This is a genomic window from Pseudomonas sp. MF08875, from assembly GCF_059862525.1.
On record NZ_JCBCUW010000041.1, the window covers coordinates 1 to 52896 of the forward strand.

The 52896-nt window shown below is 56.5% G+C and carries 58 protein-coding genes and 1 pseudogene; 14 read left to right on the forward strand and 45 right to left on the reverse strand.

What is annotated here, in order from left to right; translation table 11 throughout:
• Positions 1–242: 242 nt before the first annotated feature.
• On the reverse strand, positions 243–902 hold the full coding sequence (locus AC19YT_RS21115) for a hypothetical protein (RefSeq protein WP_127882195.1): 660 nt from the start codon (positions 900–902) through the stop codon (positions 243–245).
• Between the two features lie 303 nt (positions 903–1205).
• On the opposite strand from AC19YT_RS21115, the gene AC19YT_RS21120 reads away from it, so the two are divergent.
• The gene (locus tag AC19YT_RS21120; protein ID WP_032902013.1) at positions 1206–1472 is read left to right on the forward strand and encodes a helix-turn-helix domain-containing protein; all 267 of its coding nucleotides are present in this window, start codon (positions 1206–1208) and stop codon (positions 1470–1472) included.
• A 29-nt stretch (positions 1473–1501) separates the two neighbouring features.
• Here AC19YT_RS21120 and AC19YT_RS21125 read toward each other — a convergent pair.
• Positions 1502–2469, reverse strand: a pseudogene (locus tag AC19YT_RS21125) (DUF932 domain-containing protein).
• Positions 2470–2540: 71 nt separating this feature from the next.
• On the reverse strand, positions 2541–2870 hold the full coding sequence (locus tag AC19YT_RS21130) for a hypothetical protein (RefSeq protein ID WP_373345700.1): 330 nt from the start codon (positions 2868–2870) through the stop codon (positions 2541–2543).
• Between the two features lie 291 nt (positions 2871–3161).
• On the opposite strand from AC19YT_RS21130, the gene AC19YT_RS21135 reads away from it, so the two are divergent.
• From AC19YT_RS21135 to AC19YT_RS21145, 3 genes are read left to right on the forward strand one after another with little or no spacing between them, the layout of a single operon-like run.
• Entirely contained in the window at positions 3162–3593 is a 432-nt protein-coding gene (locus tag AC19YT_RS21135) for a hypothetical protein (protein ID WP_373345701.1), read from the forward strand.
• Complete coding sequence (locus tag AC19YT_RS21140) at positions 3594–3815, forward strand: hypothetical protein (protein WP_373345702.1); 222 nt, start codon at positions 3594–3596, stop codon at positions 3813–3815.
• Positions 3816–3835: 20 nt separating this feature from the next.
• On the forward strand, positions 3836–4189 hold the full coding sequence (locus tag AC19YT_RS21145; RefSeq protein WP_498182179.1) for a Cap15 family cyclic dinucleotide receptor domain-containing protein: 354 nt from the start codon (positions 3836–3838) through the stop codon (positions 4187–4189).
• Between the two features lie 253 nt (positions 4190–4442).
• On the opposite strand, the gene mobH is transcribed toward AC19YT_RS21145, so the two are convergent.
• Positions 4443–6164 carry a MobH family relaxase gene (gene mobH / locus AC19YT_RS21150; RefSeq protein ID WP_500610927.1) on the reverse strand — a complete coding sequence of 574 codons (1722 nt, stop codon included), beginning with the start codon at positions 6162–6164 and terminating at the stop codon, positions 4443–4445.
• A gap of 223 nt (positions 6165–6387) precedes the next feature.
• On the opposite strand from mobH, the gene AC19YT_RS21155 reads away from it, so the two are divergent.
• Positions 6388–6585 carry a DUF7740 domain-containing protein gene (locus tag AC19YT_RS21155; protein WP_007901093.1) on the forward strand — a complete coding sequence of 66 codons (198 nt, stop codon included), beginning with the start codon at positions 6388–6390 and terminating at the stop codon, positions 6583–6585.
• Positions 6586–6717: 132 nt separating this feature from the next.
• Here AC19YT_RS21155 and AC19YT_RS21160 read toward each other — a convergent pair whose 3' ends face one another.
• Both AC19YT_RS21160 and AC19YT_RS21165 read right to left on the reverse strand, forming a co-directional pair.
• Positions 6718–7677 (reverse strand): ArdC family protein, encoded by a 960-nt coding sequence (locus AC19YT_RS21160; protein ID WP_500610928.1) that lies wholly within the window; start codon positions 7675–7677, stop codon positions 6718–6720.
• Between the two features lie 123 nt (positions 7678–7800).
• Positions 7801–8130: a hypothetical protein gene (locus tag AC19YT_RS21165; RefSeq protein WP_373345705.1), complete on the reverse strand. Its 330-nt coding sequence runs from the start codon at positions 8128–8130 to the stop codon at positions 7801–7803.
• A gap of 455 nt (positions 8131–8585) precedes the next feature.
• Between AC19YT_RS21165 and AC19YT_RS21170 the strand changes: the two genes are divergently transcribed.
• Positions 8586–8951, forward strand: coding sequence for a DUF3742 family protein (locus AC19YT_RS21170; RefSeq protein WP_373345706.1), 366 nt, complete (start codon positions 8586–8588; stop codon positions 8949–8951).
• A gap of 8 nt (positions 8952–8959) precedes the next feature.
• Here AC19YT_RS21170 and AC19YT_RS21175 read toward each other — a convergent pair whose 3' ends face one another.
• The 5 genes from AC19YT_RS21175 to AC19YT_RS21195 all read right to left on the reverse strand — a co-directional run bounded on the left by AC19YT_RS21175 (position 8960) and on the right by AC19YT_RS21195 (position 13547).
• Positions 8960–10516 (reverse strand): conjugal transfer protein TraG N-terminal domain-containing protein, encoded by a 1557-nt coding sequence (locus AC19YT_RS21175; RefSeq protein WP_373345707.1) that lies wholly within the window; start codon positions 10514–10516, stop codon positions 8960–8962.
• A 10-nt stretch (positions 10517–10526) separates the two neighbouring features.
• Positions 10527–10835 (reverse strand): hypothetical protein, encoded by a 309-nt coding sequence (locus tag AC19YT_RS21180; RefSeq protein WP_373345708.1) that lies wholly within the window; start codon positions 10833–10835, stop codon positions 10527–10529.
• Between the two features lie 3 nt (positions 10836–10838).
• Positions 10839–12221 carry an integrating conjugative element protein gene (locus AC19YT_RS21185; protein ID WP_373345709.1) on the reverse strand — a complete coding sequence of 461 codons (1383 nt, stop codon included), beginning with the start codon at positions 12219–12221 and terminating at the stop codon, positions 10839–10841.
• Positions 12218–13174, reverse strand: coding sequence for a TIGR03756 family integrating conjugative element protein (locus AC19YT_RS21190; RefSeq protein ID WP_500610929.1), 957 nt, complete (start codon positions 13172–13174; stop codon positions 12218–12220). Before AC19YT_RS21190 ends, AC19YT_RS21185 begins: the two co-directional genes overlap by 4 nt.
• A gap of 118 nt (positions 13175–13292) precedes the next feature.
• A complete protein-coding gene (locus tag AC19YT_RS21195) occupies positions 13293–13547 on the reverse strand; it encodes a helix-turn-helix domain-containing protein (RefSeq protein WP_373345711.1) in 255 nt (84 codons plus the stop codon).
• 167 nt (positions 13548–13714) lie between these two features.
• Here AC19YT_RS21195 and AC19YT_RS21200 point away from each other — a divergent pair, with 167 nt between their 5' ends.
• Positions 13715–13972 (forward strand): LasR-specific antiactivator QslA, encoded by a 258-nt coding sequence (locus AC19YT_RS21200; RefSeq protein ID WP_373345712.1) that lies wholly within the window; start codon positions 13715–13717, stop codon positions 13970–13972.
• On the opposite strand, the gene AC19YT_RS21205 is transcribed toward AC19YT_RS21200, so the two are convergent.
• From AC19YT_RS21205 to AC19YT_RS21245, 9 genes are read right to left on the reverse strand one after another with little or no spacing between them, the layout of a single operon-like run.
• Positions 13964–16765, reverse strand: a complete 2802-nt coding sequence (locus tag AC19YT_RS21205; protein ID WP_373345713.1) for a conjugative transfer ATPase — start codon at positions 16763–16765, stop codon at positions 13964–13966. The genes AC19YT_RS21200 and AC19YT_RS21205 overlap by 9 nt on opposite strands.
• Entirely contained in the window at positions 16765–17181 is a 417-nt protein-coding gene (locus tag AC19YT_RS21210) for a TIGR03751 family conjugal transfer lipoprotein (protein ID WP_373345714.1), read from the reverse strand. The genes AC19YT_RS21205 and AC19YT_RS21210 overlap by 1 nt, the downstream gene beginning before the upstream one ends.
• Positions 17144–18661 (reverse strand): TIGR03752 family integrating conjugative element protein, encoded by a 1518-nt coding sequence (locus AC19YT_RS21215; protein ID WP_373345715.1) that lies wholly within the window; start codon positions 18659–18661, stop codon positions 17144–17146. The genes AC19YT_RS21210 and AC19YT_RS21215 overlap by 38 nt, the downstream gene beginning before the upstream one ends.
• Complete coding sequence (locus AC19YT_RS21220) at positions 18651–19463, reverse strand: TIGR03749 family integrating conjugative element protein (protein WP_373345716.1); 813 nt, start codon at positions 19461–19463, stop codon at positions 18651–18653. The genes AC19YT_RS21215 and AC19YT_RS21220 overlap by 11 nt, the downstream gene beginning before the upstream one ends.
• The gene (locus AC19YT_RS21225) at positions 19460–20101 is read right to left on the reverse strand and encodes a PFL_4703 family integrating conjugative element protein (RefSeq protein WP_373345717.1); all 642 of its coding nucleotides are present in this window, start codon (positions 20099–20101) and stop codon (positions 19460–19462) included. The genes AC19YT_RS21220 and AC19YT_RS21225 overlap by 4 nt, the downstream gene beginning before the upstream one ends.
• Positions 20098–20511 carry a TIGR03750 family conjugal transfer protein gene (locus AC19YT_RS21230; protein ID WP_373345718.1) on the reverse strand — a complete coding sequence of 138 codons (414 nt, stop codon included), beginning with the start codon at positions 20509–20511 and terminating at the stop codon, positions 20098–20100. Before AC19YT_RS21230 ends, AC19YT_RS21225 begins: the two co-directional genes overlap by 4 nt.
• 7 nt (positions 20512–20518) lie before the next feature.
• Positions 20519–20890 carry a TIGR03745 family integrating conjugative element membrane protein gene (locus AC19YT_RS21235; protein ID WP_373345719.1) on the reverse strand — a complete coding sequence of 124 codons (372 nt, stop codon included), beginning with the start codon at positions 20888–20890 and terminating at the stop codon, positions 20519–20521.
• A gap of 17 nt (positions 20891–20907) precedes the next feature.
• The gene (locus tag AC19YT_RS21240; RefSeq protein ID WP_373345720.1) at positions 20908–21147 is read right to left on the reverse strand and encodes a TIGR03758 family integrating conjugative element protein; all 240 of its coding nucleotides are present in this window, start codon (positions 21145–21147) and stop codon (positions 20908–20910) included.
• On the reverse strand, positions 21144–21473 hold the full coding sequence (locus tag AC19YT_RS21245) for an integrative conjugative element protein, RAQPRD family (protein ID WP_373345721.1): 330 nt from the start codon (positions 21471–21473) through the stop codon (positions 21144–21146). Before AC19YT_RS21245 ends, AC19YT_RS21240 begins: the two co-directional genes overlap by 4 nt.
• A 120-nt stretch (positions 21474–21593) precedes the next feature.
• Here AC19YT_RS21245 and AC19YT_RS21250 point away from each other — a divergent pair, with 120 nt between their 5' ends.
• Positions 21594–22679 carry a hypothetical protein gene (locus AC19YT_RS21250; RefSeq protein ID WP_498182177.1) on the forward strand — a complete coding sequence of 362 codons (1086 nt, stop codon included), beginning with the start codon at positions 21594–21596 and terminating at the stop codon, positions 22677–22679.
• 30 nt (positions 22680–22709) lie between these two features.
• Here the strand turns inward: AC19YT_RS21250 and AC19YT_RS21255 are convergent, their stop codons facing one another.
• From AC19YT_RS21255 to AC19YT_RS21310, 12 genes are all read right to left on the reverse strand, one after another.
• The gene (locus tag AC19YT_RS21255; RefSeq protein ID WP_373345723.1) at positions 22710–23441 is read right to left on the reverse strand and encodes a TIGR03747 family integrating conjugative element membrane protein; all 732 of its coding nucleotides are present in this window, start codon (positions 23439–23441) and stop codon (positions 22710–22712) included.
• A gap of 95 nt (positions 23442–23536) precedes the next feature.
• Positions 23537–25642 carry a type IV conjugative transfer system coupling protein TraD gene (gene traD / locus AC19YT_RS21260; protein ID WP_373345724.1) on the reverse strand — a complete coding sequence of 702 codons (2106 nt, stop codon included), beginning with the start codon at positions 25640–25642 and terminating at the stop codon, positions 23537–23539.
• Between the two features lie 9 nt (positions 25643–25651).
• Positions 25652–26167: an integrating conjugative element protein gene (locus AC19YT_RS21265; RefSeq protein ID WP_373345725.1), complete on the reverse strand. Its 516-nt coding sequence runs from the start codon at positions 26165–26167 to the stop codon at positions 25652–25654.
• The gene (locus AC19YT_RS21270; RefSeq protein WP_373345726.1) at positions 26164–26712 is read right to left on the reverse strand and encodes a lysozyme family protein; all 549 of its coding nucleotides are present in this window, start codon (positions 26710–26712) and stop codon (positions 26164–26166) included. The genes AC19YT_RS21265 and AC19YT_RS21270 overlap by 4 nt, the downstream gene beginning before the upstream one ends.
• The gene (locus AC19YT_RS21275) at positions 26694–27413 is read right to left on the reverse strand and encodes a TIGR03759 family integrating conjugative element protein (RefSeq protein ID WP_500610930.1); all 720 of its coding nucleotides are present in this window, start codon (positions 27411–27413) and stop codon (positions 26694–26696) included. Before AC19YT_RS21275 ends, AC19YT_RS21270 begins: the two co-directional genes overlap by 19 nt.
• A 9-nt stretch (positions 27414–27422) precedes the next feature.
• The gene (locus AC19YT_RS21280; protein ID WP_373345728.1) at positions 27423–28094 is read right to left on the reverse strand and encodes a chemotaxis protein; all 672 of its coding nucleotides are present in this window, start codon (positions 28092–28094) and stop codon (positions 27423–27425) included.
• Entirely contained in the window at positions 28091–28633 is a 543-nt protein-coding gene (gene pilL2, locus AC19YT_RS21285) for a PFGI-1 class ICE element type IV pilus protein PilL2 (protein WP_373345729.1), read from the reverse strand. The genes AC19YT_RS21280 and pilL2 overlap by 4 nt, the downstream gene beginning before the upstream one ends.
• Positions 28634–28739: 106 nt before the next feature.
• A complete protein-coding gene (locus AC19YT_RS21290; RefSeq protein ID WP_373345730.1) occupies positions 28740–29486 on the reverse strand; it encodes a DUF5983 family protein in 747 nt (248 codons plus the stop codon).
• Between the two features lie 53 nt (positions 29487–29539).
• Positions 29540–30034, reverse strand: coding sequence for a RadC family protein (gene radC, locus AC19YT_RS21295; protein ID WP_373345731.1), 495 nt, complete (start codon positions 30032–30034; stop codon positions 29540–29542).
• 99 nt (positions 30035–30133) lie between these two features.
• Positions 30134–30391 (reverse strand): hypothetical protein, encoded by a 258-nt coding sequence (locus tag AC19YT_RS21300; protein WP_373345732.1) that lies wholly within the window; start codon positions 30389–30391, stop codon positions 30134–30136.
• Positions 30392–30460: 69 nt separating this feature from the next.
• On the reverse strand, positions 30461–31042 hold the full coding sequence (locus tag AC19YT_RS21305; RefSeq protein ID WP_373345733.1) for an STY4534 family ICE replication protein: 582 nt from the start codon (positions 31040–31042) through the stop codon (positions 30461–30463).
• Between the two features lie 870 nt (positions 31043–31912).
• Positions 31913–32254, reverse strand: coding sequence for a helix-turn-helix domain-containing protein (locus AC19YT_RS21310; RefSeq protein ID WP_373345734.1), 342 nt, complete (start codon positions 32252–32254; stop codon positions 31913–31915).
• A gap of 209 nt (positions 32255–32463) precedes the next feature.
• Here AC19YT_RS21310 and AC19YT_RS21315 point away from each other — a divergent pair, with 209 nt between their 5' ends.
• Positions 32464–32721: a DUF4880 domain-containing protein gene (locus AC19YT_RS21315; RefSeq protein ID WP_373345735.1), complete on the forward strand. Its 258-nt coding sequence runs from the start codon at positions 32464–32466 to the stop codon at positions 32719–32721.
• Positions 32722–32765: 44 nt separating this feature from the next.
• Here the strand turns inward: AC19YT_RS21315 and AC19YT_RS21320 are convergent, their stop codons facing one another.
• The 11 genes from AC19YT_RS21320 to AC19YT_RS21370 all read right to left on the reverse strand — a co-directional run bounded on the left by AC19YT_RS21320 (position 32766) and on the right by AC19YT_RS21370 (position 42484).
• Positions 32766–34733, reverse strand: coding sequence for a DNA topoisomerase III (locus AC19YT_RS21320; protein WP_373345736.1), 1968 nt, complete (start codon positions 34731–34733; stop codon positions 32766–32768).
• A gap of 222 nt (positions 34734–34955) precedes the next feature.
• Positions 34956–35426 carry a single-stranded DNA-binding protein gene (locus tag AC19YT_RS21325; RefSeq protein ID WP_373345737.1) on the reverse strand — a complete coding sequence of 157 codons (471 nt, stop codon included), beginning with the start codon at positions 35424–35426 and terminating at the stop codon, positions 34956–34958.
• Positions 35423–35941, reverse strand: a complete 519-nt coding sequence (locus AC19YT_RS21330) for a DUF3158 family protein (RefSeq protein WP_373345738.1) — start codon at positions 35939–35941, stop codon at positions 35423–35425. The genes AC19YT_RS21325 and AC19YT_RS21330 overlap by 4 nt, the downstream gene beginning before the upstream one ends.
• Positions 35938–36693, reverse strand: coding sequence for a PFL_4669 family integrating conjugative element protein (locus AC19YT_RS21335; RefSeq protein WP_373345739.1), 756 nt, complete (start codon positions 36691–36693; stop codon positions 35938–35940). The genes AC19YT_RS21330 and AC19YT_RS21335 overlap by 4 nt, the downstream gene beginning before the upstream one ends.
• A gap of 221 nt (positions 36694–36914) precedes the next feature.
• Complete coding sequence (locus AC19YT_RS21340) at positions 36915–38102, reverse strand: STY4528 family pathogenicity island replication protein (RefSeq protein ID WP_373345740.1); 1188 nt, start codon at positions 38100–38102, stop codon at positions 36915–36917.
• Complete coding sequence (locus tag AC19YT_RS21345; RefSeq protein ID WP_373345741.1) at positions 38099–38647, reverse strand: DUF2857 domain-containing protein; 549 nt, start codon at positions 38645–38647, stop codon at positions 38099–38101. Before AC19YT_RS21345 ends, AC19YT_RS21340 begins: the two co-directional genes overlap by 4 nt.
• Positions 38644–40233, reverse strand: a complete 1590-nt coding sequence (locus AC19YT_RS21350) for a ParB family protein (RefSeq protein ID WP_373345742.1) — start codon at positions 40231–40233, stop codon at positions 38644–38646. The genes AC19YT_RS21345 and AC19YT_RS21350 overlap by 4 nt, the downstream gene beginning before the upstream one ends.
• Positions 40234–40247: 14 nt before the next feature.
• On the reverse strand, positions 40248–40457 hold the full coding sequence (locus tag AC19YT_RS21355) for a hypothetical protein (RefSeq protein WP_373345743.1): 210 nt from the start codon (positions 40455–40457) through the stop codon (positions 40248–40250).
• An 84-nt stretch (positions 40458–40541) separates the two neighbouring features.
• Complete coding sequence (locus AC19YT_RS21360; RefSeq protein ID WP_373345744.1) at positions 40542–41384, reverse strand: ParA family protein; 843 nt, start codon at positions 41382–41384, stop codon at positions 40542–40544.
• A gap of 4 nt (positions 41385–41388) precedes the next feature.
• On the reverse strand, positions 41389–41619 hold the full coding sequence (locus tag AC19YT_RS21365) for an AlpA family phage regulatory protein (RefSeq protein WP_161904306.1): 231 nt from the start codon (positions 41617–41619) through the stop codon (positions 41389–41391).
• A gap of 115 nt (positions 41620–41734) precedes the next feature.
• On the reverse strand, positions 41735–42484 hold the full coding sequence (locus AC19YT_RS21370) for a hypothetical protein (protein ID WP_242200221.1): 750 nt from the start codon (positions 42482–42484) through the stop codon (positions 41735–41737).
• A gap of 1122 nt (positions 42485–43606) precedes the next feature.
• On the opposite strand from AC19YT_RS21370, the gene AC19YT_RS21375 reads away from it, so the two are divergent.
• The 5 genes from AC19YT_RS21375 (at position 43607) to AC19YT_RS21395 (ending at position 50202) form a co-directional block, all read left to right on the forward strand.
• Positions 43607–45877: a TonB-dependent siderophore receptor gene (locus AC19YT_RS21375; RefSeq protein WP_373345745.1), complete on the forward strand. Its 2271-nt coding sequence runs from the start codon at positions 43607–43609 to the stop codon at positions 45875–45877.
• A 62-nt stretch (positions 45878–45939) separates the two neighbouring features.
• Positions 45940–47037 carry an ABC transporter substrate-binding protein gene (locus AC19YT_RS21380; RefSeq protein ID WP_500610931.1) on the forward strand — a complete coding sequence of 366 codons (1098 nt, stop codon included), beginning with the start codon at positions 45940–45942 and terminating at the stop codon, positions 47035–47037.
• Entirely contained in the window at positions 47034–48104 is a 1071-nt protein-coding gene (locus AC19YT_RS21385) for a FecCD family ABC transporter permease (protein WP_500610932.1), read from the forward strand. The genes AC19YT_RS21380 and AC19YT_RS21385 overlap by 4 nt, the downstream gene beginning before the upstream one ends.
• Positions 48101–48904, forward strand: a complete 804-nt coding sequence (locus AC19YT_RS21390) for an ABC transporter ATP-binding protein (protein WP_373345746.1) — start codon at positions 48101–48103, stop codon at positions 48902–48904. Before AC19YT_RS21385 ends, AC19YT_RS21390 begins: the two co-directional genes overlap by 4 nt.
• A complete protein-coding gene (locus AC19YT_RS21395) occupies positions 48904–50202 on the forward strand; it encodes an LLM class flavin-dependent oxidoreductase (protein ID WP_373345747.1) in 1299 nt (432 codons plus the stop codon). Before AC19YT_RS21390 ends, AC19YT_RS21395 begins: the two co-directional genes overlap by 1 nt.
• Before the next feature lie 153 nt (positions 50203–50355).
• Here the strand turns inward: AC19YT_RS21395 and AC19YT_RS21400 are convergent, their stop codons facing one another.
• Both AC19YT_RS21400 and AC19YT_RS21405 read right to left on the reverse strand, forming a co-directional pair.
• Positions 50356–51630, reverse strand: coding sequence for an FAD-dependent oxidoreductase (locus AC19YT_RS21400; protein WP_373345748.1), 1275 nt, complete (start codon positions 51628–51630; stop codon positions 50356–50358).
• Positions 51631–51869: 239 nt separating this feature from the next.
• On the reverse strand, positions 51870–52568 hold the full coding sequence (locus AC19YT_RS21405; RefSeq protein WP_500610933.1) for a Rossmann-fold NAD(P)-binding domain-containing protein: 699 nt from the start codon (positions 52566–52568) through the stop codon (positions 51870–51872).
• Between the last annotated feature and the right edge of the window lie 328 nt (positions 52569–52896).

Consider the following 52896-nt stretch of genomic DNA (forward strand, 5'->3'; position numbering starts at 1 on the left):
AGATATCTGCAACCAGATCCCAGGCTGCGTCGGGGAGTTCATACCGCTTTGCCATCTTGGCCTCCTGGCTTTAATGGCGGTGTATTTTACAGAAAATCGTATTTCTTGGGTTTACGTACAGAGCCTAGGCCGCGAGTTCCAGCACAGCGCTGCAGGGCGCGTTGTTTGATGACAGCGCCATGGCCCAACCAGAGTGAGTACATTTGATACTCAGACTCTTGGCGAGCCAGCGGGAATAGGCGTTACTTTTTCCAGAGTGCGTACCCTGGGTTCAAACCAATTACGTCCTGCTTTGAGTTATAGCAAAACTCCATGGAGCAGTTACTGGTATCAGAAGCCATCGGTACGTAAACCGGTAGTCGATCACGGTTGACCATGTCACTACCACCGTCTATGGTTAGATCGCAGCTATTGCCTTGCGGATCGCACCATATGTCATAGGTGCCGGTAGCTGTAGCCGTTGCTTTAACTGTGGAGGTCGCAGGTGCTCCTACGACGTTGCCTGCTGGAGCGCCTCCGAATAGAGGTCCCGTACCATTTTTGTATGCCCAATCTTTGCCGTCACCGCCCGGATAAATATAAAAATCTTTGAACGCCACATATTTGACATCGCGACCCGTTATCGATTTTCCTCGATAGTTTCGATCGTTATCAATGCACTTGTCTAAAATGCGTATACAAGTAATGATTTCAAAAGAGGGCTCTTGTTGCATGGTGACTTTGCCATAGGCATCTTTATATTGGACGACAATGTCGTCAGGTCGGGTAGTGTCGGTGCATACGTTGTTGTTCGGGCCAGTGCAACTTATAGAGTCGGGAGTTGAATATTGGCTATATAGATCAACAGCGTATGCAGAGGACGTCATCAAAGTAAGCGCAAATATTTTGTACACGATTTTCATGTGATTCCCTTTTCAGATTTAAAAGCGCATAGAAAAAACAAAAGCAAGATGCATGTATCCCTGCTTTTTCTGGAAAGCCGTAACCACCGTTGACGATCCGTAGGGTGTGTACTCGTTGAGCCACTTGGTGACGAGAGGGACGAGCTAGCTCTGCGAGATGGCAATCACGTGGTTAGTTGCTTGCATTCGATCCAATCAAAAAATTGTGTAAGGGTTTTTTCGAATTTTAGCTGTATATGCTCAATCGAGTATAGTGCTTTTGCGCTTCCGAAGGCTTCATCGTTGCTTTTGCGAGCAACAGAAATGAACTCAAAGCAAGCCTTCGGGATGGCAGTGAAAATCCTGAGGAGCAGACATGGTATTGCCCAAGAGCAGCTTGCTCCGAGCCAGAGCTACGTCAGCGATGTTGAACGAGGCTTGAAAAGCCCTTCCGTAGAAAAATTAATTGAGCTTTCTGCCCATCTTGGAGTTCATCCCGCAACTGTGCTTATCAAAAGCCAGTTGCTCCAGGATCCGGAAATGTCCAAGGAAATGCTCCTGTCACAAATATCCCAGGAATTGGAAGGTTAGGATAAGCGTGCAGCCGGTTGCCCGCCGCTTTATGCCACCAATAGAAGTGCGGATTTGAGGGCTTTCTGCTTGAGCGCTGCTCCTTGGCCGAACCAAGCGGAGTCGACCCGATACTCACTGCTCTTGGACCGTCGCTCGTGATCCGTATACTTGGTTACAGCATTGAGTAATCCCCAGGCGGTACCTTGAGCTGATTCTAATGTCGATCCTCGTCCTGACCTTCATGTAGGCTCTGCACCTTGCGTAGCGCCCGTTCATTGGGAAGGACTGGCGGTAGCGGACTATCAGTGCTGGTGTCACGCAGTACGTTCGTGAAGAAGCCCATTGCTTCACGCCACTGAACCTTTCGCTCGGATAAATTTTTCATTTGGTACATGAACTCGTCCCATTGAGAGACAGCAATACCCAACTGCTTTTTCACTGCTTGCGGATCGAAGCGGGTGTTGTGGGGCACCTTGATCGCGCGGGTGGTGCCGTCCAGGGCGATGGTCAGCATGTTATTGCAGACCACCTGTACCATGGTCGGGGTCGCTGTGGTGGCCAGGGTGCCGTCACAGGAGGTGGCAAGCAGCAGGTAGCCGTTTACCTGGTCGTTACCACGGAGCGTCGTGCCTTGCCCAGTACGGGCCAGCGCCCAGAACTTGCGACCGCCTTTGAGCACTCCAGCGGTTTCCAGTTCGTAGCCCGAGACTTCAGTCAGATCCCGGTAGAACTCCAGCACTTCACGTGGCTGCACCACCTGGTAGCGCTGAGAAACCACCGACAGAGGGGCCTTGGTGTCGGAGCGATACAGCACCTTCTGCTCAGGGAAGGTATGAATTGAGCCCAGGTGCCCGATGGCGTCAGACTTAAAATGGACCGGGCTTTCCTGAATCTGCCAGTCCATACCCGCTTCACGCTGCCAGACTTCGAGCGGTTGTTTGGGGGAGAGGCGACTGCCCAGACCATGCCAGGGCGTGGCACCAACGTAAGCCATTTGTTCAACGAGATGAGCCATGGAAATGATTCCTTGCGAATGAAGGGAAAAGCGCGTCGTTTCATTAACCAACGACGCCTGTTCACAACGACTTAACGGTTGACGCTGAAGCTGTAGCCACACGCCAGGCACTGATAGTTGAGAAGGATTTTTTCATCGATCTGCTCGCCCAGCGTGGCCCCGGCAATGCCACCTGCGACCCCACCGAACAGACCACCCAAAATCGCCCCGGCGATGCTGCCGATAGCGATTCCCGCCGGCCCGCCGACTACTCCCAGCACCGCGCCAGCCTCCGCTCCCGTTAGTGCTCCAGCGACCCCACTGGCCGCACCGCCCGCTGCACCAATCAAACCACCTGCTTGCTTACCAACATTTTTAGTAACCACTCGTCCTGAATTGCAGCTCGGGCACGGGGTGTACATAAATGATTCCTCTCTGTTTGCTGAGTCCACGTATCACGCAGAAATGCTGAATGACGCGCTCATCGCTGAGCGTTCATCTAGGTGATATAGGTCTGAGATTTTTTTGAATGAGGCTTGCCAAAACAACATCCCAGGGAGGGACGTTGTAGGCGGAATCTGAATGTGAGGTTTGGCGTTAAGGGCAGCTATTTTTGCTATTAATAGCTGGAATAGTACTGGCTAAGGGGAGATACATTCTATTTTGAGGCGCGAGACAGAATTGCTTTCAAAGTGGCATATGAGTAGGGTCTTATGTTGGAGCAATTAATTGACTTGCTTAAAAGGGTAGTGGCGTTCTCCGGGCAAGATTTCTCAGGTCTTGGTGTCATAGTTCAGGAAAACGACGCCAATCTTCCTGTGTTTCCACTGCGCGTCGACCCGATAATTCCAGATCAGGCTGACACAGCAGAGGTTTTGGCCGAAATTTCCCATTCACACAATGATCTACACGACGGTTTTCATTTGTTAACTACCGATCTATTGCTTTCAGGCGTTGCGCAGTACTTTTCTCCCCCAATCGTTGAGGGGGTCGAATTGAAACGTGAGCGCCGTTTTGGGGGGAGGTATCTTGCTGCGCTGTTTGGCTCTGTATTACCAGGAGTGAAAATGATTGGGATTGCTACGCCTACATTGGGTATAGCAATTTTTGAAAACGGTCGCGAAATCCATTTTGAGGAGCTGTAAATGTTTTCTACGTTATCCCCGCTGAAAGCTATGGTGCTCGTTGGAAAACTTTATGCTGCTTTCGTAACACTGATAGTCTTTATCATGTTTGTATGTGGTGTAGAAGCTTCCCTGCAGGCGGCTTTTAGGGTTGTGTTTGGTGGTGCTTTGCTGTTGGAAGGACTTTTGTTTTTGACTGCGAATTTTTTTGGAAAAAAATTTGGGCCCGATACCCAGTACTGAATGAATGGCTATTTCCTGATCTGAATGGCCAGTGGAAAATGGAAATAAAATGGACGCGAAATGGGGAAGAGGGTGCTGTTGAGGCTGAAGCTAGCATTAAGCAGAGCTTGTTTGGCATTAGCATGGAGGTCCATTCTGAAGGCTCGGACTCGGAAACTCTTGTTGTAAAAACTATTAAGGATATTAACTCCTCTAGGCCGATGCTTTATTATTTTTATAGGGTAATACCAAAGAATACTGGTACCGATTCGGTAGGCCCCTATGAAGGTGCTTCTATATTGAAACTTTATGGTCATGAGGGGGGTGTTCTTAGAGGTAACTATTTTACCAGTCAAAATAGCATCGGTCATTTTGAGCTTGCGCGGTTAAGTTAAAATTTCTGTGTCCGGTTCGCGAAATAAGCTCGGGGAGTTGGTGTTCATTAAATTTTCGAGTGCTCCTTGCCTGCAAGGCACATTGATATTGGCGCAACTCTCGGTCTGAGTGACCGCTCAGCTCCACCGGTACGAAAGTATGCGAGATGCAAAGGATTGATCGCTAACTGAACACCTAGGTTTGCTATAGCAGAAATGCGGTCTCAATGTCCTTTTCTAGCTACAATCGGCAGGCTTTGCGATATATGGGTGTTCATTCTGGGTCAAGCATGAGAAAAGGATTATCGGGAGGGACTGTTCCGAAGAGCAGCTCTGTTTTTCCTAATAGATAACCTTTGAGTTTTGCCCTCTTGCGGGGGCCTTGGATCTGGCAGGTCCATATGTTTAGACCATTCTCACGCTTTTTGTGAACCTTCAGTTTTTCAAAGTGTTTCTGCACCCAACGCCATTCTTCAACTTCTTGATCGGCCCCCTGTGAGATACCAGGAAACTCCTGCGCGTAACGTTGGAAGAGACCAGGTGTGACCAGAAATACGCTGCCACACACTGTGTGGATTTTAGCCTTGCTGTCATTGATGATCAGCTTGTGATTGTGGATGCCTTCTCTGACCCAATTTAAGAATGCCTGGCCAGGGTCATCCGAAGGGCGTGTTGAGACTTCGAGAGCGCTTGCTGACGGTGCATCATGGGTTTTGGGTTCTGCCAACTCGAACATATCCAGCAGCGTGCCGAGGTAGTCGGCATCCTCCAGCGCCATGGGATCTTCCAGCGATTGGTTTTGATGCGATTCTGTTCCGCTTGTCTTGGGGGGCGGTGCAGGTGCCGGAGCGTCAGTCGGGTGGTCATCGGCTGCCACGCTCACCGTTCCGCTGAAAGCGTCAGGCCGATCTTCATTCCCCCAAATCAACGCCGGTTGAAGGCGCAGAAAGGTAAAGCTCTGCTGCCAGTTTCCCTGGGCGACTAATGCAGTCCAGATGGCTTTGCCTTCGGGGGTCGACTCGACCAGTCCGTGTGATTGCAGCTCGTCGAACACAGCAAGGTTGGAGGAGGGAATGCCCTCAATCGCTTGCGACAGTAGATAGGCCCGCAGCTTGTCCGTGACCGTCTTGCTGACCAGCCAGAGTGCGTCCTGGGTCAGCCATCCCGCGGCACCCGGCTGGTTGAGTTTCAGTTCGTGCTGAACCAGATGACGCAGTCCGCTGATCAAGTGATGTTGCAGCGAATGAATCGGCGCTTGCAGCGCCTTGCTCGGGTTACCACCGATGTTCTGTGCGGTGGAAACACGGTCGGCCTGCATCACCAACTCACCGAGCACGCCGGCACGTTCGTACTGGCCCGCCAGGACATACAGCAGACTGGCCCACAGTGGCGGAAATCCACTGAGCCAATCGAGGATTGGGCGGTCGAGAATTTGGGTGTAGAGCAAGCCTGCGGCGCCGTGCAGGTGGTAGTCACGACCCTTGATGTAACGAAAACGGTAGGGCTGATCCAGGGAGCCCTGCCAAGGATGCCAAACACGGCCATCCTGGCGTTCGACCAGCAGGTCCACGGCGATCTTGCCGATGTCATGCAGCAGGGCACCATAAGCGATTCCAGCCGACCAGGCATCGGTCTGGGCGGCTTGGTCTTCGGGCGCAGCGCCGGTGGGGAGTAGATACGACTGACGCAGTTTCAAACTGCAAGCGACCAGCTCCAGGCCATGGTCGAGCATGCCACCGAGATACGCATGGTGGTGCGTCTCGCTGGCCGGGAGTTGCTGGACCTGTTCGGCGTAGCGATGGATCGGATTTAAATAGAGCTGGGTGAATTGGACGTGGGAGAGCGCGGTGTATTGCCAGATGCGATCGAGCAACTGACGGCGGTGTTCCGCAGCTAACAAGCTGTGGGCCGACTCGATGGACAGGTAACCTTCGGCGACGTTGACGGTCGGTGGCGGAGGAGGCTTCTGCCTTTTGTGGCGAAACAGACTGAGCATCAGGACCTCCGGGAAATGGTTGGGTCAGTGGCCTTTTAGCCTTTTCGGATAGCGCTCTTACCCTTGAGTGCCCATTCCCTTCCAACCCTTACCCGTCCTTTTGGCTCGTGTCCCTTTGTGCGGCAATCGGATTATCGATACTGCTACACGTCAGTTTGTTGGGGGGCTGGTATGGAAAAGACAAGAGTCGGTACACTGCGGTGCCTATTTTTTGGGTCTTGCCATGAACCTCACTGACGCCACGCTCGTGCTGCTGCTCGCGGCACGTATCCATGGGACCGACGAAGCCGTCAGGGCCTCGGCGAAGAGCGTGGTCAAGAAGTTGCCGCGCAGTAAACGCGATCTGATCTACAAGGTGATCGACAGCCGGAGTCCGCTTGAACTGGTGGATTTTCTGGCGCAGAACCTGGATGCGGAATGACAGTCTGCGGGTGTGTGCCCATCTCTGATTCTTTGCATCAGAGCCCCGCGGCATGGGGATTTTTCTGGGCGCAGAAAAAAGGGCCCAACTCGCGTTGGGCCCTGCGCAGCGTTTTCAATGGTGAGGTAACGATCAAGCTCCATCGCTCATGCATAACGAGTCATCCATAACCGCCTGCTTCAATTGCTGCTTCAGGTTGAGTACATACTCCGAGGCGCTTCGGGCCTGACCACTGGCGCGAAAGATCGCGCGTTTGTCAGCCTTGAGCAGGCCGAGCCAGGAGTCGATGTAGCCCTCGTGCCGCAGCTCCCCCTGTATACCGGCGTAGGCACATAAAAAAGCAGCGCCCATCTCGGCGATCAACTCCTCAAACGCGTAGCCTGGCGAGCCTAACGGACAGGCTGACGTCACGCCTTCGCGCTGCAACCGAGAGTGATGCCCGGTCCAGTGCTTCAGCTCATGAAGTGCCGTGGCGTAGTACCCGCTTTCATCGTGAAATTGTGCCTTTGTCGGCAGTTGGATGAGATCCCTGATCGGGTGGTAAAAGGCTTCGTCGGCAGGCCGATGAACGATGCGTGCACCTGAACTTAACAGCAGATTTTCCGCGGCACAGTTGGGCTGGAAGGGATCACTCTGTTCCGTCTCGAGCAGGGTGTCATTGAGCATTTCGAGCCCTTCCGTTTGCTCGATGTTGAACAGAAAATGTGTCCTGAGAATGCCGAAGTGAGCGACCTTGGGCTGACCGTTTTCATCGAGTACGGGTTGGCCTGACTCGGTCTGTTCCTCGCGCTCCATCGGCTTGTAGAGCACAGCCAGAGTGCTGTGCTCACCCTTACGGATGTGCCCACCGGCCTTTTTAGCTTGGTTGAAGGTCAGCCAACGATCTTGAGTGAACCCCTGCAACCTGGCCTCGGCCCAGAGCAGCGGTAAATTGATGCCCGAATACGGACGTCGCGTGATGGCATTGATGGGGTAGGGTTGGTGGCCGATGTAAGCGGAGCCACTTGAGGACCAGGGTTTGATCCAGGGAGCAACGCCTTGGTCTAACGCGGTAACGATCTTGTCAGTTACGTCTTGGTAGATATCGCGCATGGCAATTTCCTCGAGAGAAAAACGGAGGAACGCCTTGCCCGTCGGGGGAGGGTTCCCCGGTTGGGTGATGGGTTGGATTGATGCGTGCCGTCCGAATGTGGAGGTGGGCGCCGCCCATTGCGCTTAGCGCTGGTGTTCTCCTGCAAGCGCTATCAGTAAGGCGCCAGGCTGACCCGGTTCTTGGAGTAGGCTGAGACTCAATTGCAGCAACGGGTCGTGGTCGAAGTGATCGGTTCGTTCAATGTGGACTACTTCGAACAGCACGTAAGGCTTGTGTGGATAGGCCAGATGGGCTTCGAAGGCTGCGCGCAATACGTGGCTCAACCGATCGACCTGCAGCTTCTCAGTGCGATCGGATTGCTCGAGCAGTACTGCGCGTTGCCACGCGCCAGGGGTGAACACGATGGGCAACCGAAGGGTGTTCAGTGTTTCCGGTGTAAGTGAGTCGGGCATGGTATGTCTCCGTTGAAAACGCGAAGAAACCTGCCCCGTGCGGGGAAAGATTTCCCCACAGTTGGTTGAAGAAAATCAAGAGGGCTTACCTCACGAGCCGCGCTCGGAAGGCGCTCAGAAGAGCAGTAGGCGTTCATCACCGTAGAAACGGTCACCGTGCGAGCCACCGAACGCTAATCGCACTTGGGGGGAACCATCACCGAAGTGATGTAGCCTTGAAGGTTCTGGCTACCTGGGAAAGTGCTGTTGATAACAGCGATCCGTACCTTGTAATTAACCGGACGATTTGTATGAGTCAATGACTGTAGAGACGCTGTTTCACGGGTTTTGTATTCTGGCTTCTAATGAAGATTTTTCGGCCGGAAAAACTGATAAGCGGTCAGGCCCGGGCCGTTTTCAGTAGTAGGCTGTTACTCTTGTCTCAACCATGAAAACGCTCAGAAGAGGGCGAGACCATGCCGATTCAGCAACCTGTTCAGAGTTCACGTGCCCACCGCTGGGCGTACGTCTGTGGTATGCCGGTGAAGCGTGGTTACCGTAGGTTGAAAACGTTTGAATCCCGCGTGGTTGAGCGTGCGGAGACGGTAGGTATGCCCGCAGGTAAATTTCTTGTTCGCGGGAGTTTTCTGGCTGCCAAGTTGGCTCTGCTCGGAGCATTTCTTTTTGTTAGCTTCTGGTTGTTTGTGCTGATGTGCACAATCGTCGTATTAGGAGCTATCCCAGTTCAAGATTCAGACACTCCAGGTATTGATGATCCCGATGATCCAATGCATAGAACGTCTTGGCCTGAGCGGTACGATAAATGGGGTTCTCTAAAGTAGCCTCTTTGTTATTTTGAACTCGATTTACCCGAAACAATTCTTGCACCGCTCATCAACTGAGAGGTTCCGTTAGAACTCGCTGTCTGTGTTGCGTGGGTTCCCCTGCTGAGCATTCCTTCTACGCCTGAACCTACGCTATATCCGGCCCAACTCATGGTGGCTAGAAAAACCATCGGCAGCACGATGAACATCGCCCCCATCACGTACTCGATCACCTGCGCGGTGACAGTCCCATCCATAAACCCGGATGTGGGCAGCGACAACAGCACTTGATTGGAAGCCGAAACTTGGTTGTACAAGGTGTCGAGCATGCTGGAGTCGACCCAGCGTGCTAACTCCCACCAGAAGCTCAGCATGTGCAGCGTGAACAGCGCGAACGTCACCGTCATGACGGTCTTCAGCTGGTAGGTACTGACCAGCAGGATCAGCGGCAAGCTGATGATGACGCCCATGATGAGGAAGGCCTGCACCATTGGCAGAGCGGCGCGTAGCGCATTCATCGCCGGGAAGTTGCTGAATGAGCCGAGGGCCAAGCCGGTGTTGGTGGCCAGGTTATTGAGCCCCTGATTGATCGAGCCGCCACGAGCGCTGGAGCCATAGTCCTGGTACACCTGTCCAGGTGACATGGACATCGATTGCTGGCGCGGGCTGACCAGTTCGCGCAGCGTGGCATCCTCGATCTCGTTGCTCGAACGGCCAGCTAACCAACCTTTCAGCTGAGTCAGCAGTGAGGGATCAACCTGCTTAATCAAGCGCTCGCGCAACCCAAAACCGCTATCACTCCACCACTGCTTGCAGGTGGGGTAGCCCGCGCCATTCTCCAGCCGAGGTAAGGACACATCGCGGCTGTCGTCATACGGCCAGCTGACTCGCGGTGTGCGGGATCGATCCGCATCGTAGTAGCCCGGTGTATCGAGAAAATAGCTTGAGCCGATCCAGGACGCGTTGCGACTTTGTACCTTGTCCAACTGCGGACGGTTGGTGAACAACCGAGAGCGGGAGTAGCCATAGCAGTCGCGGGTGAAGTCGGCGACTTCCTGCAGCAGTACCTGACTGTCGATACGCGAGCTATCGATCTCCATGCGCATCTGCCGGATATCCGGTGCGCAGGGGATGGAGGCGGTGGCCGCGGCGGTGACCCCTTTGCTCAAGGCATGCACCAGAAACCACCAGATCGGCACGTTGGCAGAGCGTTCGCCAATGGTATTGAAGGTCGTCCCCCAGGCGGTTTCTGCTGGTTTAGCCACACTGATACCGCAGCGCTGGCTCGCCACATCATCGAACGCCATTGACGTGAGGCTCAACGGAAAGACAGGTGCACAGCCGAACAAGACGACGATGTAGGCCAGCCACAGCCGGTTCTCGATCCGCGGCACCGAGAGCAGTCCCTTGTTGCCTTCATCTGCGCCTTGCTGGCGCGCCGATAGCCATTCTTGCAGGATGATTGCACCAAAGGGCGCGGCGAACAGTCCGGTGTCGGACAGGACGCTCCAGAGCCCGTTGTTGATGATCCAGGCCAGCAGGGAGAGGTAAAACTCCAGGTAGCTGTTGGTGCTCATGAGCATGGTGGTGACCTCACAGTCGGGTGAGTTCGATGCAGGTAAAGAGCACGAGGCCTAATGTCCCGATGCGTTTCATGAGCAGTCGATCCTGTGGTCGATGTCGGTAGCGCCGAAGCAGGTCCCACCAGAGCGCAAATAGGGCGGCGTAGAGCAGGGCGCGCCACCACCGCAGATAAGGTCGTGCGGATTCGAATGCCTGCTGCCAGACTTCGAAACTATCCAGCGCAGCGCGGCCGATCCAGGCGACCAGTGCGGCGGTGAGGACCATCACCGCGGCAATCCCCAGACCTGAAAGCAAAGTGAATAGCGGTGAGCGTTTCATGGCTCACTTGCGCCTAGCGTCAGCATCATTGAGTCGGCCGGGCTCGGGATCACCTTGCTCGACGGTACGCGAAGCATCGGCACCACCCGCATGCCGATCGAGTACTAGACTGGCGGTATTGGTGGCGAGCATCTGCCGAACCTGCAGTTCGGTCTGCAGCAGGCGTATTTCGCGCTCCAGAGCGTCGATGTTTTTCGTCAAGGCGGTTTGAGCCGGCTCGGCTGAAGCGATGTTCGGTTCGTGGCTGCCCGCCAGTAGCGTACGCAGTAGCAGCAGCGCCTTGTCGAGCACGCTGGACAAGGCCGTCTCACTGGCCAGGCGCCGTGCCAATAGATCCTGGTCGGGATCGTCGCGCAGAGCTTCAACCACGCCACGAGTCACCGGTAGCATTGGGCTCGAGGCCTTAGCCAGATTGTCAGGGGTAGGCGGTAGAGAGCCAGACAGCAACCCTTGCAGGGCCTTGAGGCGTTCGCTGTAGGCCTCCTGAATCAGCGGTGTCAATCCGCTACCAGCGGTAGCACGCAGGGTTTCGCAGGTGTCGCAGGTCGCGACTTCGCTCTCGCCCAACACGCGAATGGCCCATTCGGATTCCTCCTGGGGCGAGGTCCAGGTCTGGCAGATAGCCCCACCCAAGCAATCGCTGCTACTGATCGAGGTGCTGTCATCCACTGACCGGTTATGCAGCAGGTTATAGCCCGCGCGCACCACGTCGGAAGTTACCCGAATGGGCGTTTGCCCATCACCACCAGCCTTCGAGCCACCGACCCAGGACACCCCATTGTTGCCGTTATGGGTCTCGGTGTTTTTCACCGCGGCCACCGCATCACCGCCGGTTTGCTCCAAATTGCTCTGCATCTCCTGGTTCTTGGCCAGCGCGCCCCAGCCGGCTTGACCAACCTTGTCCGCCATCTTCTCGGCCATGGCCTGGCAGGTCAGTTTGGAACGATCGAAGTCGATACGCCCCTGCATCACCCCGTTACTCAGCAACTCATAGAGTCCTGGGTTGGCGCGCTGAATGATCAATGCTGGCAGCGACATCACCGCCTGGGTCGCGTTCTGCACGATGCTGCCCATGATCTGCTGGAAACCTTCGGTGGCACCGTTCAGCTGGTTTTGCAGGGTATTGGTGAGGCTCATGTTTCCGCACATCATGTTCGCTCGCCATGACCCGCCGACGCCGAGACCACTGGGTCGATAGAGCGAGCTCGGTGAGCCGACTGCCGAGCCGCCACCGATGGTGTACATCACCCGGTCGTCGAGCACTTCGCCTTGAGTGCCCAGGCGGTAATGGTCCTCGGCGGCGTGGGCATCCGTGGCCATGGCGAGCAATCCGTAGAGCAACAGACTCATCACGCCCAACCATGATCGCGCGCAAAGCGGACTCATGATGCGCCGCCTTCGAAGTCGATGCTGAACAGGAAGGTCTGCCCCTCGCGCTTGCAGCAGCTATAGGGACGCCATAACGACCAGGCGTAGCCGCCATCCGCGCTCTGTAACGGATCGCTGGGGAAGACCGCGCAAGTCGGTTGAACCTGGGGGTAGAGCAATTGCCATTTGTGGGTCGAAGCATCGTTTTCAACGATGGGACCAGGCGGCCAGTAGCCGTCGCGTTTGGCGGGTGTGAGTGGTACATACACATGCGGCTGCCAGTTACGGGTAATTACATCGCCCGCCCGTTGGGCCATCACCGCGGCGGCTTTGAAGTCGTCAGGCTGTACCAGAAAACCCTGACGGGGATAGACGTTGCCCCACATGTTTCCCGAGGCCTGACGACCTATTTCACGGATCCCCGGCATGAGCGACTCAGGGTAAAAACTTTCCGGGATGCCATGGCGCCAAGCCAGCGAGTCGAGGGTGCTCAGGTGGTAGGGCATGAACGCAGTCGCGCCGCTGGCGCAGACGTAGCCGGATTGAGAGGCCAGTTGTGTTGCGGCCCATCCACCGGGGTGACCGATGCCATCAACGTTTTTGAAGCGAGGCAGGTTGTCGCGGCGGGTATTTGGGCTGATCAGGTTGCCGCCACCTTCCGCACCACTGATGGGAGAGGAGAGGGTGGCCATCTCGGTCCAGGGGTTGTTGCCGGTGGTAGCGTAGCTCGAAACCACGAGTTCAGGAATGAAATGACGAACCTTGGTCGAGGTTTTGACCTTGCAGCCAAAGGGCGTGCAGAGGAGCCAGAAACAAATGCCGACGACCCTGTATGCAAGGCAATTTGGCGACAACACTGAGGACGTGATGCTGGCGGTATCCAGCGCCACGCTTGGTCCGCACGCCAGCAGGATGCTCAACGCCAAAGGTCGTAGCTTCTGGGGCGCAATTGACGGGCATACGACAGGCATGATCCAGGCTCTTTGGGCTAATGGCCTGGACAGGTTCAATGACGTAAGAGGGGGTTGTCAGTGATAAATCCGAACGTGGGGTTGTCGGTTTGCAAGGATTTACAGGACGATGAAATGGCTACTCGATGTCCAGCACACGGCGAAGGGCGTCAGACTCGATGAGTAGCTGATCCGCGGTGATCTCGAAAATATTGGCGAGTTTGCATAGGACCAATAGCGACGGGTTGCCTACCCCTCGTTCGATTTGACTGACATAGGTACGATCCACCTCGGCCATGAGCGCCAGCTGCTCTTGAGTAAGGTTCTTCACGCGCCGTATCAAGCGGATGTTCTCCGCCAGTTGCAGGCGAAGCTGTTCGTAGTCTTGAGTCATGCGCGCAAATTGCGCCTTGAGGGACTCTCAATCCACGGGATATAGTCTACATTGGTATATCTAGGCTATTTGATGCTCATGCCTGTTATCGAGCGTTCATTTGGTGTCGTTAAGATTTTCGAGGCAGGACTCTGCGTCTAACAATAAATCAGAAATCTAGGGTGTGTATGGACGAAAACTACATTTCCATTCCTGCGGCAGACGGTTGCTCAAGTCTTCTGACACCTTGGGGCAGCGAATTTGCCCCAATGATCGAGCGCGGCGTGCAATGCGCTGAGGCTTGGCTTGATGCAACCGGTGAGATACCCCTGTGGTGGGAGTTGGCGCAAACCCGCAAGACCCTTCCTGTCGGTGACTGCCAAGATGCTTTTGAAGCTGGATTCCTGTTGAGGATTCAGCAGCGGCTTCGAGGAGCATCACGGTAACCTCTCGCTCGCTTGAGAGCGCGAGACCTGAATATTCCCCTGTGCTGGTTCTATTCCTCGCGCTCTATCGATCCGTTCAGCTATCCGGTAAGCCGCTTCCAACTCTGAGCAGCCCTTATCCTGCATCAGTGTCCAGCGCTCGGCCTTTTCTTCGGGTTCCGTCATGGCCAGGGCGAGATAGAGGCTGGGCGGTACTGCTCGAAACAGCGTTTCGAGCTTTTTCGAGAGCACGACCCCCTCGGTGTATTTGCCCGGTTCTTTGCTGGCGGAGAGCAGCAAGGCTTTCTGGGCCGGTGAAAGCTTCTTGAAGCGAGCGATTTCTTCAATTTCCGCCGGCGGCATGTTCAAACAAATCCACCATTCGATCATGTTGAGCATGGTCTGTGCGGCAGTAGGGAAGTCGGCAAGGTTTTGCGTCGCCAGCCAGAACCAGGCGCCGAGCTTGCGCCACATCTTCGTGCCCTTGACCACGAACGGTGCCAGCAACGGGTTCTTGGTGATGATATGGCCCTCGTCTGTGACCATGATGATCGGTCGGCCCAGGTACTGGTCGCGCTCGGCGAGGTTGTTCACGGTGTTCATCAAGCTGATGTAGCTGATGGACATCTGTGCCTCATAGCCTTCACGAGCGTAAGTGGCCAGATCGACAATGGTCACATCGCTCTCGGGCCAGGACGTGCCTTCGCGATCGAACAGTTCGCCCTCGAAACCCTGGCAAAACAGGTCGATGGACTCGCCCATTTCCTGGGCACGCTCACGACGTTTCTCCGGCAAGTCCGTGTCAGTGGTGACGCGCAGCAAGGCGTCGCGCACGTCGCGGGTCAGTACCTGGCGGTCCGCTGCGACACACGTCTGCGCCGCATCCAGTATGCACTCGCGGATCAAGCTGCGATCGGCTCGACTTAGGCGGGCTTCTTCCTTGGCTTCGCCACCGGTGATCATCAGTCGAGCGGTGATTTCCAATTCGCCAAGTACATCGCGTTGGTCTTCGCGACTGCTTACGACCTCATCGTCCCACTCATCGATCGACAGACTCGCGACCTGATCCGGCTGCTCAACCAGACGCCAGGCGTCGACAAAGGGCGCGAGGCTGACCGAGGCGCCAGGTTTCAATTGGACCTTGTTGACCGAGAGACCTTGTGTCGCGAAGTAGTCGCCTTGCAAGCCGAATGAGTTGCCGGCCTCGACGATAAATAGACGAGGGCGGTACACCGCCATGACCTGCATCAGTAGGGTGACCAGGGTCGCCGACTTGCCGGCGCCGGTCGGGCCGAACAACAGCAGATGACCGTTCATGGCCCGATCCAGGCGTGACAATGGGTCAAAGCTCAACGGCGAACCACCACGATTGAACAGGGTGATGCCCGGGTTCCCCGTTCCCGTGCTGCGGCCCCAGACGGGCGCCAGATTCGCCAGGTGCTGGGCGAACACCAGGCGGGTGTACCAGTTACGCGTGTCGCGGGCCGGGTTGTAAGTCATCGGTAACCAACGCAGGTAGCTGTTGCAGGCGGCGACCTCATCGCCTTCACGTACCGGTTGCAGCCCCGCGCCCAACAGCGCGTTGGTAAGGCTGACCGAGCGCTGGTGCAACTGCTGTTCATCGTGACCGCGTACGTAGAACGCCAGGGTGCCGCGGTACAGCTTGTGTTGGCGGCCGATGATCGCGCGAGCCTCTTCGACATCCTGACGGGTCTGGGTCGAGGCCATGTTTTCACCGATGGCTTTGCGGGCCAGGCGGTTCAACTGATCCTCAAGCACATCCTGCGGTTTGACCACCAGGGTCAGACTCATCACTGTACCTTCGGGTAACTGGTCGAACAGCGCATTTATCGCGTCGCCCTTGCGGGTTTCTCCGGTGAGTTGACCAATCAAGGGTGCTCGGCGCAGCTTGTCCACTACCATGACCCGATGGGGCTGATCGTCAAAAAACCAGAGTCCGTGCTGCACATCCGAACGCGGTTCGTTGAAGAACAGCCGCTCGGCAAAGTCATGATCGAAGGGCAGTTCCAGCGACTCGCCCTCGCCAGACTCCGGATAGGCCACGCGGCGGTAGAACTCCTCGGGCGCTTCATCGGTGAGCTTGGGGGCTGGATTGAACCAGGGCAATAACCAGGCATACAGACCGCGACCATCGACTCGCGTCGATTGCACTCCGCACGCTTGCAGCGAGGCACCGATTCGTTCGCAAGCCTGTTGCAGGGACTGCACCGGGGTGAGTCCCATCTCCTCAACGTCAGACTCAAGCCAGCGATAGACCACCAGGCGCACCCGTCGGTTATTGCCACGCCACGGCAGGCGCGTCACCACCTTATCCTCAAACAGTCCACCGGGCTTGGTGATGGCCTTCAGATGACGGCGACTGAGCTCCAAATATGTCTCGGTGAAGACGGTGCCTCGCGCACTGTCCTGAATATAATCGGTGAGCCGGGTCAAATAGGGGGTGAAGTCGTTGTCGTCCTGGCAGAAAAACTGCACCACCCAAGGCGCTTGATCCAGCTCGTCAAAGCTATCCTGCAGGACATCCTCAAGGGCATCGCGGGCCGCCATCAGCCAATCGGGTTCGCGCCCTTCGGTGCCGATGGGCAGTAACTCGAACACCGCACCCACCGAGCGATTGTCATCCAGTAGAAAACACTGCTCGGTGTCGAGGTATTCGACCCAAGGCAGGTGATCGGTGAAGCTGGGGTTGTGCGCATAGAGTGCGGCGTCATCGGCCAAGGTGGTGCGCGGGCGCAATGGGTTGCGCCAGGCTTTCCACGCGGGAGTACGATTGCCCGAATCGCCAGTACGCACTACAGGTCTACCTGACGTTCACCGGGTAATGCGTACTGCACACGTTGGTAGAACGGAAAGACGGTCGAGTAGCCCGGGACCGGTGCCTGCTCGGTACCACTCAAATGTGGATACACGTATAGCACCAGATCGGGATTGGGCAGGCGAGGGAACAAGTTGTGGATCTCGTTCGCCGCTGTGCGCGTGTAGGGTTCCTGGAGAGCAACGGAGAAATCTGGCTGGGCCAGCGGACGGCGTAACTGCTGCCGAGCATCCAGCAGTTGCTGCTGAGTGCCTTGCGAACCGGCACCGTTCCAGATGTTCAGCATGGTTTGCTCGCCGTGATGCAGCAGCGTTTCCTTGTCGGTGGAACACCCCGCCAGGACCCAGCAGAACACGCTAATCCAGGTCAGGCAGAGAGGCATGGTCTTTTTCATGGCGAACGCTCCGGCCCTTGGGCTCGTAGTCGATGGTGATCTCATGGTCGAGGTGGAGGGCGACCTGTGCGGCGGGTGGCACATACACGGCAGCAAAGGCTTCGCCATAGAGTTTGTTGACCCATTCGCGGATGTCGCTGACCCCACCACTGAGAATTGAATTCAGCGCGCTGTTGCCATTGCTACTGGTGACCCCGAGCGTACTGCCGCCCGAACTGATCACACTGCTGTTGTTCTGCTCATTCCCGAGCAGAGCGGCGACACCGGCGCCGGCGGCAGTGATCAGGCTCTGGCTGCCAAGGTACTGCTGGGCGTTCGAGCGGCGCTCGCCGGCGATGCACGGGATGCCATACGGATCGGATAGGTAACCGAGCCCGCCACGGATCTTGTCGGTGTTCGAGCCCTGGGTGGTGGAGGCATTGCGGCTGGCTACCGCCTTCGGCTGAGGCACCGTGCGGATAGTGCCGTCGGTAAACACAAAGGTGATTGACTCGACCTGCCCGCGGACGCAAGACAGGGTCCAGTCACCGGACGCCGTGCCGCTCATCACAGCACCCGCGACGTCCGGCAGGTCGATGCCGTTGGCGGTCAGGTTCTCGGGGCCGACCAGCACTTTGAAGGGGTAGGGATCATTCACGGTGCCGTCGACTGGGACTCGGCCGATCAGCGCGGTCATGGCGACCGAGCCCATCAGCGTGGCGTTTTCGGGAATGGTGTAGACCGGCTTCGCGCCTTCGGTACGATCAGTGGAGCGTGTCAGGTCACGCTCACCCTTGGCGACCTCGCGTAACTGCTTCTGGCTGCGGTCGATGGCATTGTCCTCCAAACTCTCCCGTGAGTTGAAGGCAGTAGGCAGACTCAGGGCGGACGCGGTCTTGGTTTTGCTCCGGGCGCCGGTGGACGGAGCATCCGAAGGTTCAATCCACTGCAGTGCATCATTGGCAGAATGCTGCTCGTTGAACTGAGCCCCATCGCCCGGCTCAAGCCCCAATCCAATTGGCATGTCCTTACCTTTGCCAGTCAGCCCCGACAGCTGTTCCTGCAATTGCGTCAGCAGACCACGGGCTTGGCGACTGTCTTGTTCTGCTTTGAGTCGAGCCTCGTTGGCTTGTCGGCGGCCTTCGTCGACCTGCTGGGTCACGCTGCCAAGCGCCGTCTGGATACGCGAATCGACACTGTTTTCCCGCTCGCGCAGGCGGTTGTTCTCCGTCTGCAGCGAATCGTTGTGTTTTTTCAGACCGAGCATGTCGCTGCGCATGGCCTTCACCTGGCCGACCAGAGTGGCGACCGTGTCGCGCGGGGTATCGCCCGCAATGCCGAGCGACTTGGCCTGCTCGGTGGATAACGGAAGGTTGCCTTGGTCGATTGGGTTTTCCGGAAAGGAAGTGTTGCTACCCGCAACCCAGGTTTTCAGGATGATCAGTACCACGGCCAACAGCGCAGCCGGTACCAGCCACTTGAGCAAGGCGTTAGCCTTCATCGTCAGCACCTCGCGCAACGGGCGGGAGCACCACGGCGTGTTCAAGGCTCGCGCCGCGGGTGACGAGGTAGGCAATCGTGGTGTCTTCAGCGCTGCCGACAGGTCCGAGGAAAGCATGCTGGAAGGTCGCGGTGAACAGCTTGGCCTGAAGCTGACGCGGATCGAGCTGCACCGTCGCTGAACCACGGTTGCGCAACTTCACCGCCGTCACCCAGTAGTCACCGAGTCGCCAGGCGGCAATGGGTGCGCTGGATACGTTTTCGCTCGGCAGCAGGGTCGGCAGTTCGCTGCGCAGCTTGAGCGGGACGCGGCGTACGCCGGGTAGGGACTCTACGGTGCGCAGAGGCGCGTACAGGCTTTGCGCAGCGTAGCGCGTCAAAGCGACCGGGATCGGCGTACGATCTGGAACAGGGGCAGTGCTAGATTCCATCTCGGTAGCCTGCACTGGAGCATTCTTGAGAATACGCACGGGCTCCAGCGCTTGATCACCAGGCGTGGCGGCGATATCCAGGAGGATGATCTCGCCGCTTGCTACCGATTGCAGTTGCAGGCGGGTCGGTGCAATGGCTTCCGACGCGCGCAGGTACAGCGTGCCGCCGGTTGATTGCACGCGCAACTTGCCCGTCAGGGTTGAGGGCACACCGACTCGAACAGCCTCATCGACAAAGACCACCCGTTCCTGGTTGATCACCAGCGGGACCGCGAGGGGGAGGCGTTCCCAGTGCATCAGCTCGACGGCCTGCGCTGTAGCTCCCCATAGCATCAGTGCGACGGTGAGTCCCAGGGTAGAATTCCGCTTCATGGCGCACCTCCAGGGAGGGAGATTTTTTGCGGCGTGCCCTGATAACAATCCAGCGCCAGCCCCCACTTGTTGCGCTCGGGATCCAGGTCAAAACGCACCACGCGCAACGGATAGCGCACCACCACCCGTTTCACTGGTTCGGCGGCGTAATACTCATCGGCATTGAGGTCGAGCTTGACTAGCCAGCTGTCACGGTCGATTTGCTTGACCCTGAGTTCCGGATCCTCGCTGTAACCTCGGCCGAGAACTTCGTAGACCCCACGCACCCGCTGGCGCAGCTCTCCGGCTGCCTTGCGATACTCATAATCGCCGTCGAGGAAGGCCTTGCAGCCGGGTGTCAGGTAGGACTGCAAGCCATAGATGGCGCGGCGATAATCCTGCTCGCCATCCGAGGGCCAGCGGTTGAGTTGGCCAAAGATGTACAGGGCAAAGGCATAGACATTTTCTGAGGGGATATCCCACCACTTGCGCGTGCTGCCCGAGCGCAGATCCGGGGGGACATGCACGGTCAAATCGGTTGGTGCCGAGCGCCAGCCGTACCAGAGTCCGGCACAGACCAGGGCGAGGATCATTACCGCCAGACGCAGGCTGAAGATATGGGCCTGTTGGGCATCCACCTTGTTCCGAAAACGACTCATGGCTGCCACCGGGACAGGGCAGGGCGCAGTCGACGTGACCGGCGGACCGTCCAGGCGCCGGAGTGGAGGATCAAACTCCCGATACCTAGACGCCAACGGCTGGCCAGTACCCATTCGAGCTTGCGGTACAACCAGGTCTCGGGCCGGGCCCGTTTGGCCCGACGCATTAGCGTACCACCGGCAAATAACACCACCGTCATGCCTGCGATCATGCCGGTCGGCACCACGGCAATGGAGGCGGCGGCAATCGCCAGAGGAGCACCCAGCACCAGGCCGATGAGTGCGCCGACACCGAGCACCACCCACATCTCATCATTGGTCAAACCGCGCAGTACGGCAGGGTCGCGATTGAGTCGCTCCGGCAGAAAGACCAAGGTGCCGTCGGCAAGGCGTTCGACAGTGTCGTTCATGTCTACCTCACAGAATCGCGGCAGCCTTGGTCAGGAACCAGATGATGATCACCACCAGCAGGGCTCCAATGCCGACAACCGCGCCGAGGTCTTTCCAAGTCTTGCGCTGATTTTGCACGTCGGCATAGACGGTCAGGGAGTGCCAAGCTACGCCGAGAAAAGCGAGCAGGGCGATCAGTAGGCCGAGCAGGATGCCACCGTCATAGGCGTAGTTCTTAATCGTCTCGATCAATCCGGAGCCTTCACCTCGGGAAGGCGCTTCCATGGTGGGGAGCTCGGCAAAAGCCAGGCTTGGACCGAGTACCAGCAGCAGACAGATCAAGCGCTGGCTGGCACGATCACGCAGGTTGTTTTTCAGGGGGACAATGCACTTGAGCATGGAGGCGATCTCCTGGGTTAGGACAGGGTGAAGAACATCAAAACCAGCAAGGTGAGCAGTACGCGAGCGGCGTTGCCACCGAAGGCTCCAAAGCGCACACTGCCGGCGGCCCACCCCCGGTAAGCCGTCCACATCACCCAGGCACACCAAAGCAAAGCCAGGACCAGAACCAGGGACAGCCACAGCGTCGAACTGTTCTGTGCGGAGAAACCGGAGGCGTTTTGGAACGCAGAGGTCTGGGCATCAGTCATGCTCATGGCGACGGCTCCGCGGACGGAGCGTCGAGGCGGTAATCGCCGACCAATTCAGTGGGATCGCGAGGTTGCGCACGGGAAGGGGATAGATAGCCCTTCACACCTTGGCGAATGCGCTGGATATCGTGAGTCAGGCGAGGGTAGTCAAAGCGATAACGTGTATTTGATTTTGCTGCTTCAAAACGTGACGCACGTTGTACCAACGTGTCGAGGGTATCGAGCTGTCGGATGAGTAGAGTGAGTTGCTGCTCCTGCTCCCCCGCTGCATAGCTGTCGCTGTGAGCCGCGATCAGAGTGAACATGAGAAAACGAATAGGAAAAACGGACATTTTGTTGGTCCCGACATTGGTCTGGAATTAAGATCTCTGAGGGAAGAGAGAGCGTCAGCAGATTATTCGAGCTGGGTGTGATCGGTTTTTGATTTCAGTTGTCGTTATGGAGCTATGGAAGTGCTGGAAGGAATTAAGGATAGAGTTGTAGTTGAAGTTGCTGAGAGCCTGGCTGGGCGCTCTGATGAGGAGATTTTGCAATTCTTTAGGTCAACTGCGACATTTGCAAGGAAGTATGCAGTAAGTTACGAACTCGAAGGGCCGATGCATCTGGTGCTCGATAATAGTATTATTCAGTCCTTTAAACACAGGTTGACTGATGCTAACCGCGATCTGCAGGCATTGTCATATACTGTGTTCACTAGGTTTGTAACAGGTTGGAGCGATCGCGAGACGTATTTGGCCGTGACGCCAGCAGCCCTCTATGAACATATGGGGCGTCGGGGGAATATTACGGCTGAAGAGGCGTTATGTGCACTCGAAGAACTACAAGTGTTTTTCGTTGGTACAGGTCTACGTATGACATGGGTAGGTTTTAAGTCTATAGAGGATTTGGTGGAGAGTCTTGTGGCAATCCGTGCTGATGACTTATATCTGACAAAGTACTTTAAGCAAGTTCAAGAGAGGAGCTGGAGGACTGATCTCAAGGCGACTTTCGGTGTGAAAATTCCCTTGGGTATTGCATATCGTGAGATACCCGATAATTTGCCACTGAAATACTTTAGCCCAGGGTACGTTAAGTTTGTGCTGGCGAGTCGAGTTGAACGGTCTATCATCCGAGAGTCACAGCATAACCCCGAGGCAATGCCGATTGATAGCGGTCCAATGTCTGATGCTCTAGCTGATCTCAACGAATTTAATAAAAGGGGGGCTTTGTCAGGGTTAGGGGATATCGACATGTTACAAGTGTGTGATGGCTCTCGACAGTATCAAGAAAAGGCCGGTTATGTTTTGGTGGGACAGACGCTGGACGCTAAACTCGCAGAGGTTCTTCAGCATAGACATTCGTACTTCGAGAGTATGGGGGTCGAATTCGGGAGCCCAAATGCGGAGCAACAGACTAGAGATATGGTCGATTTTATGTTTTCAAAACCATTTTCGGAACACCAGAAGCGTGGGGAATGGATTCAGCCTATGTTGAAGGATTTTGTGGATACAATCGCCAATGGTTGTAAAGTAGCAATTTCCAATGCCAATCATAGCTAGTGCATTGATCCACAGTGCAGTCGTAAAATTTTAAAGGTACTTCTTGAATGTCGCCGCAGTGATTGCCGTTGTTACCCCAAGCATCGCGGCGCACGGTACAAAAATAACGAGTGGGTTGAGCGAAAAGGGCAGTGATAGGTAAATAATCCAGGGCACGATTAGCAACGGTGTCACTGCCCGCTTAGCACGGTGATAGACAAAACTGCTCTCTCGCCCTGCGCCAAATTTTCGCAGGTCTCGGCGCATCAGGCCATCCACAAAACCGGTGAGCATGGCCAGCAGAAACAGGGGGGTGGCCAGGACCAGAATGGTCAGTCGCACCACGTAGGTAAAGGTCACATACACCGCCGCCAGTACGAAATCCTCAATGCTCACGTAGAGCTGATTGGTCCAGCTCCAAAAGCCGTCGCCTAGGCTCGACACCCGCGCCTGCTGGGCAAAATTCGCAAAGCCAGTCTTGACTAACAGCCACTGATTGAGGAAATCCAACCAGTGGACAATCGCTTGTTCGGGCTGTTGGAGGATGAGTGAAGATTTGAAGTGCTCGCTGAGCCACTCCAACTCACTGGTTAGCATGGCCTGACTATGTCGCCAGCCCTGATCACCCCAGAACAGCAGTAGACCTGCGAACTCGATGAGGATCGAGAACAGCAACGAGGCAATCAGCAAACCGATGATGCGCAGGACCAGGCTGATCGCCGAGATGATCAATCCCGGGCGCTGGATCGGTTGAGGCGGCGTGTTCTGGGCGGAAGTAGCCATTGTTCACCCCATTGCGCGCTGCAGAGTTGATGTTGTCACGACGCCTTCTGGATAGTTTTCTGCTGAATCAAAATTTGTAGCGGGGGGGGGGCGGGCTACCCCACCTGATCCAGATCGAAGTTGGTTGTTGGGCCGCCTCCGCTTGCGCTCCACCATTGCCCCGCTTGCTCGTTGTAGATGGCCCGCATCCGCTGGGTGAGCTCCTGCAGGTCCTTGGGAACCGCATCGTCGTTGGAGGGCTTAGGCAAAGGCATACGGACTTTCCAGAGCTGGCCACCGGCCTGAAAGGAGAACATTTGCCCCTTGGGCAAGCTGACGATATGCGCTGGCTCGATCAGCGGCACACTGGTGCTGCTGACGCGATCCTGCGAGGACGAAGTGAAGTCTGTATTGGCCTCTGGATCGGAGGTGTCGGTGGCACCCGACACTAGGGTCTTGGTCAGCACGTTAACCTTGGGCAACTGCTGGGTGAGTAGTTCAGCGGTCGCGGTTTCTCTCACCCGCAGCATCTGAAGGGTGTTGAAATTGCCGATCACCTGGCCGGCCTTGGCCCGGTTGCCGATACGTGCTTCGATATCGCTAAGGGTCTGGGTGTAGGCGGTTACCTGGATACCGGCACCGCCGCCCTTATTGATCAGTGGGATGAACTCATCACCCATCAACTCGTTGAACTCATCGGCGTGGAGGTTGATCGGCAACTTGTCACTGTTGTTACCCGATTGGGGCAGGCCATGGTCAATGCCATGTTTGTAGATGTGGCCCGCGACTGAGACCAAGTCGGCGAACATGGAGTTGCCCACAGCGGCGGCCACCTCGGCGTCGGTCAGCGCATCCAGACCGACGTAGACAATGCCGCGTTTTCGGATGATCTGCATCCAGTCGAAGATCGGCCTAGGGTCATCCAGGTCGGTGTAGTTGGGGGCCAGTAACTGGGCGGTCTTGCCGGTGGTGAGTTTTTCCAGCAGAGGCAGTAGCGAGGCAACGATTTTGTCGAAGTAAGTACGGTCGTAGCGCACCGCTGAACGCAGTCCGTCCATTACCGGATCAAATACCCGCTTCACCGCCAGGTATTGCTCGATGGCCACAACCCGCTTTTCGCGCCCGATCATATGCCGGGGGATGTTCTTCTCGGTGAGCTTGCCTTCAAGCTGAACGATCACTTCCCACGCCTTCGGGTCGTTCTTGGCGAAAAACTGCTGGGCGTACTCGATGAACAGTGCGTCGATGTTGACTACATGCCGTTGGATCTGCAGGTAGTCCGGACGCCGGCCTAACTCGATCAGGGCACGGGCGATGATGTTGACGAAACGCCAGGCAAACTCGCGAAAGGCCGCGGAGTTACCTTCGCCGCTGAGCTGCCCGGCGATGCGTGACGCCACTTCCGAGATACGCCCGAAGCGTCCCACGGCGTTGTAACGAGCGGATATTTCCGGCCAGCCTAGATGGAAAACATAGAACTCCTTATCCCGGCCGGCCCGCTTGGCTTCGACGTACATGCGTTTGAGCAAGTCGGCATCGCCCTTCGGATCGAAGACGATGACCACCTCATGTTCGATGCGATGAATGTCCTGGGTGATGTACACCTCGGCGAGTCGTGTCTTGCCGACGCGGGTAGTACCCAGCACCAGGGTGTGTCCGACCCGTTCGCCCAGCGGCAGACTGACTTCCGTTTCATCGGGCTCGACCCCATGCAATAGTGGCGAGCCACCTACCGGGGGCAAAGGCCGCAACGGATTGAAGGCACTGTCCCAGGCCGTGACACGGGCCAGTATCGAGAGTGGAAACGGTGCATGCTCCAGGCGCCGTTCGAGTCCACGGGCCAGGCGGTAGCGGGTCGGTTGGTCGACATAGTGGGCGACCGTCGGATCCTGGGCCTCGACCAAGCGCTGGGTGTGCAGGCGGGTCCAGCGAAAACCGCGACCCATAAACAAACGTTTACGACTGACCGGAATCTGCCGACTGGTCAGCTCGTAACGGGGCAGCCGACGGATATTGCGCCGATAGCGCAGCACCTCCCAGGCTTGTCGCAGCCGGATCAGGCCGAACAGGGCATAGGCCAGCGCTGCAACCAGACCGATCTCGGGTGATAGGGCCACGGCCCAGGGTGAGTACACACACAACACCGCCGCGGCGACGCAGATCGCCACGGTATATAGTTCGACTGCGGGCCGGAGTTTGGACTCGATCGCATGCTCGGCCATGACCCAGGCTCACTGTTCCAGTGAGGTGGCTGTGATTAAGACAGGGTAGTGCTCAATTTTCAGGCGAGAGGCGATGTCGTTGCCGTTGACCGGCAGGATGGTGATGCCCGGCGCGGCTGCTCGAATTCGGGCCAGGGCTTCAGTATCGGTCACTTCGACGGCGAGGCCGGCCGCCCCCATTTCTTGCAGTTCAGTCGCACGCTGATGCAGCCAAGCCAACGATTGGGGATCCTCCCCGACCAGGAAAAATGGCTGCAAGCCCGGCATGTTCAGGGCGCGAGACGTGATCTGGCCGGGGCTCAAGTGGGAGCTGCGGATGGGCAGTATCCAGGCTTCATCGGCAAACGTGGACAGGTCCGCATGCATGGCCCGATCAGGCTGGCTCTTGTTGTTTATGGGCGGCCCGGAAACTTGAAAATGGAGTCGGGTGAAGTCGCTAGGCTGATCCTCGGCAACGGTCAGTTCCGGCTGGGCGAAAGGTGCCAAGAGCAGGAGGAAATAGCAGGTAAGAGATATGGGCTTCATGGTGGTGTGCCCTGTTCAAAGGAAATCAGCAGCTGTTCGAGTCTCTGGGAAAAGCCAGCACGGTAGCGTGCGGCCGGCGCACCTCCTGCCGGACGGTGATAGCGCCCGGCAGCTAAGACCCAATCACCGGTGGCGGCGTGATGCTCCTGCAGCAGCGCGGCGGTCACGGCGAGATTTCGGTAGGGATCAAGGGCTTCGCAAGGACTGGAAAAACGTTGTCCGTGGTAACCCAGGTTGGTTTGCCCGAGACCGGCATCGACCCGCTTGGCGTCATGTCGGGCGAGTGCCTGAAGCAAGGCGTGACAGGCGGCCTGGCGAGTGGCGAAGCGGTAGGGTGTTCCAGCGATGTTCAGGGTCCAAGGCCAGGGCAGCAGTCGACCACGGACGCGGATACCACTCTCCTGCAGCGCAATCGCGAACAGCACCGTTGAAGGGATGCTGGCGTCATGCGCAGCTAGTTGATAGGCAGGCGGCGGAAGTTCGTCAGCCCGGGCTGCGAGCATCGTCAGCATGAGCACAAGTCCACTCAGTCTAGGCGTTGCCATTGTCCGTTCACCTGTTGAAACGTGGCGGGCAATGGCCCCGCAGCACCCAGGCTGAACCAGCGACCTCGGTCATGGTTCAGGGTGATCTGCTGGCGCTGAACCTTGGCCGGATCGACGTCCGCTTGCCGCGCCCAGCGACGGACGCGTTCATCCTCGCCTTGGCTGCCCACCAGATAAATATCAAACGTCGTATCACTGCTTTGCAGACGCTGCGCTTCGGCGGTGCACGGCGGGCAATGGTCCTCGACAAACAAAGCTCGGCGCGGCTCTACCGGTGAGCTAGCGGTGGGCGGGGATGCCATACCCTGAATCGGCAACAGCCCAGGAAACAGCTTGGCCCAAGCCGCGGTGTAAGCGTTTTGGTAAGCCAACTCGCGCTCGGCGCGTTTGGCTTCCAACGCCACCTGCAATTCGGCATAGCGCTGGCGTTCTTGGTCGGTCTCTGCCTCGACGCCGAGCGCAGTCAGCGGATCCAGATTCGGGCTCCAAAAACCACGCGGGCCCGCTTGGATCTGTTCGAAGCGCGTCCATTCCTGCTCCGTGAGCCCCCAGCTTGTCGCCTGTTCAGGGTGCGAGCGCCCCAGCTGAGTGGACTGTGTGTCCTGGGCCCGTGACGGTGTCGTGACAGGGTTAGCCATCGCAGCGGCCGTGCTAAGCAGTGAAACGAGACAGACGACGGGGGACAGGAGCGCTCGGTTCATGATCGTTTCTCAAGGGAGTTGCACGGTCTGGTCTGGCTGAGTGGTCATCGCGAAGATGGCCGTGTTCGGCTCCAGCACCTTCAGGTGCCAAGTGCCTAGCTGCTCGCCGCTGTGCAGCAACTGGATATCCTTGAGCGAACGGCTATCAGGAGGAGCGACGGCCAGAAAGCGCTCGCCACCGCGAGATTCGACACCCAACACGGAGAATGGCGGCGAGAGCGGGGCAGGTTTTGGGCGAGAGGCTTTTTTCGGCTTGTCCGAGGAGGGCGTCGGTGCTGGGAGTGGTAGCTGGGTCTTGAGGTCCAAGAGTTGCTGCTCAACGTGCTCAAGTCGTGCGCGTAGCGCGATCATGTCGGCTTCGGTGGCACGGTCTGCCAGGCCGTCGCGTAGCTCCTGTATCTCTTGCGCCCATTGATCCAGCATCGGATCGAGGGTATTGGCCTGTTGCTCACCGGTATCGACCATCTGCTTCAGGTCTTTCAATGCGTATTGCAGCTTTTCCTGGGCATCCAAGAGGGTGCTTGAATCACGTTGCAGGGTATCCAGGGCCTGTGCGCGTTGGGCGTTCGCATTTTCCAGCTCAGTCACGCGTTGATACTGGTTATACAAACCACCACTCAGCCCGGAGACCGCCAGGCAAAGTGAGCCGACAATGAGGGTCTGAAAGGTCGAGGCTTTCATGGCCGTGCCTCCGACTGATGGGACGAGGTTGGCGTGACTCGCACCGTGCCGCCATCATTTTTCTGCCGTTCGAAGCAGACCGAACGGCTGACCTCATCGATCGTGAGTTGCCAGGCGGGGCCAGCCAGCACTTGTAGCGCGCTGCGCAAAGAGATCGGGCCGAGCCGGTAATGGGCGGCGGGCAGAGGCCGGTTAAACAATATCTTTACTGGTTCGGCGGCAGGGCAAAGCGAATAACCCGAGCGCTGCAGCACGTAGTGCATCGCTTCCTGTACCGAAGGATTCAGGTTGGACGGAATGCTCACGTCAATGATTTGAGCGAGGAGATCACGTTGTTCCGTGGTGGGCTCGGTGCTGACCAGTGTATAGCGGCCATAGCGGAGTTCTGACGGATGGCTTTCGTCGGCCGGACTCCTCGATAACTGCGGCTGATTGGAGCTACCGTCAATCTCTGGATTAGTCGGCAATGGGTTTGGGATTTGTGCGGTGCAGGCACTCAACAAACCCAGCAGGCAGACAGGCGTGAAAAAACGCTCCATGGAAAAAACCTCATGTCAGATTCAGTGCAGAACCTGACATGAGGTGAAGGAGCGATTCAGTGAGGAAGTTGATTCAAGGTGGATCGTGTTAACGCTGAACTCGTTGCTACTCATCAAAAATCGCGAGCCCATCCAAGACGGCAGCGTCGGGGTCGAAGATCAACAACCTCACATCCGCCAATGCCGCCAGATACAGTACGTTGACCAAGGCTTCCGGCGTTCCGGCGTCGAGCTGCTCTTGCCTCAGCGAGGAGTAAGGATTGCCCTCGATCTGCACCAAGTTATCGTCGGTCCAAGGCGTGCCGATCAGCTTACATCCGACGCCATTGCAGTCTGGCAGGGCAAAGGGTTCAAACAGCAGTCCGGTTGGCTTTGAGTCGAAATTGCCAACCCAGCTTTCCAGGTGGCGCAGCGCTTCGTCAGTGAGGTGTGCGGTGCTGATCTCCCAGGCTCGACTGTAGTGTCCTGTGTCGAAGCTCAAACGATGGACCACGGCTTGGGCTTCTTCCAGGGAGTACAGGTCACCGACGTGATGTCGCTCATCGAGCATTTCGCCAGTCACGTTATAGATCACCTGCCGCACCAGCCCGGCGGACTGGAAGCATTCTTCCAATTCATCCGGAATGGATTGGCCTTCGCTAATCAAGGCGACGTCGTCATTGAACAGGCAGGGAAACAGTTCTAACGCATCGTCGGGAAGATGGGCTTGTGTGTCGTGTACGGGGCGAAAGCAGGGAGGGCAATCATTAGCGTAGGCGATCTGTAGCAGTCGTTCGATATGCAAGTTGTCGTAACCGCGAGCAAATGGATTTGAGGCCCCCAGCAGAGTAGGGGCTTGGGGTGCGGGGTTCATGACGGTTCTCCAGAAGGAAATGAACAAGGCGTCCGAAGACGCCTTTTGGGGGTTTAAAGCCAGCCATGCTCGGCAAGGGAGAGAGGACGACCTTCGCCGACGATGAAGTGATCCAGTACGCGCACTTCGATCAAGTCCAGCGCTGCTTTCAACCGTGCGGTCAAGGCGCGATCCGCCAGACTGGGTTCCGTGCAACCGGAGGGGTGGTTGTGAACGACAATGGCAGCAGCTGCGTTATGTGCGAGGGAGCGCTTGACGACTTGGCGGGGATAAACGCTGGCGCCATCGATACTCCCGTGAAAGAGGATCTCGAATGCCAGAACGCGATGGCGGGCATCGAGAAAAATTACACCGAAAACTTCATGCTCTTGTGGCGCAATACGCAGTTTTAGGTACGAGGCCACGGTGTCAGGTGAAGTCAGACCGGGGCCGCGGGTGAACAGCCGACGATCCAGGATGTGCAGCGCTTCGTTGATCAGCTGGTTTTCTTGGGCGATACGATCAGCCTCGACATTCGAGGTTTCAATCAGTGTGAGTTGGGTGCTCATGGGCTACCTCCGAAGGAGAAAATCCGGGGGTACACACCCGAGGGAGTGGTGTCCCCGAGGTTGATATAGAGTTACGGGCACTGCCCGATGACGCGCTGTTTACAGCCGAGTGAATCGGTGGCGTTGTCCGTGCAGATGTGAATCACAACCGTCGCAGGGCAATGGGGAGAAGGTTCTTATTCCACGGCCAGTTTCGGGATCGAAGTCGGCACTGATGGGCATTAGCCGAGCCAGCCCAAGATGGAGGCCAGAAATACGTTTCGCGATCTCATCTGTCGTGTAGTAGAGCGATAACGTGCTGTAGTCCTCGTAAGCTGTAGCGAACAGGCAGTCGTCGCAAAGCCAGAAGGATTCCATATGGGTCTCCTGTGCTGATTGAAGAAAAGGCGCTCGATTGAGCGCCTTGATGTAAACATCGTGGATTGCTCAGGCGGACTGAACAGTACGTGTGGCAACACGGCGAGCCGTGCGGGAAGTGGGTGCAGATTCAGGTTCAATCCTGGACTTTGCTGGGGGGGCGGTATCCTCGGCATCGACATCAGTCGACTTTGGGGATGGCTCACTGTTTGGCGACTGCTCAGCAGGTGCTGTTGCTTCCTGCCTGGCAGGCGCTTTGTACTCGAACGTGCCGTTGACCTTGATCCAGTCGATGTACAGCAGACGACCTTTCAGGCTGGCGCCCGGTTGGCCTTGTTTATCGCCTTTCTCATAGAGAAATGGGTCAATCCACAAGTCGCCGATACGGAACGACAGCAAGACCTTTTTGTCGGCTTTGACGGCGTCCATGTAGAGGCGAATCAAACGTTCAGCTTCGCCCCCTGCGACTTTGCAGTCGAAACGGGTGTATTCCACTGCATCAGTGGCACCATGCAGAGCGGCGATATCGCACGCCATGAACGGCTGGCCGCGGCGGACTTGTACTTCACGAACACGGTTGAGGTAGCCGATACCGACGGTGTGCAGATTGAAGTAAGTAGTTGCTTCTTGGGATTGGTTGGCGTGGGCCATGGTGGTTCTCCTGTTTCAAGGGAAAACGGCGACGCACAGCCCTGACGGGGAAGTGAGCCCCCGTCAGGGTGGGTTAGGTGAAGGCGAACGATGAACGACTTGTCACCGGCAAGCCGATGACCATCAGATCGATGCGTCTGGAGAATAGGGGGGGCAGCCGAGGAGAAATCCGCAGCAAATCTGCGGACCTAGGGTAGTGGGCATTCATCACCGCTGAAGCGGTAATCTTGCGAGCCTCCGAATGCTGATCGCACTTGGGTAAACCACCACGAGCGTGGCGTAGCCTTGAAGGTTCAAGCTACCTGGGCTGGGCTGTCAACGACAGCGAACCACGTCCTTTGTATAAGCCTGTCACAGGTGCTCGTCAAGGCGCCGCAACCTGATTTTTTATGGCCGGAATTCAGTGGCAGTTACTGGACGGAAGAAAGTGAAGAGTGGGCCTGGCGGAGTGCCAGGCTAGGAAAAGAAAAACCACCTTTTGGCAAACTTCTGCAGTCGACAAGCTCCTCGCAAAACTTGTTTTAACTGCATCTCGATTCGCCAACCGACCCTTATCGTGGCCTGGGTCGGAATACGCTGGCACGCATCCGCGCACAAAGGGTGCCCAGTGTTTCCCCGGCGGGCTCCGGGACTGAATGCGATCGCCGTAGCGGATGACCGCTGATGCCTGGCAGAGGCAACAGTAGTCATCCGCCACATTGATCCGGTCGAGCACAAAGAGGGAATGAAATTCCGCAGAAGAGAAGGCTCCGAACTCTAAGAGTCCGACCGAGCTACCCGGAGCGAATCGGTCTTGGGTCGCCGTAAGCGATGATCCTGAGGCACTACAGCAGAGTAGGTATGACGACGTCAATCCAGTGGGCGAAGCGGTTATTTGCGACTGAGATGAGCGGCCAGCTGTTCGACGGTCGTCAGGATAAAGGCACGGTCGCTTTCTTGAAGGCCGCTCAGCAGGCCCGCGATCATCTGGCCCTGGTCGTTGGGGCGACTGCTCGACTCCGTCAGCAGTTCATCCATCCGGCAATCGAAGATGTCCGCCAGTTGCATCAGCTTGACCACGGAAAGCTCCACCACACCCCGCTCAAGGCGCGATATGGCTTCGCTGCCGATCCCCAGGCGTTCAGCCACCTCTTCCTGGGTCAGATTACGCTGAGTGCGGTGCTTCGCGATCATGCGCCCAATTTGGGCTTGGGTTGGATGTTTATGTGCCAAGTGATGAGTTCTCCAATTCAACCCGAATGGTTGAACAAAGACCCATTGACATGAACATCCTTAACGGTTGAGTATCGACTTATAGGGTTGTTATATTGACTGAAATACCTGTTTGTCGCGACGTGACATGTGTTCCTCCAGGAATCAGAGCCCGTAGTGACCAGTGAGACTGAGCGGTCTGATAGGACCAAATGGAGGCAAGGTTGAGCATGGATGAGCAGCGCGAGAACGACATGGACCTGATCTGGGATCGAACACTGGAGCTGTTCATCAAGATCCACGACTGCCCTGATAACCCTGCACACCGCGACAGCCTTGTTCATTGGCTTAACGAAGATCCTGCTCACCTGAAAGCGTTCAACGAGTTGGGGCAGATATGGATAGCGACAGGCATCGCCTTGGCCCGTGAAATCGGACGACCGCTAAGCGACTTGGAGAAGGAGCAGGCGCCGTTGATGATGCACTGACCCGCATATCACCCTCCAAATCTCATATGAACGCCAATGGCGCCTCATGGACGACGCGTATCTTTGCTGATCGGCAGAGTGCCTTTGCAGTCCGGGTAATGGGAACATGACCAGAACGGTCCTGATTTTCCCTTCCGCCTAAACATTGAGGCGTTGCAAATGTGGCAGGCAGGCCCGGCTTCGGCCGCTACCGCCAAGGTAAGCGCTCCGCAGTTTGCGATCAGCTGCGTAATCCAGTGCGCCTGCTTGGCAACGAATGCATCCAAGGTCAGACGTCCCGCTTCGATTTCATCCAGAGCTTGCTCCCAGATCGCTGTCATACTCGGATCCGCGACTGCTGCGGGTACCGCTTCGATCAGGGTATGGGCCGCTGCGGAGGCCGTTAATGCACGTTTTTTCTTCAACAAGTAACCGCGATCAATCAACCCCTTGATAATGCCGGCTCGCGTGGCTTCGGTGCCGATACCGGTGGTGTCCCGAAGTTTCTGCTTCAGGCGTGGGTCGTTGACCAGCTTGGCCACGTTTTTCATCGCCTTGATCAGATCGCCCTCGGTGAGCGGTTTGGGCGCAGCGGTGCGCATGGACTTGAGTTCGACGTCGTCCACTTCGCATTGCATACCCTGTTGTAGGACGGGCAACACCTGAGATTTTTGACTGGGTTCATCGTCTTCGGCGCTGTCGGAGAGCAAGCCTTTCCAGCCTTGGACGAGGATCTGTTTGCCAACAGCAGTCAAACGCTCGGCACCGCACTCCAGTTCGACCTCGGTTCGATCAAACTCGTGATGCGGCAGGAATTGCGCGAGGTAGTGGCTACGAATCAGTTCGTAGACTTGGCGCTCTTGTTCTGACATCCGCCCAAGGTTCGCCGGCTCGGTGGTGGGGATGATGACGTGGTGCGCGGTGATCTTGGCATCGTTCCATGCTCGTGAGCGTAATGATCGATCGATGCTTCCGAGCGCTGGGCGTAACGCGGGATCCATTTTGAGCAGGGCATCGAATATCGCCGCTACCTCGTTGAACATGCTCTCTGGCAAATAGCGGCAATCGCTGCGCGGATAGCTGGTGGCTTTGTGGGTTTCATACAAGGCTTGAGCGATGTTCAGCGTTTCCTGAGCGCCGAGTCCCAACTTGCGTGAACAGACTTCTTGCAATGTGCTCAGGTCGAAAGGCAGGGGTGGCGCTTCGCGCAAATGCTCAGTCTGCAGCAAGCCTACGGTGGCGGTCTTGCTGCTAGAAATCGCTTGGAGGGTTTGACTGGCAAGCGCCTGCTGCAGGCAGCGACCGGCTTCGTCACGTCCTGAGCTTGGCGGTATCCACGATGCGATGAAGGGTTGCCCCATTGAAGACAGGTGCACATCTACCACCCAGTACGGCACAGAGACGAAGATGGCAATCGCGCGGTCTCGTTCAACCACAAAGCGCAAAGTGGGCGTTTGGACGCGTCCAACCGACAGCACGCCGTCATAGCTCGCCCGCCGTCCTAGGAGGGTAAACAAACGACTGAGATTCATACCAATCAGCCAATCGGCGCGGCTGCGGGCGAGGGCTGAGTGATAGAGCGGGAAGGTCTCCTGACTAGACTTCAGCGAGGACAGTGCTTTGCGAATCGACGCCTCGTTGAGTGCGGATAACCAGAGGCGCTCAACAGAACCACGATAGTTGCAGAGCTCTAGTAACTCGCGGGCAATCATTTCACCTTCGCGATCGGCGTCGGTGGCGATGATGACGGTGGTAGCTTCGCTGAGCAGGTGTTTGATGATTTTGAACTGCGCGACAGTCTTGGGTTTGACCTCAACCCTCCACTGAGCGGGAATGATCGGTAGATGAGCCAACGACCAGGTCTTGTACTGATCGCCATAGGCTTCAGGTGGGGCCGTTTCCAGCAGGTGACCGATACACCAAGTGACGGTTGTCTCACGTCCGATCAAGCAACCATCGCCACGTCGGCTGGCTCCGAGAACCTTGGCGATGTCACGACCTTGGGAGGGTTTCTCGCAGAGAAAGATACGCATAGAACTGCTCCGGGTTGAGTTCGGAGCAGCCTCGTTGGCAACAGCAGTTGCGCGCTATGAGAAACCTGAATGGCAGGTCCCTCATATTAGGCGGTGAGGGCGGTCTTTATTGGGGGCGAGGCTGTTACCTTGTAGTCACGTGGACGACAGTGCTTCACGAGCAGCGAGTAATAACAGACCAGGAATTACGCGCAAAGGCGCAATTTTTATGCCTCAAGTTCGTCATGCCGATGGTGGCTGCCCTCTGCGTTTTTTGGACTTCGACGCAGGCGAGCTGGCCTGGTCTGTAGCCTGCCGGGCGTGAGCCGCAGATGAGGTTGATTCACTGGAGCGCTCCCGCATGACCACGTTCTGCACGCGATGAGGCAGGATGCCGACACGACGCGCCTCGATCTTGAAGGTCACCCGCGCGTTGTCTTCGCTGTCCTCCCACTCGTCACGCACGGTGCGGCCTTCGACCAACACACGCATACCTTTCTGGTACAGCGTGCTCCAGTGCTCAGCCTCGCGGTGCCAGAGCTCGACCGGCGCCCAATAGCCGCCTCGATCCTCATAGCTTCCATCGCGTGGCACGGGGTTGTCGAAGTACACATTCAGGCGCAGCAAACGCCGTGGCTCGTCATTGCCTGAGGGGAACTCCTGGAACTCTGGCGCACTGCCGATGTTGCCTTCGCCGACAAAAAAAGTACTCATCGTGATATCTCCGCTGCTGGTGTGAACTGGCGCAGCAGCCGTTCGGCGCTGGCCAATTTGATCGTGCAGGTTGAAGCCTGACGGTAGAGCGAATGCACCACGCTCATCTGCAAGTTGAGTGCAATGCGCTCGCATTCGAAACGGTGCAATCCCTCGCGTACGGCTTGCTGCAAGGCCTTGTTGGAGACCTGGCGTTCCCAGACCGCAACGCCCATACGGGCAAAGTCACGGGTGCGCCATCGCAAAAAGGTGCTGCCCGCACTGGTGTTCTGCAGCACCAATCGAATGTCAAGCAGCGAGTAAGGCGGTTGTCCGGCCTGCTGCGCCACCGCCTCCATCAGGCGACGTAACTGCGCCTCGGTTCCCCTCGCCACCTGCGCCAGGTACTCCAGCTCCCCCTTACCCTTAAAAGGTTTTAAAAGGCCTTTTAGGGAGGCAGCGTGTTCGAACTGTCGATAGGCATCCGGTGTGAGTGATTCGAGGAGCATTGGTTGAGTTGGGATTAGAGGCTTCATACTTCATCCTCCGGCTCATCCACTGTCGCAAACAGCTCCGCCGCGTCTTCTGCCAACGCGCCAGCGCCATCCACTGCCACAGCACCACGACGAACGATGGTTGGCGCGAACTGGGAGCGGCGATGCCCCTCAAGGACGTCTATAGGGGGTAATCCAAACTTCTCCATGGCCGCCAGAGCACGAGCGTTATTCGCTGCCATATCATCACGGGTGACGCCGGCATGCCGATAACGCTGCGCCTGGCCAAACAGGCTGCGCAGCAGATGGGCACCGTCGTCGATCCAAGCTTCCATGTCCCTACGACCGATCAAGGCGGTGTGATGGGCCAACAGGGTATGCCGCACCAGCGTGTCGTAGTCAGTCAGCAGGTAGACGGCGAGGAACCCCAGTTGGCTGCCGATGTACAAGGGTAAGGTGACGGGGTGGATGTTGAGGTTATCGCTCATGTCGATCTGCGTCGGCAGGTCCCGTCTGATCTGATCCAGTTGTTGGGTCAGTTCCAGCATCCCAGCCTTAGCCTGCAGCAGTTTTTCTTCGAGTTGGACGATAGCCCAATCGGCATAAGGGTCGTCCTGCGCTGCAGCTTGTTTGATCAGATTGGTGACGCTGATGTAGCCGGCCATGCCCATGATCGAGTGCACACCTTCACGTGCAGTCCGACCTTGCCAGATCCGGGCTGCATGGTGGGTATGCAGGGTCAGGGTGATGCTGCTGCGCAATGAACCCAGATTGAGTTGATAGTGATCGGCCATGGTGTTGTCCTCGCATTGGCTTTGGCGGGACGTTGCGACAGATGAGGGTCAAGGACAGCCAAAAAGCTGAATGCGGTCTATTCGGTTTTGTGAGAGAGGGCAAATGCCTGACGTCTACGTTTATTGGAACTACACCCAGGCGTTTCGCTAAACGCTCCATGGTTCGGTCCGATATTTTCGTAGATTGGAACGCTATGGATTTGATGCCACTGGCATCAAATCTACTGACGTCCACTGCCTCCACGCAGCTGGAGCAGCTCATTTAGGCACGCTTGGGCGAGGGCTGATGCAGGTTCGCCCTTTTTTCGAGATGGCCGCGAGGGGGCGGGTGGGGGCAGTTCTGCGATGGGTGATGGCTCGGCCTGACTTGCCCAAGGACGAAAGTCGCCCTTCAGCGCACGCTGGGCCAAGCCCATCAGATAGGCAGCTGGCTTGCGTATACCACCGGCCGCACAGCGTGCCCCTGCTTCGTTAAGCACCGCCTGCTGATCCGCTGGGTTGAGCTTGTTCAGCGCTACGGCGACGGCCTGACGTTCGCTTGGGCTCAGGTGCAGCGAAGTGGGCCAGTGCAGGTTATCCACAGTAGAGGTCGCGCGCGGTACTGTACATTTACTTTCTTTTAATACAGTACAGGCGGCGTTCGGATTCCGAACGGTGCTGGAAACGTTAGGGTTCGAGCCTGATTCGGAATCCGAACGAGGGCCTGCACGATTCCGAACGCGGTGAACTTCCCCATGTTCGGAATCGTGGAATGCATCACCGGGTGGCTGACCCAAGCCTTGCTGCGTCCACTGTTCGCCCCAGCTTTCGAGCCGCGTCGGTAATCGACCCTGATCGATATTTATGTCCTGTCGGACCTCCTCCACAATGTGCTGAGCGACAATACGCACGGCCTTTGTCGCATGAACGAGGGCATGTCCGACCAGTTCTAGGTAGTCCTGATCGAGCTCCATGGCTTCGGCGGGGGTTAACGGCTCATCGTGCAGAACATACAAAGAACCTTGTAGCTGCCCGCTGATTTGATCGCGACCGCGGCTAACCAAACTGAGCCAGCGAGTGAGCCTGAGCATCGTCAACACGCGTGCAATGGTTTCACGCGAGGCTGACGCACCGTAGGGGACGCTCGAGAGGTAAGGCTGCAAATCCTCATAGCGCGGCGTGACCACGCCCTGGCCTTGCAGCATGAGTCGAAATACCTGCCAGGCATTTCGCTCCAATGGCGTCAGCCGATTATCCAACAGCAGCCGACATGGCACGACTTCGTGTGATTTTCCACTAAACAGAAAGCCAGCCTGTAGAGCCTGGTTGGAGGGCTGTTCAGTGGTAGGGCGTGCTGGCCAGCGCTCATGCAGCTGCTGTGTGCATTGCTGCAGGACACGTTGCCAGCGACTGGCAGGAACAGCATTCATGTTTTGTTGCTGTACTGGTCGATTTGCTGCCAAACGATGGTCAAGCTGATCTGCTGTTCTTCGGCAAGCATCATCATGGCGTCGAGTTTATCCTCGGTGCCGTCCTCTGTTCGTATTTGGCACCAACGTTGCCACAACGCATGCTCCTGCGCTTCGCTTAAATGTTGGGGGCGGCCTTTACGAGTTTCTATCTTGAGTAGACGCCGACGCATGGCTGTTTCCGAATGCGCCAAGCCAAAACACTGGTACATAATGGTGCTGCTGGCGCCGAGTTTGAGCGCTCGGTTGATCAACCGTTCGTTCTGTTCGTCGCGTTCAGCTTGTTCAATCAAACGATGTAGTACTGGCGAGTCAATCTTGACCTCAAGCCAAGGGACTGTGGCATGGGCCAGGCGCGATAACGTGGTCGGTTGTAAGGATTGCAGCACGAAGATGTCATCCTCACTCAGTCCAAGTGCCTTGCAGCGTTGCAGGTTGCCCTGGCGCAGTTCGTGCAGTACCTGGGTTAGCATGGCTTGATTGAGCATATTGAAGGACAAGTTCATCTCAGCTCCTCCGGTGAGTTTTTGTCTTCAGAGATGAGTGTTAAGTCGATTAGACGCCGGGCTAGGCGTATCAAGCGAAACAGCTTAATTAACAGACTGTCAGGCAGTCGTTCCAGCCCCACGTCCGTGACTGGTCGATCTGGCAGATAGAGTTGATAGACCCCTAACAACAGTTGCCCGAACAGTGCGGAAGGTATTTGCTTGCGATCTTCCCAGTTCACCTCGTCTTGAGCACGTAGCAGGGCCAGGAGCATTAGGTGAACGCCGGTCGAGCGAGGCGCTGAAAGATCAAGTCGCTCAATGTCTAGGGTGAAGCCCAAGCCAAGCTTTTGATCAATGATGCTCTCGGCATCTCCGGCATAGGCCGCCATTTCCCGAGCCAGTCCGGCAATGGTTAAACGCAGTTGTTCGGGCGTATCCAGCGTTGGTGCGATGGTCCAGAGGTCGTCGATTGGGCAGGTTTCGACTGGGGACGTCGTTTCGGTGGCTATCTCGCGATCGATTTGTTCACGAATCTGTTGAACGCGTGATGGAGGACTGACCGCTGATACGACGTTCGTTCCAGTCGGTGTAAGCAATTCCTTTCGCGTTGGTTCGGTTTGGGGTCTGGCATCCGTTGATTTGGAATGGGGCTCGGAGGAGGGAGCTCCTGCCGCGGCGACATCAATGCTCGGCAGATGGCTGTTCTCCGAGGGTTTGGTGAGGACAACGGCCGGCGTCGAGATGACCCTCTGGGCATCGCTCAGTTCCAAGGCCAACATACGGTAGGACTGTCCGAGCAAGTGGCTCATGCGTTCGAGCAGTTCATCCTGGAGCCGCTCAAGATCGAAGGATTCGGTCGCGGCATCGAAGTAACCCAGTGTATCGAGCCAAAAATCGGCGAACGCGCCGGTGGCGGTTGGATAGCGGTTCCAGGTTCGCTCAGCCTGGCTACGTAGGCCGATCAGGCGTTCGATCTGGGGCTTGCCCAAACCGGCATACAGGGTTTGTGGAATGGCGGGCAGTAAGTGTTCGAGGGTGTCGAGCATCCGGCTGATGTGTGACTGTGAAATGGGATAGCCCCCAGCGGCAAGACGTCGTGCCAGCTCTCGTTGCGAGAGTGCTGCTCCATCTGACTCGAACATGGTTTTGAGTTTGGTTACCGCCAGAGCACGTTCGACGAAGGTGAGTTGGCCGTGCAGGTCGCTTTCGGCTAGATGGCCGAGTAGGGCGCTGATTTCATTGGTCCACGGTCGGAACAGACAATGAATGCGAAAGAAGCGTTCGTCGCGGGTTTCCTGCCACAGCTCGCCGAGAATCGACAAGCGCGTATTACCGCCGTTGCGGATGATGAAATAGGTTTCACCCGGGCGGCGGGTAATCGGTGGTGGTTGATCCAGCCCGCGTTCACGGATCGAAGCCTTGATATCGTCGAATAGCGGATTACGGATGAAGCGCGGGTTGTGTTCGTAGGGCCGCAACTGCTCCAGGGTGACCAGCATAGGTGTGTCGATGACTGGATCGGACAGCCGCTCCAGTTCTGGACCCGGAGGGAAGTGGTCCTGGTGCAGCTTGTCGGTGATTTCCTCCTGACTGAGCTTCTTCATTTGAACTGCCTCAGTTAACGCCAGTTACGCAAATGGTCACCGACCTCGAATTTCACGATCTCGGCAGTCCCCGAACCTTCGAAATGTCGGGAAAGCTCTGCGAGGAACCAACCCATAGCTGAGTGTCCACGCTGCAGGCGAAAGACCACAGTGCAGCACTCCTCGTAAGGTGGGTGGAGTGGTCGATTGGATGGTTGAACGATGATGGGAAGTTGATCCAACATCAAAAGACTCCTTGCCAAACGCTATTGGCCTCAAGGTCGAACAAACAAAATGACTTGGCGAGAATGCGGGCTTGGTGATTCGTCTCACTGAACCTCCGCGCATCTGATCACCGCAGATATCGCTTCGCGCCATTCCGGAAACAACTCAATGGCCAGCGCTTGCATGGTTTCCAATGCTGATGGTGAGCGTCGTTCACGTGACCGATGCGTCTCTGCTCTGTGGACCGGAAGGCCGAGGGAAGCGGCATTGAGATACGCCACTCGGTCTGGAACTACGGTTTCTAGAACTAATATGTTGGTCGCCCCAGCGAAAGTCTCACGCAGACCACGGATGATCATCCGTGTGTCCACCCGGATGCTATTTACCTGATTCAGCAGCAGTCGCAGCGGTGGGGGTGTAATGCCCAGGTGACGGAATGGTTCGAGCTCACTGAACAGTTTCAAGGTGCCGCGGCGCAGTTCGCGGGCGGCGAGCATTTCCGGTGTGATGGGGGAGAGGGCGATATCGCAGGCGAGGATGGCCATCTCCAGCAGCACGCTACGCGCGCCTTGAGTGTCGATCAAAAGCAGGTCGTAACGGGGGCGGAAATCATCGAGCAAATTGCGCAGCCGTAATCGCCCGTCAGGGGCGTGCAGTAGTAATGTATTCAACTGGCCCTGAGCGTCGTTGGAGACGATCATGTCGAGCCCTGTAATCACCGTCTTGGAAATAATCTGTGCAGGAGTTGTCAGGTTGAATGCAATGAGCTCGTACGCACCAGCAACAGCTTTCTGGCTCAAAGCGTAATAGCTGGAGAGGGTGGGTTGGCTATCCAGATCGAGCAGCAGGACGCGTAGGCCAGCATCCGCCAGCAAACCGCCGAGATTGGCCGCCACCGTGGTTTTGCCTACACCACCTTTGGTGGAAATCACCGATACCACACGCATGGCATCAGGCCCTATGACCTAAACGCTCAACGACCCACCGCTCGATCTCCACTGAGTCCCAGCCAACAGCGCGCAACCCAATACGCTTAGCCTGAGGGAACTTCCCTTCTTTCATCAAGTTGTAGATGTGCGCCCGTTTGAAACCGGTTTTTCGTTCGACTTCTTCGCGCCGCATGATGTGGCGTTCGATCTGTGGTTGAGGTGTTTCAACTGTGGATGAGGATTGGCTGGACATGCTGGTCACTCCTGGCGCAGATTGGTGCGTGGTGGCAAGTGACCTGAATTGAATAGCAGAAATAGGGGAAAGTCATTGCACTGCAATCGTTGGGATTGCAGTGCAATATTTCAGTCTATCTATTCCGGTTAAGGCTGCGATTGGCAGCGGCGAATTTTTCATCCAACGTTCGTTTGCTGAGGCCTGGCTTATCCTTATAGCGTGCGATAATGGCATCGACGATCGCTGCTTGATTTTTGAATAAGGAGAGGGGCTTTCCGGCGGGCGAATGATCTAAGAAAAGGCTCACCAACGCTCCGATGATGTTGTGATAGGTCAACTCGCTACGCTCGCTGAGTTGCCCGTTTGTTTCGGCCAAAGCTTTGAGCCCATCTCTTTCAAATCCAATTGACTCGAGATCTGCCAAGACTTCTTGAAGGTGACGCTGCTGTACTGTCAACTCCCTCGATAACTCATCTCGATCTGCTTTCAATGATAGAAAAGTTCCGAGACTGACCTTAGCAGGTGCGTCCTCACCGGACTCGAATAAAAATACAGGCTTATGGTCCGGGTAATGAGTCTCCATCCAACGACGTAAGTCTGAATGGCGGATGGTTAGCTGGAAGGGCTCTACATAGCTTCCCAAAGGAACAGAAATACCGAGGCAGCCATAAGGCAGATCCCCGTTCCGCACCGCGTCATAAATTTTTTCGGTAGTTGCGCAAAGGCCAGGCCATTGAGGAAACAGAGCCGCGAGTTCTTCTGGGCGTGACCAAGCAGCTTGCATAATCTGTGTTTCATAATGGATTAAATTGCACCAGCGCAACGCCGCATCTATGGGGCGATAAAAGACCTTAGCTTGTGGGTTGAAAACATAAGCGGACATGTTCGGACGCACCTCCATTTAAAATGGATAGGCCTCCCGTGGAATATCTGTTCATCAACCCAACTTACAGCAGCGGCTGATTTACTCAACTTTGTCACTCGGTGAGGTCATTCCATTTGACTGAAATTCAACATGATAATCATGCATGCTTGTTTAATGTGCCATCACTCGGTGGGACGAAAAGTTTTCGCCATCGATTTACGATTTACGATCTGCGACTCTAGATATTTAGAATTGATGCGGCTGCGATTGAGGTGCAGTGGTATTGAATATTTGGAAAAATGGCTTTTGCGCTAGAAGTAAGCAGTAGTGAGCCAGATGTCAATGAGGCAGCAAAACTACTGGGCTATGACTACGTCAGATTGGTAAGGGGGATTGGGAGGAGGAGAGCTGCATGGGCTTACAACCTGATCATTTAATGGCATCCCCTATACTAGGGTCGGTTCAGCCTCGAAAACGTGCCATCAAGCATGTGACATCTGCATCTTTCCGAACGTTTACGGCCCGAGTATCAAGTCGCTTGTCTTTCGAAAGCTGTAATTTAACCTTGTACGCATGTCACGGAAAACACGCGCGAAGCAGAAATTCAGCATTAAAGTATTACTTGAAATTAAGCGGCGTATTGTTTGTGATTGGTCTCGATAGTCCGTCCGCATCCGGATGCTCCTACCTCAACAAAAGCGTGCGTCGTCCGACAGCGAGGCGCACAGGTTGAGAGTTTGTGGGGGGGGCTTACCTTCGCCGTTCATGGCCAGTTATACCTTCTGGAGCAGTCGTTGATCATTCATTAAAGGTTGGCCCGGGCACGCCACGCGGGGGGACGCATCACCAGTTCATGCTTGGCGTGGATCACTGCATGATGTTGAGCTTTTGGCCAACGCGCATACGACATGATGCCTTTTTCCTTATGCGGAAATTGTGGCTTTTGGGGAATTTTCGCAGCGTTGCGACGGCGTGGCAGCACCCTCGTTGCACGGGTTCATACAAGTGGCGCCCGGTAATTGAGCTGAAGTGATTACACAGGCACGCAAGGCACAAATGATGTTACTTCTCATTTGAATTGACTGTCAGTCAGTCAGTGAATAGAATTTGCCTCCCAGTCCGCTTGACGCCGTGTAAAAAATGAACAACTGGCCGCTGATTCATCCCTCTCCAAGCTCGAAACCCATCCACTTTCGCCGCACCGCTCAGCAGTGCGCGGTGATCGCCTCTACGCTAACCCTGTGCGCTTATCAAATGGCTCACGCTGATGACCTTGCGCAGCGCACGAGCGAGAATGATCCAATCCCACCCGTTGCAGGTGTGCTCACCTTGCCGGCCACCAGTGTCACTGGGGTGAGCACGAAGGGAGGGGAGTCTGGTCTCGTACATGGCTATGTTGCGGAGCAATCCGGGCTGGGCACCAAGACCGACACTTCGATCCTGGAAATTCCTCAATCCGTGTCGGTAGTCACGCGCGAACAGATGGATACCCAGCAAATAAAAACCACCAGTCAGGCGTTGCGCTATACGACAGGCGCCAATAGCGAAAAATACGGGGCCTTCGGAGATCAGCTCGACTTCACAAAAATCCGGGGCGTCGAAGCCGATTACTATTTGGACGGGTTGCGCTTAATCAGTAACCCTGGCAGTTGGTCGCCCCAGGTCGATCCCTACACACTGGAGCGTGTCGAAGTATTGCGAGGACCGTCGTCCTATCTTTATGGACAATCAACCGGCGGAGGCATAGTCAACCAGGTAACTCGCAAGCCCCAAGAGGTGGAGTCGCATGAGGTCACGACACAATTTGGCAGCTTCGATCGTACGTTTCTTGGCGTGGATTCAACCGGTCCAATCGACAGTGACAGGACGCTGCTCTATCGCTTTACCGCGACAGGGTTGAAGGCGAATGACCAGGTCGAAGATGTACGCCACAAGCGGCTCTATCTCGCGCCTTCGCTGACGTGGCAGCCGACGGAGCAAACCTCTTGGACTGTCCAGCTTGTTCACTCTCGGGAGCCCGAAATACCGAACTACAACTCTTTGCCGGCTAACCTGCTTGGGCTGAATAAAAGTCCCTATCCATCAATAGATCGGGACAGGAACTACCGGGATATGTCGTTTGATGACTCGTCCCGCGAACAAAATTACATCAGCTCCAACTTCACCCACTCGTTCGACAATGACTGGAAGGTGACGAGCACTATGCGCTACATGCATATCGCCTCGGATTTGCAAAGAAGCGTTGTCTACGGGTATTCGGTGGTCAACGGGAAGCCACTGCTAAAAAACACTTATGAGATTTCCCCTTCCAGTTCCAATACGTTCTCGATGGACAACTATGTCAGTGGCAGCCTCCAGCTAGGGCCTACTAAGCACGACGTTATCGTGGGTGCCGATTTTGCCTCGGGCACTGTAAGCAGTGCCCTCTATAGCAGTGGCCCTTATCTTGTTGACCCCTACGGCTCGGACTATCGCCCGCATGTCAAACCAGACTTCACGGCAAGCCGCGCAGCACCTTGGTCCGAGAAGCAGGAGTTCGATCGCTTGGGCCTCTATGTACAGGATCAGATTTCTTATGACCGATGGCGTCTGACGTTGGGCACACGCTACGATAAATCCGAAACAGACGACGTGACGCGAAGTTATTCCCCTACTTCGGTCTCCACCAGGATGAACAACGGGAAGTGGTCGGGGCGTACAGGCCTGAGTTTCCAGTTTGACAACGGCATTTCTCCCTATGTGAGCTATGCCACGTCTTTTAATCCGTTGATAGGCAGCGGTTACAACGGGAGTGCTTTCGTCCCGACTGAAACGACACAATCGGAGATAGGCATCAAGTTTCACCCCGCCGACTCCAGAACATTGCTGACGGCCGCCATTTACAATCTGGAACAGACCAACGTCAAAACCGCCGATGCGGCCCATCTGGGGTTCAATACCCAGGCGGGCAAGGTGCGCAGCCGTGGTGTCGATCTTTCAGCCACTGCCGAGCTGGTCGAAAATCTTAATCTGCTTGCCAGTTACAGCTACCTGGATAACGCCTTGGTCCAGGATACGACCTACCAAGGCAACAGCCTGACACAAACCCCCCGACACAGCGCTGCCCTGTGGCTTGATTACCTCATAGGGCGCGGATCTTTGTCCGGCCTGAAAATCGGAGCAGGCTCGCGTTACCTGGGCGCGTCGTACGGCGATCCAGCTAACACGTTCAAAGTTCCGGCGGTCACGCTTTTTGACCTGGCGTTGAACTATGAGCTTGGTTCAATTGCGCCTTCGCTTGAAGGCGCTTCGCTGGCGCTCAATGTCAGCAACCTGACTAACAAGGAATACGTCGCAAGTTGTACCTCGGCCATGTATTGCTTTGTCGGGCAGGATCGTACGGCCACCACTTCTCTCACTTACCGTTGGTGAGCCAAATGGGCGATGTTCTGTATTCAAGGCGCCGTGTTCTGGGGCGCCTGATGGCGGCTGGAATGTTGATCAGCCTTTCTCGAAGTCTCACCGCTGCGCCCGCACGTGTGTCATTCAAGGATGTTGCTGACCGTAATGTACACATAGATCGACCTGTGAGGCGGGTGCTGCTGGGGGACGGCACGCTGGCTTACGTCTTGGCGGTGCTGCTTCCGGACCGGCCATTTGCTGACGTTGTGGGTTGGGGCGAGAACTTCAAGGCTGCGGACCTGGATGGCTATCGGGCATATCTGCGGAAGTTTCCCGAGATGGGCCGCATTCCATCGTTTCCAGCCGCGACGCTCGACTCCATTGGTAGCGAATTAGCGATTTCGTTGGCGCCGGACGTGGTGATCATGAACCTCAGTTCAAAGGCCGCCGCCGAGTCGTCGGGCCTGATGGCACGGTTGACGCAGGTGGGCATTCCGATCGTGTTCGTGGATTTTCGCACCCGGATGTTTGATAACACCTTGCGAAGCCTGCAGATCCTCGGCGCACTGCTTGGGCGAGCCGAGCGTGCCAGCGAATTTCTGCGTTTTCGCCAAGAGCAGATCGAACGTGTCACGTTGCCATTGGAAAACGTTCAAGCACGGCCTCGTGTCATGGTCGAGCGCGCTGCAGGTCTGTATGACGACTGCTGCCTGACGTACGGCGAAGGCAATTTCGGTGAGCTTGTCACAGTCGCCGGAGGTGACAACCTCGGCTCTCACTTCCTGCGCAGTACGTTCGGTACCTTGCATCCCGAGCAGGTTATCGCCAGCGACCCGGATGTTATCCTGGTGACCGGCGCAAATTGGTCGCTTTATTCGCCTGCGGGAGACTGGGTCAACCTCGGGCCCGGCGCCGACCCCGCGCAAGGGCTCGCGCGTTTGCGACGGTTGATGCGTCGGCCGGCTTATCGCTCACTGTCGGCGGTGAGGGCGGGAAGGGTCCACGCTATCTGGCATCCCTTCTATGACAATCCGTACTACTTTGTCGCATTGCAGCGGATAGCAAAGTGGCTTCATCCCGAACTCTTCGCATCGCTGGATCCGGACGCGACGTTTCGCGAGTTCCACGCGCGTTTTCTTCCGGTTCCTTATCAACCCGGTTATTGGCTGAGCCTGGATGGAGCATCATGATGACGAAGCCAGCCATCGGCACACAGGCCGAACTCACCCGTGGGCGGAGCCTATACAGCCGCCTTGCGAAACGCCGCTTGAGCATGATCGTCGGCATTAGCCTGCTTATCCTTGTGTTTTTCACGATCGACCTTTCCATCGGCCCGGCGCATTACAGGTTGATGGAGCTGCTGTCCGTCTTGATGCAAGACGCGTCGTCGAGCCAGGTGAGCGTGATACTTTGGGACATTCGACTACCCGTGGCGCTATCGGCTCTGGTCGTCGGCGCGAGTCTGTCGATTGCGGGTTTGCAAATGCAGACAGTGCTCGGTAACCCGCTGGCGAGCCCGTTCACCTTGGGCTTGTCGGCCGCGGCGAGCTTTGGCGCCGCACTCGGTCTGATATTGGGTGTAAGCGTTCTGCCTGCTTCGGCTGTCGCCTACGCCATCCCCGTCAATGCGTTCCTCGTTTCGATGGCAGCGGCGTTGTTCATTCATCGCCTGAGTCGCAAACGCGGTATCACCACCGAAATGATCATATTGCTGGGCACGACCCTGGTCTTTACGTTCTCGGCGCTGCTGGAGGCGCTGCAGTACATCGGCCCCGACCAGGCACTCTCTGCTGTCGTGTTCTGGACAATGGGCAGTCTTTCGCGTGCTACGTGGCCCAAGCTCGGCATCATGAGCGTCATTCTCGTGATCGTATCGTTTACGTTCGCCCGCCAGTCCTGGGCATTGACGGCATTACAACTTGGAGAGGCCCGGGCGACGGCTTTGGGGATTCCCGTAGCGCGCCTGCGCTTACGCGGCATTCTGCTCAGCAGTCTGCTCGCCTCTATCTGCGTCTCTTTTGTGGGCACCATCGGGTTCGTCGGTTTGGTGGGGCCGCATATTGCCCGAATGCTGGTAGGCGAGGACCAGCGCTTTCTCCTTCCGGCCTCTGCGCTATGTGGGGCATGCATGCTGTCGGCGGCCTCGGTACTGAGCAAATCGCTGGTCGCGGGGCAAACCCTGCCGATTGGAATAGTGACCTCCCTGGTGGGCGTGCCCTTGTTTTTTGCGTTGATTCTGCGAGCGAAGACGCGATGACTGCCTTGCTCAACATCGCGGACGTGTCGGTAGCCTTCGACGGCCATATGGTATTGCAGAACGTCAGCTTCGGGCCGATGGCGGCGGGTAGCATCACGACGCTGCTTGGTTCGAACGCTGCCGGTAAATCCACGCTGCTGCGCCGGATTGCGGGCGAGCTGGGTGGCGCAGGCACCGTGACGGTGGCAGGGCAGGCTGTCGAGACCTGGTCCATTCATCATCGCAACCGCCCCGCACACGTCCCCCAGGATATTTCCATGAACTCCTCGCTGAGAGTGTTTGAAGCAGTGCTGCTTGCGAGCAAGCAGGGCAGCGGCTGGGGCGTTGAGGGCAGTGAGTTGGATGCGGTCACCCGTATGCTCCAGACGCTGGAGATCAACGTGCTTGCTGACCGCGAGCTAGCCGCGTTGAGCGGCGGCCAACGGCAACTGGTATCGATCGCCCAGGCAATGATCCGCGCACCCAGTGTCTTGTTGCTGGATGAGCCGACAAGCGCATTGGATTTGCAAAACCAGTTCGATGTGCTCGATTTATTGCGTCGGTTGGCGCGAGCGCGCTCGATGTGTGTCGTCATGGCCATTCACGACATCAATCACGCATTGCGCTTCGCGGACCACGTGGTGGTCCTTCATCAAGGGCGGGTGCATGCCACCGGCCGCCCCCTTGATGTCCTGACACCGGCGTTGCTGGAAAAAGTCTACGGCGTACGAGCGCGCCTCGAATACTGCTCGCAAGGGGCTCCATTCCTGATTGTGGATCGGTCTTTGCGAGCACGGAACTCCATGACGAGCACCCTGTAATGACCAGACCACTCAAGCAACTCATCCTGTTGGCCATGCCCAGCATTCATGCCGGCGCTTGGCGCTATCCGGGTGCCATACCCGACTTCCACAGACGCTTCGAGCACATGAAGTGGTTCGCCAAAACCCTTGAGAAGGGGCGGTTTGATGGGCTTTTTCTGCCTGACTCACTTGCAGTTCGCGCAGGTTCCGTCGACACGCTCATGCGAAGCCCCAGCGTGGTTACGCTTGATCCATTGACACTGCTTCCGGCGTTGGCGGCAGTGACGCGGCACATCGGGCTGATCGCAACCGCCAGTACGACCTATAACGAACCGTACATGCTCGCGCGCCGCCTGGCCTCACTGGATGTCATCAGTGCAGGCAGGGCCGGGTGGAACCTGGTCACGTCGAGTAATCCGAACGAGGCCGCCAACTTCGGCGCGCAGTCCCACCTTGAGCATGGCGCAAGGTACCGCCGCGCCCGAGAGTTCTCGCAGGTGATGGAGGGGCTTTGGGAAAGCTGGGAAGCGGATGCGTTCTGCATGGATGCAGCCAATGGCATCTACTTTGATCCTGCCAAGCTGCATACGCTCAATCACCAGGGCACTCACTTCGCAGTGAAAGGCCCGCTCAATGTAGCGCGACCTGTTCAGGGGCGTCCCGTCATAGTACAAGCCGGCGCGTCCGAAGCGGGGCGACAGATTGCGGCAGAGACGGCCGAAGTCATTTTTACTTATCAGACCGATCTTGCATCTGCGCAGGATTTCTACGCCGACATGCAATCACGAGCTGTGGCAGCAGGCCGCACGGATGCGGTGAAAATCCTTCCCGCAGTCCTTGTTGTATTAGGCGACAATCTTGAGCAGGCGCAACGCAAAAGATCGAGGCTGGATGAGCTGGTGGATGATCAAAGTTGCCTCGCGACGCTCTCCATTGCGTTGGGGCACGACATTTCTGCCTACGATCCAGCAGGCCCACTGCCTAAAATACCCGAGAGCAATGCGAGCAAGAGCGGCCGGGATCGTGTGGTGCGGCTTGCGGCACGGGAAAATTTGAGCGTTCTTGAGTTGGCAAGGCGGGTCTGCGGTTACCAGGGCCTGGAAATGGTGGGGACCGCCGAAATGGTCGCTGACCAGATGGCGCTGTGGCTGCAGCAGGAGGCCGCCGATGGGTTCAACGTCATGTTCTCCCATCTACCGGGAGGCGCGAGCGAGTTCGTGGCGCAGGTCGTTCCGCTCCTGCAGAAGCGCGGGCTGCTCAGAAGGCGTTACGAAGGGCGCTGCTTCCGGGAAAACCTGGGCCTGACCAAGCCGTAGCCGGGTTGTTGTTTGGGCGGTACTTCCGGGGCTCTTGGCGTGCTGGGTGAACGGTGCCCTTGCCTGGAACAAGGGCACCTATCGGTGTTGACGATGCCTAGACCAAAGGAAGGGCGCCAACCGCGCTTTGTAATGGGCCCCGTTTTAGCTCTGTTACGTTGAAGGTTCGAACAGCCCATCACGAGTGGACGAGAATATATCCAGGTCGTACTGATACCGGGTATGTCCATCGACAGCCAGTTCAACCAATATACGTCCAAACAATGGCGCGTATTTGAAGGCTCGGCCTGACTCCATAACGCACATCGAGGCGCCGGCATGGAATGACTGCTCGCCGGGTGCCGTCGGGATACGCCCGATCACCAACTTGCCGTCCGGGCTCATCGAGTAGAGGCAGGTCCCCGCATGCTGGTATTGAGTTGCGTCAACGGCATTGGGGGCAATCAGTTGATCAAGGTGCGCAACGAGTTCCTCCATCAATCTCGGGTTCACACCCGGTTGAATGGCTGACGGCGTATCGTAAGTGTCGTAGGTGTAGTCGGCGCTCATTTTTACCATGTTGTGCCGGTCTGGCGAGAAGTCCAGGGGGGGGAAGCCGTAAAACGTGCCTTGGTCGCTTGCATCGATATTCCCGAACTCAAACCAGATAGGAATCTTCGGAGGGTTTTCCTTGAGTGGCCAATAGGCGTAACTCATCTTCCAGATCTTCCAACCGGGCGCTTGCTTGAGACCAAAGCCCTTCAACACCGATTCTGCCCACACCCCTGGGCACGTGATCAGATGTTTGCCTTGGACGGTCACGCAGCGACCCTCAGTCTCAGTCAGCAGCGTATAGCCTGCCTGGTCCTTAAGGGGCGCGACCTGGATCACGGCGTGCTTGTCCAATACGTTAAGGCGGTCCGTCTGCCGAGCGGCGAATAGAAAAGTCTTGGCCGCCTCCTGGACGTTGATGGAAGCGCTTGCCGCTTGTACCAAGCCTACGTAATCGTCAGGCATGGCTGCCTGATTGAATATCGGAAATCTTTTATGGATAGCGGCGGGGGAGTCCAGGTATTCGTAAGGCATACCCATGCTGTCCATGGTCTTTTTGATGTGATGCACGTTACCTTCGGTAGTCATCGGCGCATCCCGATGGCCAAAGAAGATCAGGTCGTCCGTAGCAAGCAGGTTTTTTCCGCTCGCGCGCTGAAGTTCTGTCCATAGCGCAAGTGAAGTTTCGGCCAGTCGGGCTTCGGACTCGTTATCTTGCATCAAGCGGAACATGCGCTCCAGACCCTTGGAACTATTGGTATCGTTGCCTATTCCGTACTGATCGACAATCAACGTTTTCAAGCCTCTGGCTGTCGCATAGTAAGCGCTGGCGAGACCGAGTATTCCTCCGCCGATGATTAATACATCGTAGTGTGTTTCTGGAGTGTCGGGTTGCATCGTATCTTCCTGATAATTAGAGTGGGCGACAAAAGATCTTCACTGCAATTAGTTATTTTTTTTGGTTCATCAGGTAATCGGGCGGTGTTACGCGGCAAGTACGTTAAATACGTTTGACGAACAGGTTTCCAGATAAGCTGGGTTTGTGCGAAACCTTTAAACTTTAAAAGCCTGTGGAGGGCCAGCGGTGCGGCAAGTTATAACAAGCCGTCAGCTACCCATTCAGTGTTCTGTTATGTCTAAACTGCGAAGCTGCGCGCGTCTATCGTTGCGTGGATAGACGGATCGTGCCGACGGGATGCGCCGAGGTTTACATCATGTCCAGCATGAAAGTAGGTGCGCGATAACAGTGTGGGAATATTGCACCCAAGCAGTTCTGCCCGTTTGATCAATTCGCCTGTCTTGGTACCGATCAACGCCCCTGTGTAGTGATTTGCCTGATCCTGTGTCATGCCACGAAAAACATCCGGGAACGACCGCTCGATGCTGTCACAGATAACCGCTCCGGCGTTGCTTACGTAATCAGGAACATAACCAACCCCACGCGCCAGAAGCCTCGCTTCTGCTTGAGTACTGTCAAACGGTGTGTTGGAGCTACTGATAACCCAGCGCGCGCGTATACGTTCAACCGTGGGCAGATCAAGGATTCTGGAAAGGGACGCAATGCACAGTACATCCGGGGCGCTTGACCAGAAATCGTCCTCGCTCAACATGCGCAGGCCGGCCGGAATATCGATAATGGGCTTTACGTCGAAGCCGATCACGTTGTACCCATGGGCGAGACATTGCCTGGCAACTTCAAAGCCCACCTTGCCCATGCCGTGAATGGCGACAAGCGGCGTCCCGTTGACTCTCGGAGAGCACTTCAGTACCGCCTTCAAGGCACTCCAGACACCAAATCCGGTGGCAATTGACGTGCTGATCTGAGGGCTGTCCATGGCATCCAGAATCCACGGGGTAGATTTTCTCAGGTACGTCATATGTGCACTGCTTGTATTGATGTCACACCCTGTGTACATCGAGCCGGCATAGCGGTTCAGGGTTTCTCCGATGGCATCGAATACGTGTGGGGCCTCATCAGGTAGCGCGCTGCTATTTACGACGATTTTCCCGCCACTGAAGCCGGTTCGATAAAAACCGGGCGGCCGCAAAAACTGAGTGCAACACCTGACCTTTCCGGTACGGTGCTGCCACTATGTCCTATCACGAACTCAGTATCCCCGAACGTGCGACCCTTCAACTCGGCCTTGCCCAAGGTTTCAGCCA

Excerpts from the sequence above, each read along its gene's own strand:
- AC19YT_RS21115 (WP_127882195.1), bottom strand. The coding sequence starts at position 902 with ATGAAAATCGTGTACAAAATATTTGCGCTTACTTTGATGACGTCCTCT.
- AC19YT_RS21120 (WP_032902013.1), top strand. The coding sequence starts at position 1,206 with ATGAACTCAAAGCAAGCCTTCGGGATGGCAGTGAAAATCCTGAGGAGC.
- AC19YT_RS21130 (WP_373345700.1), bottom strand. The coding sequence starts at position 2,870 with ATGTACACCCCGTGCCCGAGCTGCAATTCAGGACGAGTGGTTACTAAA.
- AC19YT_RS21135 (WP_373345701.1), top strand. The coding sequence starts at position 3,162 with ATGTTGGAGCAATTAATTGACTTGCTTAAAAGGGTAGTGGCGTTCTCC.
- AC19YT_RS21140 (WP_373345702.1), top strand. The coding sequence starts at position 3,594 with ATGTTTTCTACGTTATCCCCGCTGAAAGCTATGGTGCTCGTTGGAAAA.
- mobH (WP_500610927.1), bottom strand. The coding sequence starts at position 6,164 with ATGCTCAGTCTGTTTCGCCACAAAAGGCAGAAGCCTCCTCCGCCACCG.
- AC19YT_RS21155 (WP_007901093.1), top strand. The coding sequence starts at position 6,388 with ATGAACCTCACTGACGCCACGCTCGTGCTGCTGCTCGCGGCACGTATC.
- AC19YT_RS21160 (WP_500610928.1), bottom strand. The coding sequence starts at position 7,677 with ATGCGCGATATCTACCAAGACGTAACTGACAAGATCGTTACCGCGTTA.
- AC19YT_RS21165 (WP_373345705.1), bottom strand. The coding sequence starts at position 8,130 with ATGCCCGACTCACTTACACCGGAAACACTGAACACCCTTCGGTTGCCC.
- AC19YT_RS21170 (WP_373345706.1), top strand. The coding sequence starts at position 8,586 with ATGCCGATTCAGCAACCTGTTCAGAGTTCACGTGCCCACCGCTGGGCG.
- AC19YT_RS21175 (WP_373345707.1), bottom strand. The coding sequence starts at position 10,516 with ATGCTCATGAGCACCAACAGCTACCTGGAGTTTTACCTCTCCCTGCTG.
- AC19YT_RS21180 (WP_373345708.1), bottom strand. The coding sequence starts at position 10,835 with ATGAAACGCTCACCGCTATTCACTTTGCTTTCAGGTCTGGGGATTGCC.
- AC19YT_RS21185 (WP_373345709.1), bottom strand. The coding sequence starts at position 12,221 with ATGAGTCCGCTTTGCGCGCGATCATGGTTGGGCGTGATGAGTCTGTTG.
- AC19YT_RS21190 (WP_500610929.1), bottom strand. The coding sequence starts at position 13,174 with ATGCCTGTCGTATGCCCGTCAATTGCGCCCCAGAAGCTACGACCTTTG.
- AC19YT_RS21195 (WP_373345711.1), bottom strand. The coding sequence starts at position 13,547 with ATGACTCAAGACTACGAACAGCTTCGCCTGCAACTGGCGGAGAACATC.
- AC19YT_RS21200 (WP_373345712.1), top strand. The coding sequence starts at position 13,715 with ATGGACGAAAACTACATTTCCATTCCTGCGGCAGACGGTTGCTCAAGT.
- AC19YT_RS21210 (WP_373345714.1), bottom strand. The coding sequence starts at position 17,181 with ATGAAAAAGACCATGCCTCTCTGCCTGACCTGGATTAGCGTGTTCTGC.
- AC19YT_RS21215 (WP_373345715.1), bottom strand. The coding sequence starts at position 18,661 with ATGAAGGCTAACGCCTTGCTCAAGTGGCTGGTACCGGCTGCGCTGTTG.
- AC19YT_RS21220 (WP_373345716.1), bottom strand. The coding sequence starts at position 19,463 with ATGAAGCGGAATTCTACCCTGGGACTCACCGTCGCACTGATGCTATGG.
- AC19YT_RS21225 (WP_373345717.1), bottom strand. The coding sequence starts at position 20,101 with ATGAGTCGTTTTCGGAACAAGGTGGATGCCCAACAGGCCCATATCTTC.
- AC19YT_RS21230 (WP_373345718.1), bottom strand. The coding sequence starts at position 20,511 with ATGAACGACACTGTCGAACGCCTTGCCGACGGCACCTTGGTCTTTCTG.
- AC19YT_RS21235 (WP_373345719.1), bottom strand. The coding sequence starts at position 20,890 with ATGCTCAAGTGCATTGTCCCCCTGAAAAACAACCTGCGTGATCGTGCC.
- AC19YT_RS21240 (WP_373345720.1), bottom strand. The coding sequence starts at position 21,147 with ATGAGCATGACTGATGCCCAGACCTCTGCGTTCCAAAACGCCTCCGGT.
- AC19YT_RS21245 (WP_373345721.1), bottom strand. The coding sequence starts at position 21,473 with ATGTCCGTTTTTCCTATTCGTTTTCTCATGTTCACTCTGATCGCGGCT.
- AC19YT_RS21255 (WP_373345723.1), bottom strand. The coding sequence starts at position 23,441 with ATGGCTACTTCCGCCCAGAACACGCCGCCTCAACCGATCCAGCGCCCG.
- traD (WP_373345724.1), bottom strand. The coding sequence starts at position 25,642 with ATGGCCGAGCATGCGATCGAGTCCAAACTCCGGCCCGCAGTCGAACTA.
- AC19YT_RS21265 (WP_373345725.1), bottom strand. The coding sequence starts at position 26,167 with ATGAAGCCCATATCTCTTACCTGCTATTTCCTCCTGCTCTTGGCACCT.
- AC19YT_RS21270 (WP_373345726.1), bottom strand. The coding sequence starts at position 26,712 with ATGGCAACGCCTAGACTGAGTGGACTTGTGCTCATGCTGACGATGCTC.
- AC19YT_RS21275 (WP_500610930.1), bottom strand. The coding sequence starts at position 27,413 with ATGAACCGAGCGCTCCTGTCCCCCGTCGTCTGTCTCGTTTCACTGCTT.
- AC19YT_RS21280 (WP_373345728.1), bottom strand. The coding sequence starts at position 28,094 with ATGAAAGCCTCGACCTTTCAGACCCTCATTGTCGGCTCACTTTGCCTG.
- pilL2 (WP_373345729.1), bottom strand. The coding sequence starts at position 28,633 with ATGGAGCGTTTTTTCACGCCTGTCTGCCTGCTGGGTTTGTTGAGTGCC.
- AC19YT_RS21290 (WP_373345730.1), bottom strand. The coding sequence starts at position 29,486 with ATGAACCCCGCACCCCAAGCCCCTACTCTGCTGGGGGCCTCAAATCCA.
- radC (WP_373345731.1), bottom strand. The coding sequence starts at position 30,034 with ATGAGCACCCAACTCACACTGATTGAAACCTCGAATGTCGAGGCTGAT.
- AC19YT_RS21300 (WP_373345732.1), bottom strand. The coding sequence starts at position 30,391 with ATGGAATCCTTCTGGCTTTGCGACGACTGCCTGTTCGCTACAGCTTAC.
- AC19YT_RS21305 (WP_373345733.1), bottom strand. The coding sequence starts at position 31,042 with ATGGCCCACGCCAACCAATCCCAAGAAGCAACTACTTACTTCAATCTG.
- AC19YT_RS21315 (WP_373345735.1), top strand. The coding sequence starts at position 32,464 with ATGGATGAGCAGCGCGAGAACGACATGGACCTGATCTGGGATCGAACA.
- AC19YT_RS21320 (WP_373345736.1), bottom strand. The coding sequence starts at position 34,733 with ATGCGTATCTTTCTCTGCGAGAAACCCTCCCAAGGTCGTGACATCGCC.
- AC19YT_RS21325 (WP_373345737.1), bottom strand. The coding sequence starts at position 35,426 with ATGAGTACTTTTTTTGTCGGCGAAGGCAACATCGGCAGTGCGCCAGAG.
- AC19YT_RS21330 (WP_373345738.1), bottom strand. The coding sequence starts at position 35,941 with ATGAAGCCTCTAATCCCAACTCAACCAATGCTCCTCGAATCACTCACA.
- AC19YT_RS21335 (WP_373345739.1), bottom strand. The coding sequence starts at position 36,693 with ATGGCCGATCACTATCAACTCAATCTGGGTTCATTGCGCAGCAGCATC.
- AC19YT_RS21340 (WP_373345740.1), bottom strand. The coding sequence starts at position 38,102 with ATGAATGCTGTTCCTGCCAGTCGCTGGCAACGTGTCCTGCAGCAATGC.
- AC19YT_RS21345 (WP_373345741.1), bottom strand. The coding sequence starts at position 38,647 with ATGAACTTGTCCTTCAATATGCTCAATCAAGCCATGCTAACCCAGGTA.
- AC19YT_RS21350 (WP_373345742.1), bottom strand. The coding sequence starts at position 40,233 with ATGAAGAAGCTCAGTCAGGAGGAAATCACCGACAAGCTGCACCAGGAC.
- AC19YT_RS21355 (WP_373345743.1), bottom strand. The coding sequence starts at position 40,457 with ATGTTGGATCAACTTCCCATCATCGTTCAACCATCCAATCGACCACTC.
- AC19YT_RS21360 (WP_373345744.1), bottom strand. The coding sequence starts at position 41,384 with ATGCGTGTGGTATCGGTGATTTCCACCAAAGGTGGTGTAGGCAAAACC.
- AC19YT_RS21365 (WP_161904306.1), bottom strand. The coding sequence starts at position 41,619 with ATGTCCAGCCAATCCTCATCCACAGTTGAAACACCTCAACCACAGATC.
- AC19YT_RS21370 (WP_242200221.1), bottom strand. The coding sequence starts at position 42,484 with ATGTCCGCTTATGTTTTCAACCCACAAGCTAAGGTCTTTTATCGCCCC.
- AC19YT_RS21375 (WP_373345745.1), top strand. The coding sequence starts at position 43,607 with ATGAACAACTGGCCGCTGATTCATCCCTCTCCAAGCTCGAAACCCATC.
- AC19YT_RS21380 (WP_500610931.1), top strand. The coding sequence starts at position 45,940 with ATGTTGATCAGCCTTTCTCGAAGTCTCACCGCTGCGCCCGCACGTGTG.
- AC19YT_RS21385 (WP_500610932.1), top strand. The coding sequence starts at position 47,034 with ATGATGACGAAGCCAGCCATCGGCACACAGGCCGAACTCACCCGTGGG.
- AC19YT_RS21390 (WP_373345746.1), top strand. The coding sequence starts at position 48,101 with ATGACTGCCTTGCTCAACATCGCGGACGTGTCGGTAGCCTTCGACGGC.
- AC19YT_RS21395 (WP_373345747.1), top strand. The coding sequence starts at position 48,904 with ATGACCAGACCACTCAAGCAACTCATCCTGTTGGCCATGCCCAGCATT.
- AC19YT_RS21400 (WP_373345748.1), bottom strand. The coding sequence starts at position 51,630 with ATGCAACCCGACACTCCAGAAACACACTACGATGTATTAATCATCGGC.
- AC19YT_RS21405 (WP_500610933.1), bottom strand. The coding sequence starts at position 52,568 with ATGGACAGCCCTCAGATCAGCACGTCAATTGCCACCGGATTTGGTGTC.